A 53,485-nucleotide genomic window follows, 5' to 3' on the forward strand; every position below is an offset into this window, starting at 1 on the left:
CGCGGGCGCCAGCGAGCGCGGCACGAGCGCGGCATCCTCGTGACGCAGCGACATCGCGGACACGAACCCGACGCCCATTCCTGCGCGCACGGCCTCCTTCACCGCCTCGACCCCCGCGATCTCGAACGCGACGCGCATCGGCGCGCCGCCCTGCGCGAACGCGCGCTCGACGAGTTGCCGCACGGCGGAACCCGCCTCGCGCAGCACGAGCGGATGGGCGGCGAGCGCGTCGAGCGTCACGCCCGCGTCGTGGCCGGGCGCCGCGAGCGGATGGCCGGCCGGCACGATCGCGACGATCTCGTCCTCGTGCCACGCGTGCACGGCCGTGCCCGGCGGCAACGTCTCGCCGGGCGGCCCTTCGATCAGCGCGATGTCGAGCGACGGCAGCGCCGCGACCACGTCGGCCGTATTGCCGCTCATCGTCTGGATCGACACACGCGGCGCGCGCGGCTGGAACGCCGCGATCAGATACGGCAGCAGATAGCTCGCGGGCGTCGTGCTCGCGCCGATACGCAGCGTGCCGGCCTCCAGCCCGCGTATCGCGTCTCGAAACGCACGCGCCTGCGCGAACGTGTCGCGCTGCGCCCTCGCGTATTGCGCGAGTTGCTCGCCGACCGGCGTCAGGCGGATGCCGCGGCCGTCGCGCTGGTACAGCGGCTCGCCGAACTCGTCCTGCAGCAGCCGCAACTGGCCCGATACGGCCGGCTGCGACAGATGCAGCGCCACGGCGGCGCGGCTGATGTTCAGATGCTCGGCGACGGCGGCGAACGTTATCAGTTGATCCGGGGTCATGACGATGAATTATCGGCTTTCCGGATAGTTTACGTCACAAATCACAATTTTTCATATCGATATAACGAAACTAGGATTACACCATCGCCACACGCTCCATCACGGTGCCTCCATGCCCACTGCCCCGACTCCCCCTCTCAGCCATGCCGCGCCGTCGATGCGCGGCCAGTTGAACGGCGTGCTGTTCGTCGCGCTGTTCGCCGCCGCCGTCACGAGCCTCGCCGAGCTTCCCGCGATCGCGGGGCTCGGCCTGTCGCCGCTGATCGTCGGCATCGTCGCCGGGGCAGCGTACGGCAACGGCCTGCGCGACGGCATGCCGGCCAGCTGGGCGGCCGGTGTCGATTTCTCCGCACGCAAGCTGCTGCGCATCGCGGTCGCGTTCTTCGGGTTGCGCGTGAGCCTGCAGGAAATCGCGCAGGTCGGGCTGCCGGGCCTCGCGGTGTCGGTGCTGATCGTCGTCAGCACGCTCGCGATCGGCACCTGGGTCGGCATGAAGCTGATGAAGCTCGATCGCGACGCCGCGCTGCTGACCGCCGCCGGCAGCGCGATCTGCGGTGCGGCCGCCGTGCTCGCGTTCGAGTCGACGCTGCAGTCGAAGCCGCACCAGAGCGCGATGGCCGTGGGTAGCGTCGTGCTGTTCGGCACGCTGTCGATGTTCCTGTACCCGGTCGCCTATCACGCCGGGTGGCTGAACCTCGATCCGGCCGGCCTCGGCCTGTTCTTCGGCGGCACGATCCACGAAGTCGCGCAGGTGGTCGGCGCGGCGAGCGACATCAGCCCGCAGGTCGCGCACGTCGCGACGATCGTGAAGATGACGCGCGTGATGCTGCTGGTGCCGGTGCTGCTCGCGCTCGGCTGGTGGCTCGCCCGCTCGGCGCGCTCGGCTCGCGACACGGCCGGCGGCGCGCAAGGCAAGCGCAAGGTGGCGGTTCCCTGGTTCGCGCTCGGCTTCCTCGGCTTCGTGATCGTCAATTCGCTGAACGTGCTGCCTGCGGACGTCACGCATACGCTGAACGTGCTCGACACCTTCGCGCTGACGATGGCCATGACCGCACTCGGCATCGAGACGCGTGTCGCGCAGATCCGCGCAGCCGGCCCGCGTGCGCTGATGACCGGCCTGATCCTGTACGTGTGGCTGATCGCCGGCGGCTACGGGATCACCTGGGCCGTGCAGCACTGGCTTGGCTGAGCCGCACGTCCGTGACGGTTCGCGCGCCGCGCCCGACGGGAAGATCCCGCGGGCGCGGCGCAGTGCTATGCTTCGCGTCGTTTTCCATCGCCCCCTTTCAGCCGTGCTCTCGTTTCTGCTGAAGCTGCGCACTCGCGCCCAAACGCTGTTCCGCCTGTCGGACGCCCATACGATGCTGATCTGGTCGGCCATCGTCGGCGTCGGCGGCGCCTTTGCCACGATGGCGTTCCGCGAAGGCATCGACCTGATGCAGCACCTGATCTCGGGGCAGAGCGGCAGCTTCGTGCAGATGGCGAAGCGCCTGCCGTGGTACGTGCGGTTCTGGATGCCGGCCGCGGGCGGATTCCTCGCCGGCTGCGTGCTGCTGCTCGCGACGCGCGGCGACCGTCAGGCCGCCAACACCGACTACATGGAATCGGTCGCGCTCGGCAACGGCGTCGTACCGGTACGGCAGAGCCTGTGGCGCAGCGTGTCGTCGCTGCTGACGATCGGCAGCGGCGGCTCGATCGGCCGCGAAGGCCCGATGGTGCAGCTCGCGGCGCTCGCGGCGTCGCTCGTCGGCCGCTTCGCGCACTTCGACCCGCCGCGCCTGCGCCTGCTGGTCGCTTGCGGCGCGGCGGCCGGCATCACGTCCGCTTACAACGCGCCGATCGCCGGCGCCTTTTTCGTGTCGGAGATCGTGCTCGGCACGATCGCGATGGAGAGCTTCGGGCCGATGGTGGTCGCGTCGGTCGTCGCGAACATCGTGATGCGCGAATTCGCCGGCTACCGGCCGCCGTACGAGATGCCGGTGTTTCCGGCCGTGACCGGCCCCGAGGTGCTGCTGTTCGTCGTGCTCGGCACGCTGTGCGGCGTGCTGGCGCCGCAGTTCCTGCACCTGCTCGACGCGTCGAAGACGCAGTTCAAGCGGCTGCCCGTGCCGCTGCCCGTGCGGCTCGCGCTCGGCGGCCTCGTCGTCGGCCTGATCTCGGTGTGGATTCCGGACGTGTGGGGCAACGGCTACAGCGTCGTGAACCACATCCTCCATTCGCCATGGACCTGGCAGGCGCTCGTCGCGGTCCTCGTGTTCAAGGTCATCGCGACCGCCGCGACGGCCGGCTCGGGCGCGATCGGCGGCGTGTTCACGCCGACGCTGTTCGTCGGCGCCGTGTTCGGCTCGCTGTTCGGGCTCGCGATGGACGCGCTGTGGCCAGGCCATACGTCCGCGTATTTCGCGTACGCGATCGTCGGGATGGGCGCGTTCATGGCGGGCGCCACGCAAGCGCCGCTGATGGCGATCCTGATGATCTTCGAGATGACGCTGAGCTATCAGGTCGTGCTGCCGCTGCTGGTGTCGTGCGTGTTCGCGTATTTCGTCGCACGCGCGACGGGCACGACGTCGATGTACGAGATCACGCTGCACCACTACCAGGACGCGCAGGAGCGGCAGCGCCTGCGCACCACGCAGATGCGCGAGCTGATCCAGCCCGCGCAGACGGTCGTGCCGCTCACCGCGAGCGTCGCCGACATGACGCGCGTGTTTCTCGAATATCCGGTGAAGTATCTGTACGTGACCGACGACGCCGGGCGCTTTCGCGGCGCGGTCGCGCTGAAGGACATCACGTCGGACCTGCTCGACAAGCGCGACACGACCGACAAGACGGCCGCGCACTACGCGCATACGCCGTTTCCGCTGCTCACGCCCGACATGCCGCTCGCGACCGCGCTCGAGCGCTTCATGGCGTTCCAGGGCGAACGGCTGCCGGTGATCGAGAGCGAAGCCGAGCCGACGCTCGCGGGCGTCGTCTACAAGACGTCGCTGCTCGACGCGTACCGGCGGATGACCGGCGAGCGCTGACCGTCGGCCGCGCGTGCCGTACACCGCCGCGCGCTGACCGTCGGATGCCGCGCGTAGCGCTCCGGCAACGGACGTGCGGCCGTCAGTCCGGCGCGCGCCCCAGCACGACCCGCGCGAAGAACCCCGCGAGCACCGCTTCCGCCGCGTCGACCGACACGTGCTGCGGATCGGCCGTGTAGTACGACTGCACGCCGTCGCACAGGCACATCAGCCCGAACGCGAGCGTGTCGGCCGGCAGCAGCAGCGGCGTGCCCGACCGCTCGGCGAAGCGCTGGATGAATTCGGCCATCTGCACGCGCTTGCCGTGCAGGAACTGGTTGAAGCGCACGCGGAACTTCGCGTCGCGCGCGGCCTGCAGTTTCGCCTCGCCCCACAGCAGCGAGTATTCGTCGTCGCGAAACAGCGTACGGTAATACGCGAGCGCCATCGATTCCATCTGCTCGCGCGTGCCGCCCCCTTCGAAAATCGCCTCGAAGTCGGCGCGCACCTCGTCGTGATTACGCTCCAGCAATTCCAGCAACAGGTCGGACTTGCTGCGGAAATTCGAGTAGAACGCACCGCGCGTATAGCCGGCCGCCGCCGCGATGTCCTCGACGCTCGCGGCCACATAGCCTTTCTTCAGAAAAATTCGATGCGCGGCTTTCAGCAGACGTTCGCGCGTCTGGTCCCTGCTCTGCTCGCGAGTTAAGCGCTGTGGTTTCATGACGCGCAGTCTAGCATCCCCTCCCTTTCAGATTCATCTTTGCATTCAAATACAGGTGTGTATTAGAATTCGCCACAGTTTCCGAAGATGTCGTTCGTCTGTCCGCGTGCGCCGGTGCCGGCGCCGCTCGGGGCAAGCGCCCGCCGCGCTTGCCGGCTTCGTACCGCTCCACCTCACCTGGGGGTTTCGTGAATCGCTCCGGTTCCCGCGCCGCGCTGCTGATCGGCGCCGCGCTCGTCCTTGCCGCCTGTCATCCGAAAGAATCCGCACCGCCCGCCCCGCGCCCCGTCGTCGCGCTGCCCGCACGGGCCGACACCCTCGCGGCCGCGCGCACGCTGCCCGGCGACATCCAGCCGCGCTACGCCACCCCGCTGTCGTTCCGCATCGCCGGCAAGATCATCGAGCGCCGGGTGCGGCTCGGCGATACGGTGAAGGTCGGCCAGGTCGTTGCGCTGCTCGATCCGTCCGACGTCGAGAAGAACGCCGCAAGCGCGCAGGCGCAACTCGATGCCGCGACGCACACCCTCGCGTTCGCGAAGCAGCAGCTCGATCGCGATCGCGCGCAGGCCCGCGAAAACCTGATCGCGACCGCGCAGCTCGAACAGACCCAGAACAGCTACACGTCGGCGCTCGCGCAACGCGACCAGGCGCAGCAGCAGCTCGCGCTCGCGAAGAACCAGCTGCGCTACGCGACGCTCGTCGCCGATCATGCGGGCGCCATCACCGCCGAACAGGCCGATACCGGCCAGAACGTGTCGGCCGGCCAGCCGGTCTACCAGCTCGCGTGGTCGGGCGACGTCGACGTGGTCAGCGACGTGCCCGAGGCCGCGCTCGCGTCGCTCGCGCCCGGTCACGCGGCCACCGTCACGCTGCCGGCGCTGCCGGGTCGCCGGTTCGCCGCGAAAGTCCGCGAAATCGCGCCGGCCGCCGATCCGCAAAGCCGCACCTATCGCGTGAAACTCACGCTCGGCGCGCCCGATCCGGCGATCCGGCTCGGGATGACCGCGGACGTCGCGTTCGACGGCGCACCGGCCGCCGCCGATACGCAGCCGATCACGCTGCCTGCGACCGCGCTGTTCCACGACGGCGCGCACCCGGCCGTCTGGGTCGTGCGCGCGAAGGACGACACGCTCGAGTTGCGCCGCGTCGACGTCGCGCGCTTCAACGAGCGCACCGTCACCGTGTCGCACGGGCTGCAACCGGGCGAGCGCGTCGTGCTGCAGGGCGTGCATACGGTCAGCGCGGGCGAGAAGGTGCGCGCGATCGCGCCGCTGCATCCGGAGGACTTCGCATCGTGAGCGTCTCCCACGAAGAAGGCCGGTTCAACCTGTCCGCATGGGCGCTGCGCCACCAGGCGCTGGTCGTCTACCTGATCGCGCTCGCGACGCTCGCGGGCATCCTCGCGTACACGCGGCTCGCGCAATCCGAAGACCCGCCGTTCACGTTCCGCGTGATGGTGATCCGCACCTTCTGGCCTGGCGCGAGCGCGCGGCAGGTACAGGAACAGGTGACCGACCGGATCGGCCGCAAGCTGCAGGAAACGCCGGCCATCGACTTCCTGCGCAGCTATTCGCGCCCCGGCGAATCGCTGATCTTCTTCACGATGAAGGATTCGGCGCCGGTGAAGGACGTGCCCGAGACCTGGTACCAGATCCGCAAGAAAGTGGGCGACATCGGCTATACGCTGCCGCCCGGCGTGCAGGGCCCGTTCTTCAACGACGAATTCGGCGACGTCTACACCAACATCTGGACGCTCGAGGGCGACGGCTTCACGCCCGCGCAACTGCACGACTACGCGGACCAGTTGCGCACCGTGCTGCTGCGCGTGCCGGGCGTCGGCAAGGTCGACTATTTCGGCGACCCCGACCAGCGGATCTTCATCGAGGTGAACAACGCGCAGCTCACGCGGCTCGGCATCTCGCCGCAGCAGCTCGGGCAGGCGATCAACGCGCAGAACGACGTGTCGTCGGCCGGCGTGCTGACGACCGCCGACGATCGCGTGTTCGTGCGGCCGAGCGGCCAGTTCGACAACGTCGGCGCGATCGCCGATACGCTGATCCGCATCAACGGCCGCACGTTCCGGCTCGGCGATCTCGCCACGGTCCGGCGCGGCTACGACGATCCGACCGTCACGCAGATGCGCAGCAACGGCAAGGCCGTGCTCGGCATCGGCGTCACGATGCAGCCGGGCGGCGACGTGATCCGGCTCGGCAAGGCGCTCGACGCCGAATCGAAGGAGTTGCAGGCGCAACTGCCTGCGGGGCTGAAGCTCGTCGAGGTGTCGAGCATGCCGCACGCGGTCTCGCATTCGGTCGACGACTTCCTCGAAGCCGTCGCCGAAGCGGTCGCGATCGTGCTGGTCGTGAGCCTCGTGTCGCTCGGGCTGCGCACCGGGATGGTCGTCGTGATCTCGATCCCGGTCGTGCTCGCCGTCACCGCGCTGTTCATGTACCTGTTCGACATCGGGCTGCACAAGGTGTCGCTCGGCACGCTCGTGCTCGCGCTCGGGCTGCTCGTCGACGATGCGATCATCGCGGTCGAGATGATGGCCGTGAAGCTCGAACAGGGCTACAGCCGCGCCCGCGCCGCCGCGTTCGCGTACACCAGCACCGCCTTCCCGATGCTGACGGGCACGCTCGTCACGGTATCGGGCTTCCTGCCGATCGCGCTCGCGAAATCGAGCACCGGCGAATACACGCGCTCGATCTTCGAGGTGTCGGCGATCGCGCTGATCGCGTCGTGGTTCGCGGCCGTCGTGCTGATCCCGCTGCTGGGCTTCCACATGCTGCCTGAGCGCAAGCGGCACGCACACGAGGCGCACCTGCCCGACGATCACGAGCACGACATCTACGACACCCGCTTCTACCGGCGGCTGCGCGGCTGGATCGACTGGTGCATCGAGCGGCGCTTCGTCGTGCTGCTGATCACGGGCGCCCTCTTCGTCGTGGCGATGATGGGCTTCTCGCTGGTGCCGCAGCAGTTCTTCCCGAGCTCCGACCGGCCCGAGCTGCTGGTCGACCTGCGGCTGCCCGAAGGCGCGTCGTTCGCGGCGACGCTGCGCGAGACCGAGCGCCTCGAGAAAGTGCTCGACAAGCGCCCCGAGATCGATCATTCGGTGAACTTCGTCGGCAGCGGCGCGCCGCGCTTCTACCTGCCGCTCGACCAGCAACTGCAACTGCCGAACTTCGCGCAGTTCGTGATCACCGCGAAATCGGTCGAGGATCGCGAGAAGCTCGCGACCTGGCTCGAAACCACGCTGCGCGACCGCTTCCCGGCCGTGCGCTGGCGGCTGTCGCGGCTCGAGAACGGGCCGCCGGTCGGCTATCCGGTGCAGTTCCGCGTGAGCGGCGACAGCATCGCGACGGTCCGCTCGATCGCCGAGAAGGTCGCGGCGACGATGCGCGGCGATGCGCGCACGGTCAACGTGCAGTTCGACTGGGACGAGCCGGCCGAACGCTCGGTACGCTTCGAGCTCGACCAGAAGAAGGCGCGCGAGCTGAACGTCACGTCGCAGGACGTGTCGAGCTTCCTCGCGATGACGCTGTCCGGCACGACCGTCACGCAGTATCGCGAGCGCGACAAGCTGATCGCCGTCGACCTGCGCGCGCCGCAGGCCGATCGCGTCGATCCGGCAAAACTCGCGGGCCTCGCGCTGCCGACGCCGAACGGCCCCGTGCCGCTCGGCTCGCTCGGCCGCTTCACGCCGACGCTCGAATACGGCGTCGTGTGGGAGCGCGACCGCCAGCCGACCATCACCGTGCAGTCGGACGTGCGCGCCGGCGCACAGGGCATCGACGTCACGCACGCGGTCGACGCGAAGCTGAACGCGCTGCGCGCGCAGTTGCCGGTCGGCTATCGGGTCGACATCGGCGGTTCGGTCGAGGAAAGCGCGAAGGCGCAGACGTCGATCAACGCGCAGATGCCGCTGATGGCGATCGCCGTGTTCACGCTGCTGATGATCCAGCTGCAGAGCTTCTCGCGCGTGCTGATGGTCGTGCTGACCGCGCCGCTCGGGCTGATCGGCGTGGTCGCGACGCTGCTGCTGTTCGGCCAGCCGTTCGGCTTCGTCGCGATGCTCGGCGTGATCGCGATGTTCGGGATCATCATGCGCAACTCGGTGATCCTCGTCGATCAGATCGAGCAGGACATCGCGGTCGGTCACGGCCGCGTCGACGCGATCATCGGCGCGACCGTGCGGCGTTTCCGGCCGATCACGCTGACGGCCGCGGCCGCCGTGCTCGCGCTGATTCCGCTGTTGCGCTCGAACTTCTTCGGGCCGATGGCGACCGCGCTGATGGGCGGCATCACGAGCGCGACCGTGCTGACGCTGTTCTACCTGCCCGCGCTGTACGCGACGTGGTTCCGCGTGAAGCGCGACGAACGCGACCCGCACGACGGCCCGCCGCCAAGCGGCAGCACGCCGGCCGCGCCGTCGGGAGCCTGACCATGGATCGATCGATGACCCTGAAAACCAAAGCCGTGCGGGCGCTCGCGCTGGCGAGCGTCGCCGGCCCGCTCGCGGGCTGCGCGTGGTTCGCGCCGAGCGGCGAGCCGCCCGCGATGCCGTCGCCCGCGCACTACGGCGCGGCGCCGCAAGTCGAGCAGACCGTGTCCGCGCACGGTGTCGCGCAGCAGTTCGAGGTCGGCGCGCGGCCGGTGCCGGACTGGTGGAAGCAGTACCGTTCCGATGCGCTGAACGCGCTCGTCGACGAAGGGCTGCGCAACAACCCGACGCTGAGTGCGGCGTCGCATTCGCTGGATGCCGCGCGCGAACAGTTGCGCGGGCAGATCGGCAGTTCGATGCTGCCGTCGATCGACGCGGTCGGCCAGGCCGCGCGCCAGCGCGCGCTCGGCGTACCGATTCCCGCGCTCGGCGCGCCGACGCTGTTGTACGACACGTTCGTCGGGCAACTGCAGGCGAGCTATACGGTCGACCTGTTCGGCGTGTCGCGCTTCGCGAACCGCGCGCTCGCGAAACGCGTGGACGTCAGCGCGTTCCAGCTCGAATCCGCGCGGCGCGCGCTGGCCGCGAACATCGTGACCGCGTCGATCACCGTGGCGGTGCTCGATGCGCAGATCGAGACGACCGAACGGCTCGTCGCGCTCGCGAACGACCAGGCGCACGACGCCGAGCGCCGCCATGCGCTCGGTTCGGCATCGCGCAGCGACGCGCTGACGGCCCGGCAAAGCGCCGACACGTTCGCCGCGAGCCTGCCCGCGCTGCGCCAGCAGCGCGACTCGGCGCGCCATGCGCTCGCGGTGCTGGTCGGCCGCACGCCCGATCGGCCGCCGGCCGATCTCGCGCTCGCCGATCTGCACCTGCCCGAGCAAGTGCCCGTCGTCGTGCCGTCGGACCTGCTGCAAAGCCGCCCGGACATCCAGGCCGCGGACGCGGGACTGAAGGCCGCCGCCGCCGAAGTGGGCCTCGCGACCGCGCAGATGTTTCCGCAACTGTCGCTGTCGGCGGCGATGGGCAAAGGCGGTTTCAGCTGGCCGACGATGCTGTCGGGCGCCGGCGCGATCTGGAACGTCGGCGCGTCGCTGAGCCAGCCGATCTTCCACGGCGGCGCGCTGCTCGCGCAGCGTCGCGCGGCGAAGGCGACCTACGAGGCCGCGGTCGACCAGTACAAGCAGGCGGTGCTCGGCGCGTTCCAGAACGTCGCCGATTCGCTCGCGGCGGTCGAGCACGACGCGCAGGCGCTCGATGCGTCGTCGCGCGCCGCGCTGTCCGCGCGGGGCGCCTACGACGACGCGGCCGCCCGCGTGCGGCTCGGCGCGCTGCCGCCGTCGGCCGCGCGCGCGAGCGAGTTGCAGTACCGCAATGCGCGGCTCGACGAGATTCGCGCGACCGGCGCACGATTCGCGGATACCGCGCGGCTCTACCAGGCGATGGGCACGCCGCCGGCGGGCAACGGCGACGGGTCCGGTAAAACCGCCGGCGCAGCCGGCAACGACGCGCGCGCCGCCGCCACGCCCGACGGTGCATCCTCGACCCAGTAGCGCGTTCCTTCGATCGGACGGGCGTGCGACGCCCCGCCACGTCCGTCCGATCGCCAATCTTCCGCTTGACCCTCACGTAGCGTAACGTTCGAGACTCCAGTGTGCGCACCAACGGAGGAACGAATGCGGCTGAAAGTGGGAGAACTGGCGAAACGCACCGGGCTGACCGTCCGCACGCTTCATCACTATCACGCAATCGGTCTGCTGACGCCTTCGGCGCGCGCCGACAACGGCTACCGGCTGTACGACCGCGACGACATCGCCCGGCTCCACCAGATCCAGGCCCTGCGTCGCTTCGGACTGTCGCTCGCCGAAATCGGCGATTACCTGAACCGGCCAGGCACCCCGCTCGTCGATCTCGTCGCAAAACAGATCGCGTCGCTCGACCGCCAGCTCGCGCAAACCGCGCAGCTGCGCGAGCGGCTCGCGAGCCTGCATGCGCAGCTCGCGGCGGGCGCCGAGCCGGAACTGGCCGATTGGCTCACCACACTGGAGTTGATGACCGTGTACGACAAATATTTCTCCGAGGAAGAACTCGCTCGCCTGCCGATGTACCAGAAGAGCCAGGCCGGCGACGCCGAATGGATCGCGCTCGTTGCCGAAGTGCGAGCGCTGCACGATGCGGGCGTGCCCGCCGAGGACGAGCGCGTGCGCGCGCTCGCCGCGCGCTGGATGGCGCTGCTGGTACGCGACACGAACAACGATCCGCGCTTGCTCGCGAAGCTGAACCTGATGCACGAGCAGGAACCGTCGATGCAGTCGAAGATCGGCATTTCGACCGCATTGCGCGACTACGTGCTGCGTGCCTCGTCGGAAACGAAGATGCGGCTGTTCGAGAAGTACCTCGCGCCGGACGAGATCCGCTTCATGCGGGCGCACTATCGCGAACGCGCGACGGAATGGCCGCAACTGATGGCCGACGTGCGCGACGCGGTCGAATCGGGCGTGCCACCCGATTCGCCGCAAGGCCGTGCGCTCGCGCAGCGCTGGCTCGAGCTGTTCTGCAGCTACGCAGGCCACGATCCGGCCACGCACGCGAAATTCCGCGCGGCGCTGGCGAACGAGCCCGCGCTGACGAAGGATTCGTGGGCCGACGACACGCTGATCGGTTTCGTGCGCGAAGCGATGGCGCAGCTGGCGCCGGTGCGCTGATCGCATGATGCGCGGGCGGCAAGCGGGTTTCCTGCTCGTCGCCCGTTTCACCATCGGCAGCCGGCATCGCGTGCAGTGCGACGTACCCGGCGCATCCGGAGACGAACGCGCGATGATCGGCAAAGCCGCGTGCCGCCGCCGGCCGCGCGGCAGGCCCGTTCAGCGCTCGCGCGCGCCGAGGCCGAGCGCCTTCATCCGCCGGTACAGCGTCCGTTCGCTCAATCCGAGCTGCTCGGCGAGCGCCTTGCGCGTGCCGTCGAACGCGCAAGCGATACGGACCAGCTCCGCATCCGACACGCCGCGCGCATTCACCGCCTGCGCGTGCGGCGCCGCCGCTGCCGCGACGAGCTCGGCCGGCAGATGTTCGACGCGAATCGTCCCGTCGTCCGCGAACAGGCACGCGCGCTCGAGCACGTTGCGCAGCTCGCGGATGTTGCCGGGCCACGCATACGCGTCGAGGCACGCCCGCGCGCGCTCGGTCAGCACGAACGGTCGGGCCGTGAACGGTCGCGCATTCGTGTCGCTCGCATTGCCGCGCGCGTTCGCGATCCGCCGCAAGATCGATTCGGCCAGCAGCGCGATGTCGCCGCGCCGTTCGCGCAGCGCCGGCAGCGGAATCGGAAACGCGTTGATCCGGTAGTAGAGGTCCTGCCGGAACCGGCCGTCGTCGATCATCTCGCGCAGCGGCTTGTGCGTGGCCGCGACGAGCCGGAAATCGGCGCGCAGCGCCTCGACGCCGCCGACGCGCCGGAACGTGCCCGATTCGATCAGCCGCAGCAGCTTCACCTGCATCGGCAGCGGCACGTCGCCGATCTCGTCGAGAAACAGCGTGCCGCCCTGCGCGGTTTCGACGAGGCCCGGCTTGCGCTGGTTTGCGCCCGTGAACGCGCCCTTCTCGTAGCCGAACAGTTCGCTCTCGAACAGCGTCTCGGCGATCCCCGAGCAATCGACGACGACGAACGGCCCCATCGCGCGATCGCTCGCTTCGTGCAGCGCGCGGGCGAACAGCTCCTTGCCGGTACCCGATTCGCCGAGCAGCAGCACCGGCAGCGTCGACGGCGCGACGCGCTGCAGCGCGCCGAGCGCCGCATTGAACGCGTCGGCGCCGCCGACGAGCCCTTCCGCGCTCGGCTGCGCGGACGCGCTGCGCACCGTCGTCAGCCGCTCGACATACGCGATCACGTTGCCGTCCGCGTCGAAGATCGGCCGCAGCTCGACGTCGACATGCTCGGGGCCGCGCGGCGTGTGGTGGATGTGCAGCACGCGGTTCAGCCCGCGCGATTCGAGCGCCTGCTTCATCGGGCAATGCTCGCCGGCCTGGTCGCACGGCACGTCGTAGCGATGCGACACCTGGAAACAGTGCCGGCCCACATGCTCGACGCCGGCCACGCCGAACTGGCGCCGGTACGCATCGTTCGCCGCGAGGATGCGGTAGGCGGGATCGACCACGATCATCGGCTGCGGGTCCTGCTCGAGATACGCGACGAGCGCGCGGACATCCGGCATCGCGTCGCGGCGCGGGGCAGGAACGATCGGAATGGTGTCGTGCGGATTCATGCGCAGGCTCGCTTGGCGAAGAGGCGCCCGGACGGACTGCCAGGCTGACTGCCAATTCTGCCACGACACTGCCAGTTGTGGCGGTCCCTGTCAGCCATCGGCTGTCGTTGTCGCCCTCGCGGCGACGCCGGCGCACCGAAAACCCGAGCCGAATCAAGTCCCTGGCGCATCGGCCGGTGCCGCGCCGCCCGCTGGCACGCTTCTTGAAATGAAGATCGCGATTGCAGATGCAGAACCCGATCGAGGACACCCCGTGAGCAACGCCCCCGCCCTGTCGGTCGAAGGCTTTTTCGACCCGGCGACCCACACCGTCAGCTATCTGCTGCTCGATACCGCGAGCCGCGCGTGCGCGCTGATCGACAGCGTGCTCGACTACGACCCGAAATCCGGCCGCACCCGCACCGTCAGCGCCGACCGGCTGATCGCGCGTGTCGCCGAGCTCGGCGCGACCGTGCAGTGGCTGCTGGAGACGCACGTGCACGCCGACCACCTGTCGGCCGCGCCGTACCTGAAAACGCAGGTCGGCGGCCAGATCGCGATCGGCTCGCACGTGCGCCGCGTGCAGCACGTGTTCGGCACGCTGTTCAACGCGGGCCCCGGCTTCGCGGCGGACGGCCGTCAGTTCGATCGGCTCGTCGACGACGGCGACACGCTCGCGCTCGGCGCGTTGACGATCCGCGCGCTGCACACGCCGGGCCACACGCCCGCGTGCATGACCTACTGCGTGGCCGACGCGACGCAGCGCGCGGCGTTCGTCGGCGACACGCTGTTCATGCCCGACTACGGCACGGCCCGCTGCGACTTCCCGGGCGGCGACGCGCGCACGCTGTACCGCTCGATCGCGCGCGTACTCGCGCTGCCGCCCGACACGCGCCTGTACCTGTGCCACGACTACCAGCCGGGCGGCCGCGACGTGCAGTTCGTGACGACCGTCGCCGAGCAGCGCCGCACGAACGTGCACGTGAAGGACGGCGTGACCGAGGACGATTTCGTCGCGATGCGCACCGCGCGCGACGCGACGCTCGACATGCCCGTGCTGATGCTGCCGTCCGTGCAGGTCAACATGCGCGCCGGCCACCTGCCCGAGCCCGAAAACAACGGCGTGCGCTACCTGAAGATCCCGCTCGACGCGATCTGAGCCGCGCGCCCCGCCCCCTCCGGAGAACCCGACATGACCATTCGCAAGCTGACCGACGCGCAGTCGGTCCCGCCGCCGATCGCGGCGGCCGACCTGCCCGCGCTTCACGCGGCGGGCATCCGCCAGACGGCGCCGGCCGCGGACGCGCGGCACGACATCGTGATCGTCGGCGCCGGCGCGGCCGGCATCGCGGTCGCGTCGAGCCTGCGCGCGCGCGACGCGTCGCTCGACATCGCGGTAATCGATCCCGCCGACGTTCACTATTACCAGCCCGGCTGGACGATGGTCGGCGCGGGCGTGTTCCGGCCCGGCGCCACCGCGCGGCCGATGACCGACGTGCTGCCGCGCGGCGTGCAGCGGATCCGGGCCGCCGTCGCGGGCTTCGAGCCCGACGCGCACGCGGTCGTGCTCGACGGCGGCCGACGCATCGGTTATCGCAGGCTCGTCGTGTGCCCGGGGCTCAAGCTCGACTGGCACGCGATCGACGGCCTCGCCGACACGCTCGGCCGCAACGGCGTCACGTCGAACTACCGCTACGAACTCGCGCCGTACACGTGGGAGCTCGTGCGTGCGTTCCGCGGCGGCAATGCGCTCTTCACGCAACCGCCGATGCCGATCAAGTGTGCGGGCGCACCGCAAAAGGCGATGTACCTGTCGTGCGACCACTGGCGACGCACGGGGCGCCTCGACGCCGCGAACGTCGAATTCCTGAATGCGGGCGGCGCGCTGTTCGGCGTCGCCGATTACGTGCCCGCGCTGATGGAGTACGTGAAAAGCTACGACATCGCACTGTCGTTCGGCCATGACCTCGTCGCGATCGACGGGCCCGCGCGCCGTGCGACGTTCTCGCGCACGCTGCCGGACGGCGGCAAGGAAACGGTCGAGCGTTCGTTCGACATGATCCACGTCGTGCCGCCGCAGAAGGCGCCCGACTTCGTGCGCGCGAGCCCGCTCGCCGACGCGGCCGGCTGGATCGACATCGATCCGGCGACGCTGCGGCACACACGTTTTCCGGACATCTACGCCCTCGGCGACGTCACCAACACGCCCAACGCAAAAACGGCCGCGGCCGCCCGCAAGCAGGCGCCCGTCGTCGCGCACAACCTGCTCGCGTCGCTCGGCCTCGCATGGGGCGACGCCGCGTACGACGGCTACGGCTCGTGCCCGCTCACCGTCGAGCGCGGCAAGATCGTGCTCGCCGAATTCCTGTACGGCGGCAAGGTCGCCCCGACCTTTCCCGCATGGCTGATCGACGGCAAGCGGCCGTCGCGGCTCGCGTGGCTGCTCAAGGAGCGCGTGCTGCCGCCGCTCTACTGGAAGGCGATGCTCAAGGGCCGCGAATGGCTCGCGAAGCCCGCGATCGCACGTTGACCGGAGCGCGATGACGTCATGCTGATTTCCCTCGTACTGGGCGGCTTCGTCGGCGCCGTGCTCGGCCTGACCGGCGCCGGCGGCGGCATTCTCGCAGTGCCCGCGCTCGTCGTCGGGATGAGCTGGCCGATGCAGCAGGCCACCCCCGTCGCCCTCGTCGCGGTCGCGGGCAGTGCCGCGCTCGGCACGCTCGAAGGCTTCCGCCGCGGGCTCGTGCGCTATCGCGCGGCGCTGCTGATGGCCGTGGCCGGCGTGCCGCTGACCACGCTCGGCGTCCGGCTCGCGCACGTGCTGCCGCAGCGCCTGCTGCTCACGCTGTTCGCGCTGACGATGCTCATCGTCGCCGGCCGCCTGCTGCGACAGGCACTGCGACCGCAGCCGGCCGATGCCGACGCGTCGCCGCTGTGCGTCGGCCGCGTGAATCCCGATACGGGCCGGCTCGTGTGGTCGTGGCCCGTGGGCGTCGCGCTGGCGTCGACCGGCGCGGTCACGGGCTTGATGACGGGATTGCTCGGCGTCGGTGGCGGCTTCGTGATCGTGCCGATGCTGCGCAAGTTCACGAACGTGTCGATGCATGGGGTGGTCGCGACGTCGCTGATGGTGATCGCGCTGGTCGGCACCGGCGGCGTGCTCGCGACGCTTGCATCGGGCACGCGCGCGCCGCTCGACGTGACGCTGTGGTTTACCGTCGCGACCGCGCTCGGCATGGCCGCCGGCCGCGGCGCGTCGCGCCGCCTCGCCGCGCGGCACGTGCAGGCCGGCTTCGCGGCCGTGCTCGTCTGTGTCGCGCTGGGGTTGCTGGCGAAGGCGGCGTTCGGCGCGTGAACGCCGACGACGGGCCGGCGATCACGCGCCGCCAACGAAACGCCCGGCCCGACTCGTCGTCGGCACCGGGCGTTTTTCACGGCGGCAACCGCCGGCGCGTCAGGCCGCGAACCCCGCCATCCGCTTGCGTTCCTGACGCAGCATCACGAAGTTCGCGATCACGACGCCGGCCGTCACGGCGATGATGAACAGCGTCGCGAGCGCGTTCATCTCCGGGTTCAGGCCGAGGCGCACGCGCGAGAACACGACGAGCGGCAGCGTCGTCGAGCCGGGGCCCGACAGGAACGCCGACAGCACGAGGTCGTCGATCGACAGCGTGAACGACAGCAGCCAGCCCGCGATCAGCGCCTGCGAGATCAGCGGCAGCGTGATCGTGAAGAACACCTTCAGCGGCGTCGCGCCGAGATCGAGCGCGGCTTCTTCCAGAGACGGATTCAGCTCGCGCACGCGCGACTGCACGATGATCGCGACGTACGAGATGCACAGCATCACGTGGCCGAGCCAGATCGTGAACACGCCGCGCTCGGCCGGCCAGCCGATCCACTTCGCGAGCTCGATGAACAGCAGCAGCAGCGAGATCCCCTGGATCACCTCGGGAATCACGAGCGGCGCGTTGATCATCCCGCTGAACAGCGCGAAGCCGCGAAAACGTCCCATCCGCGCGAGCACGAAGCCGGCCCACGTGCCGATGAACACCGACGCGAACGCGGTCAGCACGCCGATCTTCAGCGACAGCCATGCGGCCGCCAGCAGCTCGTCGTCCTCGACGAGCGCCGCGTACCAGCGGAACGAGAAGCCCGACCACACGGTGACGAGCTTCGACTCGTTGAACGAATAGACGATCAGGCTGATGATCGGGATGTACAGGAACGCGAAACCGACGAACAGCGCCGTGAACTGCAGGTAACGATTCGGCTTCATCGACGGCCTCCCTGTTCCTTCGCCTGGAAGTGCTGGAACATCGCCATCGGCACGAGCAGCAGCAACACCATCGCGCAGGTCACGGCCGACGCCATCGGCCAGTCCGCGTTGTTGAAGAACTCGTTCCACATCACGCGGCCGATCATCAGCGTATTCGCGCCGCCGAGCAGCTCCGGAATCACGTACTCGCCGACCGCCGGAATGAACACCAGCAGGCAGCCCGCGACGATCCCGTTCTTCGACAGCGGCAGCGTGATCTGCACGAATGCCTTCCACGGCTTTGCGCCGAGGTCGTACGCGGCTTCGAGCAGGCGCAGGTCCATCTTCACGAGGTGCGCGTAGAGCGGCATCACGAGGAACGGCAAGTACGAATACACCATCCCGATGTACACCGCGTAGTTCGTGCGGTACAGCTCGATCGGCGTATGCGTGAGCCCGATCCACATCAGGAAGTTGTTCAAAAGCCCGTTGTTCTTCAGGATCCCGATCCATGCGTACACGCGGATCAGGAACGACGTCCAGAACGGCAGCATCACGCCCATCATCAGCAGGTTGCGGGTGGCCGGGTTCGACCGCGCGATGTAGTACGCCATCGGATAGCCGAGCAGCAGACACAGCAGCGTCGTGATCGCGGCGACCCACACCGAGTTCACGTAGGTCGCGAAATACAGGCTGTCCGTGAGCAGGAACGCGTAGTGCGACAGGTTCAGCGCGATGTGCACGACGCCGTCCGCGTACGACGCGAGCTCCGTATACGGCGGGATGCCGAGCTGCAGCTCCGCGAAGCTGATCTTCACGACCAGCACGAACGGCACGAGGAAGAACAGCACGAGCCACGTGAACGGCCCGGCGACGACCGCCGTGGCGCCCGTCAGGTTGAAGCGCCGCACCGGCCACGCGAGCAGGGACTTGAACGCGCTCATGACGTCAGCACCACGCCGGCGGTCGCGCTCCAGCGCACGTAGATCTCGTCGCCGAGCGCCGGCGTGTCGAGTTCGGAAATCGCGAGGCTCGACACGTTCGCGACCACCGTCTTGCCCGCGTCGAGCTTCACGTGATACAGCGAATAGCCGCCCATGTACGCGACGTTGCTGATCCGGCCGCGCGCCCAGTTGAACGCGCCTTCGGGCGGCTTGCGCGTGAGCGCGATCCGCTCGGGGCGCACCGACACCGTGACCGGCATGCCGAGCGGGCCCGAGATTCCGTGACTCACGTACAGCCGGCTCGGCAGCTCCGGCGATTCGATGTACACGTGATCGGGTTCGTCCTCGACCGTCACGCCGTCGAACAGGTTCGTCGAGCCGATGAATTCGGCCGAGAAGCGGCTGTTCGGGTATTCGTACACTTCGTTCGGCGAGCCGATCTGCACGATCTGGCCTTCGCTCATCACGGCGAGGCGGTTCGCCATCGTCATCGCCTCTTCCTGGTCGTGCGTGACCATGATGCAGGTGACGCCGACCTTGTTCAGGATGTTGACGAGCTCGATCTGCGTGCGCTGGCGGATCTGCTTGTCGAGCGCGGACATCGGCTCGTCGAGCAGCAGCAGTTTCGGACGCTTGACGAGCGAACGCGCGAGCGCGACGCGCTGCTGCTGGCCGCCCGACAGCTGGTGCGGCTTGCGCTTCGCGTACTTGCCCATCTGCACGAGTTCGAGCGCCGCGGCAACGCGCTCCTTGATCTCGGCCTTCGGCGTGCCTTCCTGCTTCAACCCGAACGCGACGTTCGACTCGACCGACATGTGCGGGAACAGCGCATATGACTGGAACATCATGTTCACGGGCCGCTTGTACGGCGGCATCTGCGCGAGGTCCTCGCCGTCGATCAGGATCTTGCCCGACGTGACCGTCTCGAGGCCCGCGAGCATCCGCAGCAACGTCGACTTGCCGCAGCCCGAGCTGCCGAGCAGCGCGAACAGCTCGCCCTGGCGCACGGTCAGGTTGACGCTGCGCACGGCTTCGGTGTCGCCGAATTTCTTGACGACGTCGACGATCTGGACAAAGTTCTCGGCGCGCGCATCGGCGCCGGAGGAAGGAACGGAGAACGGCGCGCCCGCGACCGGCGCGCCCGACTGGCTATTCATGATGTGCTGCTTCTCTCCTGCGTTAGACGAACAAAGCCCCCGGGGGCACCAGGGGCTTCATGACTGCGGGTTCACTTCGGCTCGCGTCAGCGGCCCGACTTCAGCTCGGTCCACAGACGCGTCTGCAGACGCTGGATTTCAGGCGGCAGCGGCTTGAGCAGGAACAGCGTCTTCACGACGTCGGCCGGCGGGTAGACCGCCGGATCGTTTGCGACGTCGGGGCGCACGTACTTGCGTGCCTCGGCGTTGGCGCTCGGGTAGTACACCGCGTTGGTGATCGCCGCGTGCACCTTCGGATCCTCGATGTAGTTGATCCACTGCAGCGCGGCTTCCTTGTTCTTCGCATCCTTCGGGATCGCCATCACGTCGAACCACACCGGCGCACCGCCCTTCGGAATGTAGTACTCGATTTTGTACGGCTTCTTCGCCTCGATCGCGCGATGCTTCGCGATCACGACGTCGCCCGACCAGCCGAACGCGAAGCAGATGTCGCCGCCGACCAGGTCGTTGATGTAACCCGACGAGTTGAATTGCGTGATGTACGGACGGATCTTCTTCAGCACGTCCATCGCGGCCTTGTAGTCGGCCGGGTTCGTGCTCATCGGATCCTTGCCGATGTAGTGCAGCGCCGCCGCGAACATCTGGTCGGGCGCGTCGAGCACCGACACGCCGCAGGTCTTCAGCTTCGACAGGTTTTCCGGCTTGAACAGGATGTCCCAGTTGTCGAGCGGCACCTTGCCGAGCGCCTGCTGCGCCTTCGTCAGGTTGTACGCGAGACCGGTCGTGCCGTATGCCCAGGGCACCGAGTACTTGTTGCCCGGGTCCGCGCCGGCGACGAGCGCCATCAGTTGCGGATCGAGGTACTTGAGGTTCGGCAGCTTCGACTTGTCGAGCGGCGCGAAGATGCCGGCGGCGATCTGCTTGCCCGCGTAGTTGCTGGTCGGCACGACGATGTCGTAGCCCGAGCTGCCCGTCAGCAGCTTCGCCTGCAGCGTGTCGTCGCTGTCGTAGTTGTCGTAGCGGACCTTGACGCCCGCCTGCTTCTCGAAGTTCGGGATCGTGTCCTTCGCAATGTAGTCCGACCAGTTATAGACATTGAGCTGCGTATCCTTCGCCGCTGCCGCCGATGCCCCCACGCACAGCGCGAGCGCCGCGAACCGGCCCACTACCTTTGCTTTCATCCCGTTCTCCCTCCGGCCGGACGCGTTGCCCGGCTGCCGTCTGCCTCGTCATGGCGGCGCATTCTGGCGCGCCGCCCCTCGAAAACCCCGAAAACTACCATCATTCGCGCCCCGTCACAAAAAAATCATGCCGGTGTCGCGCAAACGGAACAGATTCCCGCTGCTGGCCGTTCGGCCTGCCCGTGCGGCGGGGCGTTCCGGGGGAATTCTATCGGGTAATCGGCGGCTGTCCACCGGGAAAAGCGGACGGCGACGAACCTGCGCTCGCATGGCGGGTACGACCGCCCGGCGAACGCGGCCGACGCCCGGCCGGCCCGTCCCGTCGCCGCGCCGGGGCGACCCGCCGGCGTCGGCGGCCGGCCGGGCCGCCGCGATGCATTAAAATGGCGGCTGACGATTCAACGGCGCGAACCTCCCGATGGCATCCAATCTTCACGACCTCCCCGACAGCCCCTGCATCGGCGTGTGCTCGACGCTCTTCGACGAAGTCTGCAAGGGCTGCGGCCGCACGGCCGCCGAAGTCTCGAACTGGGTGTTCCTGAGCGACGACGAAAAGCGCGCGGTGTGGGAGCGTATCACGCGCGAAGGCACCGCGATGCGCTTCCAGTACGACAAGCTGTAAATCCGCCGCGCAAAAAAAGAGCGGCATGCCGACCGCCATGCCGCCAACCCCAACTCTGTTCTTGTTCCGTCGCGTCTAGAACTTCATCCCGACGCCCACGCCGACGATCAGCGGATCGATGTGCAGCGTGCCGATGCCCTTGTCGCCGAGCGTCGCATCGGTGCTCATCCAGATCTTCTTCACGTCGACGTTCATGAACACCTTCTTCGTCAGCTGCACGTCCACGCCGAACTGCAGCGCGGGGCCGAAGCTGCTCTTGTTGATCGACACGCCCTCTCCGCCGACGTTGAGCCCGTTGTTGTAGAAGTACGTGTAGTTCAACCCGGCTCCGACGTACGGCCGCACCTTGCCCGCATGGTTGAAGTGATACTGCAGCAGCAGCGTCGGCGGCAGCACGCCCACACCGCCGAGATTGCCGAGGCTCGACGTCAGTTGGTGCCGCGACGTGCCGAGGATCAGCTCGACGCCGAGGTAATCGCGGATCATGTACGTGAAGTCGAGCTCGGGCACGATCGCGTTGTTCACGCCCGTGTTGATCGCGCCGAGCGTATCGCTCGCGCGCTCGTTCGGCTGGATGCTGATCGCGCGCAGCCGGACCAGTACGTCGCCCTGGTTGATGCCGTCGCCCGGCGACGCCGCGTGCGACAGCGACGGCATCGCGACGACGCCGGCCGCGACGGCGGCTGCGGTGATACAAGTTCGAATCGTTTTATGCATGGTACGGACCCCCAAAGAATGGTTACCATTCTCCCTATAGGGTCTTTTCGCCATCTTGATATTGGTCAAGCCAGCGTAAACGTGGGACGGTTTGCCGCAGGCTCGGTCGCGCTGCCCGTCAGCAGCAGGTCGAGCAGATCGCGCACGCTGCGGATCGCGCGGCCGAACGGCAACGCTTCGCGGCCGCGGAAGAACAGCCCGTTCGCGACGTCGCCGCGCAGCGCGGCCGCGAGCCGCGTATCGATGCAGAAGTGGCCGAACTTCTCGATGCCGTCGCGCAGCCCGCATACGCTCAGGCATTCGAGCGCGGTCGGACAGCGCTGCTTCAACGCGCCGAGCTTGTCGCGAATGCGCGTCTCGTTGCGCAGGTAACGATCGAGCCACGGCGTCTTCACCGCGCGCGCCGGCAGCCCCGTCACGCTGACGAATTCGACGATGTCGTCGGGCGTCGCATCGGCGAGCACGCGCTTGAATTGCGGATGCGCGTCGCCTTCTTCCGTCACCGCGAACGGCGTCCCGACCTGCACGCCGTTCGCGCCGGCCGCGAACGCCGCGCGCACCGCGTCATGACCGTTGATCCCGCCGGCCACGATCAGCGGGATCGTGTCGCGGGCGAGACCGAGCGACGCCATCACCTGTGCGGTTTCGTCGAGCACGCGCGCGAAATCGAAGCGGCCGTCGTGCATGTCGTCGATCTGCGTGACGCCGAGGTGCCCGCCCGCGTGTGCCGGATGCTCGATCACGATCGCATCGGGCAGGCGCCCCTTCTTCATCCATTTCTTCAGCACCAGCGCGATCCCGCGGCTGTCCGACAGGATCGGAATCAGCGCGATGTCGCGCCCTTGCGTGAGGTCGGGCAGATCGAGCGGCAGGCCCGCGCCCATCACGATCGCGTCCGCGCCCTCGTCGCACGCGACCCGCACGTAGTCCGCATGCGCGCTCACCGCCTTCATCACGTTGACCGCGATCATCCCGCGCCCTTCGCCGTAGGTCTTCGCGAGACGAATCTCGCGCGCGAGCGCATCGAGGTTCGCCGCTTCGAGCGTCGCGCGATCGGGTTGCGCGCGGCAACGCGCGAGCAGATCCGCATGATGGTGCCGCAGGTCGATGCTCGCGATCGTGCCGACCGCGCCTTCGCGCGCGACGCTGCCCGCCAGCCGGTGCGCGGAGATGCCGACGCCCATGCCGCCCTGCACGACGGGCAGCAAGGTGCGGCCGCGAATCGTCAGCGGCGGAAAGGAAGTGCGTACGGTCATCTGAAACCTCGTCGGAACGTCGGAATCGCGATGATCGACGATCCGCCGCCGCGCACCTTGACGGCCGTCAATAAAAAAACGGCACGCGAACGTGCCGTTTCCGGTTCGGGCCGCGAGCGGCGTTCAGGCCGGCTTCGCCGGCTTCAACTGCATCGACTTGTATTCGAGATACTCTTCGAGCCCGTACACGCCGTTCTCGCGGCCGTGCCCCGACTGCTTGAAGCCGCCGAACGGCGCGGCGCCGTTCCACGTGCCGCCGTTGATGTCCACCTGCCCCGTGCGGATGCGGCGCGCGACGCGCATCGCGCGTTCGTCGCTGCCGGCCCACACCGCGCCGCCGAGCCCGTACGGCGAATCGTTCGCGATCCGCACGGCCTCGTCTTCATCGCGATACGTGATGATCGACAGCACCGGCCCGAAGATCTCTTCCTGCGCGATCGTCGATTTCGGATCGACGCGGCCGAACACGGTCGGCTTCACGAAGAAGCCCTTCGCGAGCCCTTCCGGTAAACCGGTGCCGCCCGTCACGAGTTCCGCGCCTTCGTCGATCCCGCGCTGGATGTACGCCTGCACGCGCTGCTGCTGCGCGGCCGACGCCAGCGCGCCGAGGCGCGTCGTCTCCTGCCGCGGGTCGCCCGCGACGTACGTTTCGGCCGCGGCCTTCGCGATCTCGCGCGCTTCGTCGTAGCGGGCTTCCGGCACCAGCATCCGCGTATGCGCGGAGCAGGTCTGGCCGGCGTTCAGGTAGCACGCGTTGACCGTGCCCTTCACCGCCGTCGCGAAATCGGCATCGTCGAGGATCACCGACGCCGACTTGCCGCCCAGCTCCAGCGCGACGCGCTTGACACCCGCGGCCGCCAGCTCGGCCACGCGCTTGCCCGCACGCGTCGAGCCGGTGAACGACACCATGTCGACGTCCGGATCGGTGGCCAGCACCTCGCCGACGACCGGGCCGTACCCGCACACGAGGTTGAACACGCCGGCCGGCAGCCCGGCCGCGTGGATCGCTTCGGCGAGCATGAACGCGTTGAGCGGCGCGACTTCGGATGGCTTCAGCACGACCGTGCAGCCGGCCGCGAGCGCCGGCGCGACCTTCAGCGTGATCTGGTTGAGCGGGTAGTTCCACGGCGTGATCGCCGCGACGACGCCGACCGGCTCGCGCACCACCAGCGAATTGCCGACCTGCGCCTCGAATTCGAACGATTCGGCGAGCTTCGCGTACGCCTTCCAGTTGTAGATCGGGCCGCCGACCTGGATCGCGCGCGACAGCTTGATCGGCATGCCGACTTCGCCGGTGATCGACTGCGCGAGTTCCTCGCTGCGCGCCTGCAGGTGCTCGACGATCTTGCGCAGATAACCCGCGCGCGTCGCGGCCGGCGTGGCCGCCCATGCGTCGAAGGCCGCGCGCGCCGCGCGGATCGCGTCCTGCGCGTCGGTCGCGACGCCCTCGGGAGTCCGGCCGATCACGGCTTCGGTGCCCGAATCGATCACGTCGATCGTGCCGGTGCCGGCCGGTTTGCGCCATGCGCCGTCGATGTAGAACTGGTCGTAGATTTTCATCGTGTTCCGCCTCCAGGGAAGCCGACATTCTAGCGAGCGTTCCGGTGGCTGGTGTGACGAATGACAGCCATTCGAAAGGACCGAGCGCCGTCGCGTCGGTACGCCGTCGCCCGCCGCGCGTGGCTGGCCACGCATTCGTCGGGCCGCCGCCACGCCGGCATCCGCCAGGATGCGCGGCCGGGCCCGCATCGTGCTATGTTTTTATTATCGGCACCGGCCCGTTGCGGCCGGCGCCGCCCGGAATCGACGCACTTCGTGAGCGCTGCCATGTCCGACGCATCCCATACCCTCGGCTCGCAAGACCGCCTGGAGCTGCTTTGCTGGCTCACCTGCGGCAACCTCGGCGCGTTTTACCTCAACGAATCATGGCCGGACGCCGCGTTCCAGGTCCAGGCCGCGCACCGTTGGCTCGACCGTCATCACCGCCAGGCCGACTGGCTCGCGGTCGCCCGGCTCGCAGCGCTCGCGCAGGACATCGCGAAGCGGCATGCGGGATTCGTCGACGCGTCGTGGGCGCGCGACGCGGTCGAGGAAATCGTCGATACCGACGATCTCGACTATCGGGCCAAACTCGTGCAATGGGTGTACGAAGACTGCTGCAAGGCGCTCGCGGACAAGCGGCTGGCCGATTGAGCCGCACGGTGGCCACCGTGCGACGGGGCGCGGCGTCGCCGCGCGCGACGCGCTTTTCGCCGCGACGAACGTAACGGCCGGGATGATCGCCGGGGCACGGTGCGCGCGCACCGCCCGTCCGGCGCCGGCACGCGCGATGCGTTCCGATGCGTTTACAGCAGCGACTTAGCCTGCGTCAGCACCTTGTCGCACACCTGCTTGGTCACCTGCTGCTTCAGGCCGCCGCCGCTCAGGTCGAGCTTGCTGCCGTTGCCTGCGTCGAGGATCCCGCTCGCGCCGCTCGTATAGCCGCTGTCGGACGACGCGTTGCCGCCGAGCTTGCCCATCAGCGCGTCCTTCACCGACGCCGCGCCGCCGCCGGTTGCGCCGCCGAGATAGTTGTTCTGGATGCAGAACTGCAGCAGGCCCGCGACGTTGCCGGTGCTGCCCGGCATCAGCGACGTACCGCCGCCGCCCGTCAGCGCGCCGCCGAGTCCGCCGAGGTTGCCCAGCGCCCCGCCCGCGCTGCCGCCCGAATCGCCGCCACCGCCGACCTGCTTCAGGACATCGCCCAGTTGCGCATGCGCGACCGAAAACGGCGCGAGCAATCCGATCAGCGCGCCGGCGACGGTCGCGCGGTAAAGACGTGCATTCATGTGAAGCCTCCCGGTTGTGACTGCGTGAGTACCGCGATTCGCATCCAAGGATACTCAATCGACCGCGGCATGACAGCCTCCGGCACCGCATGAAACGTCAGGCATCGTGATATCGCGGCGATTTGACAATGCTTGACGCGAAATCGCGCGCGGCCTCGCCGGCTCGACAGGCGGGCGACCGCCATTCCGTCTCGCCGGCCCGCGCGAAGCGTCATAAAATCGTCGTCGCCGGCCGTTCGGCCGTCGCGACCCGACATCGATCTCGGACAGGAAGGATCACTCGCGTGGCGCTTGCCCATCGACTTCTGCTGATCGCCGACGCATCGACCGCGCTGACGGCCGGCGCGCGTCCGGTCGGCACGTGCCCGCCGGCCATCGACCCGGTTCAGTGAGCGGCCCCGCCAACCCATGACCTCCATTCACCTCAGTTTCGACGACGGCCCCGGCCCCTCCACGCCCGCGCTGCTCGACGTGCTGCGCGACGCATCGTGCGCGGCGACCTTCTTCGTGCTCGGCAAACACCTGGCGGGCGCGCTCGACGTCGCGACGAGAATCGCGCGCGAAGGCCATCGGCTCGGCAATCACACCCATTCGCATGCGCGGCCGGGAGCGCTCGCGGACGCCGCACTGATCGACGAAATCCACACGACCGACATGCTGATTCGTGACGTCTACCGCCGCGCCGGCCTCGCCGCGCCGGACGCGATCCCGCTGCGCCTTCCGTACGGATTGCTGCCGCAGGACGATCGCGCCGCCGTGCTCGCGCGCCTGCAACGCGAACACACGGGCTGGACCGCGATACTGGACGACTGGCAGCGGCCGGCGCCATCGCCGCAGGCGCTGTTCGACGCGATGTGCGCGCACGTCGACGCCTGCGCAGCCCAGCATCGCGACGTACTGTTCTGCCTGCACGACGGATCGCGGCACGGCGACGCGCGACCCAACACGGTCGAAGCCGTACGGCTGTTCCTGAACCGGCAGCGCTGACGCGACGGCCGGCTAATCCGCGGGCCGCGCCCCGTCGAGCAACTGACGCCAGCCGCCGAGGAATCCGATGCCCGGCCCCGGCATCCACAGGCCGCGCTGCGCGGCTTCGAGATGGATCAGCGTCTGGTCCGCGCAGAACAGCGCCATCAACGGCTCGCGGTTGTCGCGCAGCCATTCGGGCGCCGCGTCGGCCCGCGTCGCCGCATAAACCTGCAGGCAGGCCGCCCAGCGCGCACGGTCGAACACGAAGCAGTCGTCGCGGTCCGCATCGCGCGACAGCGCGAACGACGCAAAGGCCGCCTCGAGCCATTGCGCCCCCTGCCCCACATCGTCGAAATCCAGCACGCCGTTCACCGCGTTGCCGACATACAGCAGGTTGCCTGCGTGATAGTCGCCGTGCAGCCAATGCACCTGCCCCGTGAGCCACGACGACGCTGCGTCGAGCTGCACGCCGATCCGCCGGATCACCGTGTCGTAAGCATCGCGCAGATCGCTCGGCAGCGACGGCATCGCGCGCGCCGCCACACGCGCATGACGTGCGCGCAACCACGCCAGCGGCGCCGCTTCGCTCGCGGGTATCGCGGCCAGTGCCGCATGCAGATGCGCGAGCGTGCGCATCGCATCGGTCGCCCCCGCGTGCGGGTCGTCCGGCAAGCCGGGACGGCCGTCGATATGCTCGAACAGATGCAGCCAGCTCCCGTCGGGCATCTGCACGCCGGTTCGCGCATCGACGGTCGGCCGTAGCCGAGGCAGCGCGGGCAGCTTCGACGCCATGCGCGCATCGCCGAGACGGCCGAGTATCGACGCCTCGCGCCGCAACTGCCCGACCGGCTTGCCGGCCCACGACACGCGCAGCACCGTGCGCCCCGCATCGCACTCGACGAGATACGTTTTGTTAGTATGGCCGGACGCCAGCGCCTGCAGGCGCGCCGGCCCGATGTTCCAGTACCGCTGTAGCCACGATTCCAGCGTTTTCACGTCACTCCCACTCGTTGCATCGACCATGTCAGAGCGTCCTTCGGCCCGCATGCGGGACATCAACGTCGAATGGCTGACGCGCGCCGCCGAATTCGGCCATCTGTTCCAGACCCGCTGGCTCGGCGAACGCTTCTTCCATCTGCCCGGCGACATGCTCGCGCTGCAGGAACTGATCTGGCGCGAGCGCCCCGACTGCATCGTCCAGACCGGCATCGCCGCGGGCGGCGGCGTGGTGTTCACCGCGTCGATGCTCGAACTGGCGGGCAACCCGGGCCGCGTCGTCGCGATCGAGCCGCGCCTGCGCGACGAGGTCAGGCAGCGCCTGCACGCGCACCGGCTCGCCCACCGCATGGTGCTGATCGAAGGCGAATCGTGCGCGGCCGACACGCTCGCCTCGGTGCGCGCGCAGATCGGCGACGGCGCGCGCGTGATGGCGATCCTCGATCTCACGCATACGCATGCGCACGTGCTGCGCGAACTCGAATGCTATGCGCCGTTCGTGACGCCCGGCAGCTACGCGATCGTGATGGACACCATCATGGAATACCTGCCCGAGTCGATGTTCGACGGCAAGCCGTACGGCCGAGGCAACAACCCGGCCACGGCCACACGCGAATTTCTGGCCCGCGACGACCGGTTCGACGTCGATCGCGACATCGAGGACCGCGTGCTCATGACGCTGTCGCCAGGCGGCTTCCTGAAGCGAGTGCGCTGATCAGGCGGGCGGCCTGCGCGGAGCCGTCGCGCGCGGCATAGCTGTCGCGGATCCGCGCCGCCTGCTCGCGCAACGATCCCGGGCGCAACAGGCGTTCGAGCGCGCCGGCGATTTCCGCGACGCCGGCCTGCTGCAGATCGAGCACGCAGCCCGCGCCGGCCCGCTCGACGAAGTGCGCCGAATGGAACTGGTCGTTGCAGAACGGCGACAGCAGCATCGGCACGCCGCACGCGAGCGACTCCATCACCGAATTCGCGCCGCCGTGGCTGACGAACGCGTGCGTGCGTCGCAGCAGCGCCAGTTGCGGCGCGTAACGTACCGCGATCACGCGTTCGTCGCCGGCCGGCAGCAGATCCGAATCGACCAGCTCGCCGACCGACAGCACCAGTTGCGCGGACGTCGCGCGCGTCGCCTCGATCACCTTCGCGAACAGTGCCGGATGGTAGTAAAGCTGGCTGCCGAGCGACATATAGACGAGCGGGCGATCCGCATCGACGCGTTCCCACGGGAACGCCGTCTCGTCGCCGCGCGGGCCCGACGGCATCGCGGGGCCGACCAGTTCGACGCCGGGCGGCGGCGCGCCGACCAGCGCGTCGGTCGTGAACGCGAGCGTCAGGTGCGGCGACAGCACGTCGCAACCGCGAAAGCGCGCGTCGAGGCCGTAGCGCGCGAACAGCCGCGTGCGTTCCGGTTCCAGCCATCGCACCGTGCGCAGCAGTTCCGAATCCAGATCGTCCGGCAGCACCGGATTCAGCGAATTGGACATCGAGACCCACGGCAGCCCTTCCAGTTCGGCGGCAATCGCCGCGGCATAGAGCAGCGGATCGATCACGACCACGTCGGGCTGCCATTCGCGCAGCACCGCGCGGATGCCGTCCACCTGCGCGGGCGCGAGGTCGATCAGCAGCGTGCGGATCCAGTGCCGCAGCCAGTCGGCGTCGCGAATGTTCGCGGCGAAGCTCGCGCCGCGCGACAGGTCGTGGCGCTCGGGCGTCTCGCGCGGCCCGACGAACGCGAAGTCGCCGGCGCCGTCGAGCTGTTCGCTGATGTCGGCCGGCGCATAGAACGCCACGTCGCAACCGGCGGCGCGCAGATGCTGGGCCGGGCCGATGCAGGGATTGACGTGGCCCTTCTCGGGCACGACGCAGAACAGGATGCGTTTCATGAGCGGCTCAGGTCGGGCGATGCGCGGCATCGGGATGAAGGCGATCGAGATGATCGAGAATCAGTGTCAGCGTGGTCCACAACACGCGCTCGGTATCCGTCTGCAAAGCGGGTGCGGCCAGGCCGAGCGTGTCGGCCAGCGCATGCGTGCGGCCGCGATCGAGCAGCGTCGCGAGATCCATCGCCGGCGCGAGCCGCCCGCGCTTGGGGCCGTGCACGAGACGGTCCGGCAGCTTCAGGCGCGCGCCGAGATCGCGCAGGCACTGCTTGTTCGGGTCGGGCGCGACGCTCGTCAGATGCGCGACGACGGCGGGGTCGACGAACGGCGGATGCAGGTCGACCGACGCGGCGTCGAACAACGCGTGGCACAGCGGCAGATAGTTGGCCGACCGGTCGCGGCGCAATACCTGATCCGCGCCGTCGCCGGTAATCGCCACCTCGACGCCGTCCGCCGCCATCGCATCGGCCAGCAGCAGCTTCGCGACCGGATGCAGGTTGAACATCGGCTCCTCGACCGCATGGGTCGTTCTCGGCAGCGCCGCGACGAAATCGGCCTCGTTCGCGCGCACGATCTTCACGTTCGCCTGCATCAGCGCGGCGAGTTCGAGCGCCGCATCGCGTTCGCAGTAATCGGGCATGCCGGTCGCGAGGATGTAGGCCGTCACATGCCCCAACGCGCCGAGCTCGCGCAGCAACGCGAGCAGCAGCGCCGAATCGAGCCCGCCGCTCAGCGCCAGTGCGACGCGCTTGCCGCTGTCGAGCGCGCGCTGCAGCGACGCGCGCAGCACGGTGTCGAGATCGGCATGCTGCGGCCGCTCGGGCGCCGGCTGCACCGTCAGCCCTTGCGGCGACCGGATCAGTGCATGGCCGGGCGGCACCGCGAGCACGTCGCGCAGCACGGTCCGGCCGACGAGACGCTCGCCGCTCAGGTAACCCGCGATGGCGGCCGCATCCGGCGCGCCGGCCGGTTGCCCCGACGCCCGCAATACGGCGCGGATGCCGGACGCCGACACGCCGCTGTGCGGATGGTAGTGCAGACGATCGAAACCGAACGGGTCGCGCGTGCCGACGATCATGGATAACGAGCCTTCAAGGTGTCCACTTCAATGCGTTTGAGGATGCGATGCGGCGCCACCGGCGCGCTGCCGCCCTGACAATGCAGGCACGCTTCGAGCGGCGTCTCGCGTTGCAGATAGGCCAGCATCGCGTCGAGCATGCCCGCATCGTCGCGCAACGGCAGGCCGTCGGCCTGGAAATCCTTCTCGCCCTTGTACAGCGTATGGAAATGCGCGGGACGCGTGCACGTGTAGAACATGCCGTCGCGAATCATATGGCAGCGCTCGCGGATCCAGCAATCGCGATAAAGACGCCGGGCTTCGTCGCGGTCCGTGCCGGGCTGGGCGCGGTTCATCGTCGTGAACACGTCCTGCACCTTCCAGTTCAGGCGCACGTCGAAGCGCGCGGCCTGGTGCTCGACGTGCGCGACCAGATCGGCGGAGAGCGCCGGCTTCGGATAGCGCGAGATCGTCAGCGCATCCACCGCTTGCCAGAATGCGTCGGGCATCTCGCCGAGCTTCAGGCCGTTCGTCGTGACCGAGATCACGGGCGCGATGCCGGTGCCGCGCACGCGTTCGACCAGTTCGACGAGCGCCGGATGCAGCAACGGTTCGCCGCCGACCAGCTTGAACATCCTCGGGCGCAGCACCTTCGCGGCCTTGCGCAGATCGGCTTCGATCGATTCGGGGCGTGCATACCATTCGGGCAAAAGCGGCGACAGCGAACAGCATTCCGCGCAGGTCAGGTTGCAGTGATCGACGATATGCGCTTCCAGCGAACGCGTCTGGACCCGCCCGTCCTCGACGCGGTAATCGCGATCCAGCGGCGGCGGAAACACGTGCTGGCGCTCGCCGGCTCGCGGCGGATTCGGGATCGTGTTCGGATTCGCACTCACATCAGCTTCCTGCTTCCACGCATCGGAAAAAGAAATCGACCAGATGGTCGCGCGCGTCCACCATCGCGGACGCCATCGTCACCCCGCCGTTCAGGTGCGACGCGAAGCGCGACGGATCGTCGAGCCAGCCTTGCACGATCCACAGCTTGAGCGCGTGCTGCAAGCATGCGGCATCGACCGCCCATCCGAGGTTGGCCGGGTTCACCGGCCGCACGCGCCGATAGGCACGCACGAACGCTGCCGCGAGGTGCGGCGCTTCCAGCGGCAAGTGATTCAGGCATCGCACCAGCTCGTATTCGCGAGGCGCGCCGATCGACGCCTCCCAGTCGAGGATCAGCGGCGGCAGCTTGCCCGTGAACAGATAGTTGAACTGGTTGTAGTCGTTGTGGATCGGGTGCTGCGGATCGTCGGCTGGAAACGCCTCGATGCTGCCCGGATAGTAGCGATCGAGCATGCGCAGCGCGAGATCGACATAGCGGCGCAGGTGCGCCGCGGAGTTGGCGTTCGCATCGGCTCGACCGAGCGCATCCAGCAGACTGCCGCGTACCGCGTCCGCGTCGATCGCGGTCAGCCGCGCACGGATCGTATCGCGCGACGGCAGATGCAGTGATTCGAGGCTCAGGTGCAACGCGGCCAGACTCGCGCCGAGCGCCTCCCATTCGGTTGGCGAGAACGTATCGTAGGTTTTGAATTGCCCGGCTTCCCAGCGCGTCAGCATCGCGTGCGAATGCTGCCCCGACCACAGCGACGCGCCGGACGTCGTACGCTCCAGCGTCTGCACATGGAAACGCGTATCGCCATGCGTTTCCAGATGCGCGAGGACGGCGGTTTCCTTGACGGCGCGTGCGTGGTGTTCGAGCGCATGGAGCTTGACTGCCACGCCTGCGCCGCCGTCGGTCGGCAGACGCCACACCCGCTCGCTGATCTGCGTCGGCGGGCCGCCGCGACCGAGCCCGTAGGTGTCGCGAATCTGGTCGAAGGTAGCGGCGAGCGAATCCATTCAGATGTGCTCGGCCGGCCCGTGCCGATACGGATGACCGGTCAGGAACGTGTTGTGTCCGACGTAGCGCAGCTTGTACATCGCCGGCCGGAACAACACCGACGGATCGTTGTTCGCGATGCCGAGCAGCGGGTACAGGTCATGCCGCACGAAGAACGCGTTGTTGCCCATGTCGTCGCAGCAGACGAGTTCATAGCCCTTCTGCCTGCCGAGACGAACGAGCGATTCGAGGCTCGCGCCGTAATAGGTCGAGCCGTCCCATTCGTGGTCGGGATTGAAGCACATGACCCAGCGCTCGGGCGGCGTGTAGTACGGGTTGTATTCGATCACGACGATGCGCGGCCGGAACGACTGCAGGCCGCGCCACACCCAGTAATCGTTGCCGTCGATATCGATCGACAGCAGGTCGAAGTCGGTCGGTACGTTCGCGTCGGCGAGCAGTCGGTCAACCGTGTCGGGCTGCACGCGATCGTGATGCAGGCGCACGCGCTCCACGCCCGCGTAGTGCGCGTCAAGCTTGCCGAATCGGTATGCGCTGCCTTCCACGAGTACGCCTGACCAATCCTGCTCGCGCAGCAGACGCGCGGTATTGCTGTTGCGCAGGCCGTCGCTCGCGCCGATATCGACACAGAAGCGGTTGGTCGGCGCGATCCGCTCCATCAGACGCGACAGGATGCCCTCCTCGGTGCCCTGCGCGTAGAGGCTGGGCTCAAGGCCGGACAGGTCGAGCGGGAGAGGATGGTCCTGCATCGAGAGCGGCTCCGGGGCGAAATGGGGAATGATGGGCGGTGTTGGGTGTTAATTTACCCGAAGTCTATTGAACAGAGGAAACTGGCATGCGCGGCGCGGCGGGTTTTGCCGCAGCGGATATGAAAAGCCCGCATCGACATTGCTGTCGATGCGGGCCTGTCGCGCTGCTGGCGGTTCGCCGGTGCGGTGATTCCTGACCTGGCCCCACGACCGGACGAAACCTCAGGACACTTACTCCTGCCCCTGGCTCGCCAGGAACTCCTCGTAATTCCCGCCGAAGTCGAACAGCGTGCCGTCCGTACGCACTTCGATGATCCGGTTCGCCAGCCCGCTCACGAATTCGCGGTCGTGCGACACGAAGATCAGCGTGCCTTCGAACTGCTCGAGCGCGATCTGCAGCGACTCGATCGATTCCATGTCCATGTGGTTGGTCGGCTCGTCCATCAACAGCACGTTGTGGCGGCCGAGCATCAGCTTGCCCCAGATCATGCGGCCCTTCTCGCCGCCCGACAGCACCTTCACCGACTTCTTGATGTCGTCCGACGAGAACAGCAGGCGGCCCAGCGTGCCGCGCACCATCGTTTCGTCGTCGCCGTCCTTGCGGTACTGGTCGATCCAGTCCATCAGCGTGATGTCGTCCGGGAATTCCTCGTACGTGTCCTGCGGCATGTAGCCGACGTTCGCGTTCTCGGCCCACTTCACCGTGCCGTGATCGAGCGGCAGGTTGCCGAGCAGCGCACGCAGCAGCGTCGTCTTGCCCGCGCCGTTCTCGCCGATGATCGCGATGCGCTCGCCCGGCTGCACCGACAGGTTGAAGTTCTGGAAGATCGTGCGCTCGTACTTCTTCGTGATCTCTTCGGCGACCACCGCGACGTTGTGCAGCTTCTTCTCGAACTCGAAGCGGATGAACGGGTTCTGCCGCGACGACGGCTTGAATTCCTCGATCTTGATCTTGTCGATCTGCTTCGCGCGGCTGGTGGCCTGGCGCGCCTTCGACTTGTTCGCCGAGAAGCGGCGCACGAAATCCTGCAGTTCGGCCACGCGCTCCTTCGCACGTGCGTTCGCCGCGGCCTGACGCTCGCGCGCCTGGGCCGATGCGAGCATGTAGTCGTCGTAGTTGCCCGGCCAGACCTTCAGCGTGCCGTAGTCCATGTCGGCCATGTGCGTGCACACCGAGTTCAGGAAGTGACGATCGTGCGAAATGATGATCATCGTCGAGTTGTACTCGTTGAGCGTGTGCTCGAGCCAACGGATCGAGTTGATGTCGAGGTTGTTGGTCGGTTCGTCGAGCAGCAGCACGTCCGGCTTCGAGAACAGCGCCTGCGCGAGCAGCACGCGCAGCTTCCAGCCCGGCGCGACGTCGGCCATCGTGCCGTTGTGGAACTTCTCCTCGATGCCGATGCCGAGCAGCAGCGCGCCCGCGCGCGCCTCGGCGTCGTAGCCGCCGTATTCGGCGAACTTGCCTTCGAGCTCGGCCGCGTGCATGTAGTCGTCGTCGGTGGCTTCCGGGTTCGCGTAGATCGCGTCGCGCTCGGTCATCGCGGCCCACATCTCGGTGTGGCCCATCATCACGACGTCGAGCACGCGCACGTCCTCGTACGCGAACTGGTCCTGGCGCAGCTTGCCCAGGCGGACGTTCGGCTCCAGCGCGACGTTGCCGGCGCTCGGCTCGAGGTCGCCGCCGAGAATCTTCATGAAGGTCGACTTGCCACAGCCGTTTGCGCCGATCAGACCGTAGCGGTTGCCCTCGCCGAATTTGACCGAGATATTCTCGAACAAGGGCTTCGGCCCGAATTGCATCGTGATGTTGGCAGTAGAAAGCACGGCAGGTCCCGTTAAGAGAGAAATCGACGGAAAACCGTGTATTTTAGCAGGTGTCGGCGAAACTGCCGACCGCACCGCCCAGCGGCCCATCAACACGACGGCACGCGCCCCACCGCCGTCTTGCCGGAATCCCGCATGCTCGCCAGCCAGCTTCGCGAACGTCTCGTAGGCGCATGGCGCCTCGTGTCCTACGAAATCCGCCCGTGCGACGGCAGCGCGGTCGCCTATCCGCTCGGCCGCGACGTACGCGGCTGGATCCTCTATACGCCGGACGGCTACATGTCGGCCCAGCTCATGGCCGCCGGCCGGCCGCGCTACGCCAACGGCGATCTTCAGGGCGGCACCGACGACGAATGCGCGGCCGCCGCGCGCGGCTATATCGCCTACTCCGGCCCCTTTCAGGTCGCCGACGACGGCACGCTGACCCACGCGATGGACGTCAGCCTGTTCCCGAACTGGATCGGCGACGTCCAGCAGCGGGCCGTCATGCTCGACGGCGATCGTCTGCAGCTCGGCACCGTCGCGCCGGTGCGGATCGACGGCCGCGAGGTCGACGCCGTGCTGCTGTGGGCGCGCGCGGGCCGCTGACGCGCATCACTTGCCGGCCTTGCCGGCCGCCTTCTGCGCCGCCTGCGCCTTCATCTGCCCGAACAGTTCCGAGCATGGCACGTCGCGGTTGTTGCTCGGCGCGATCAGCGGAATCAGCGCCGCGAACGGGTTGATCAGCCCGAGCCCGATCATCGCGCCGGCGCGCAGCGCGAGCGCGCCCGCATCGACGCCGACCTTCGGGTTCTTGAACGTGCCCTTCGCATACAACGGCGAGCGCAGCGAGAAGATCCGGAAGCCCTTCGTATGCGGATGGATCTTCAGGTCGAGCGATTCGTCGCGCAGGTTGATCGGGCCGTCGACGTTGATCAGCGCATCGTCGGTATCGAGCGCGAAGACCTTCGGGTCGAGCATGCCGTCGGTCGCCACGAAATCGATCGCCGCGCAATTGATGTTGACGTCGCGGTTGCCGAACAGCTTCTCGTAGACGACGTTCGCGACGTTCAACCCCGCCGCCTCCATCAGCAAGCGGCTGATGCGGCCGTTGGTGATCAGCGCCTTCACTTCGCCGGTCGACGTCGCCGCGAGTGCGGCCGGCGAATTGCCGGTTGCCGACAGCGACGCGTCGCCGTTGATTTCGCCGAGTGCCGTCTGCATGACCTTCTGCGTCGGGAACAGCTGCTTGAGCTTCAGATGCCGTGCGACCAGCTTGAAGCGGCCCTTGAGCGGCGTGCGACTGCCGTCGAGATGCGCGTTCGTCTCGAGTGTGCCGCCCGCGACGCCGAACTGCAGCGGCTCGAACGACAGCACGCCGTCCTGCATCAGAATGTGCGTGTACAGGTTGGTGATCGGCAACTGCGGGCTCTTGATCAGCTTGCGGCCGGTGAACTTCACGTCCGCGTCGATCGCGCTCCAGCGTTCGGTGCGGAACGTCTCCACCGGCAGCACGCGGTCGGGCGGCTGGCGCGTCGTGTCGCCGCGCTTGGCCTTGCTCGCGGCCGTATCCGCGCCGATCACCGGCGCGAGATCGGAGAACTGCAGCAGGTTCGACACGAGCTCGCCCGACAGCTTCGGCCGCGGCGCGCGCTGCGCCCAGACGAGCGTGCCGCCGAGGTCGCTGCCGCCGACGCGGCCATTGAAGTTCTCGTAGCGGAAGGTGCTCGCGTGCGGCTTGAAGTTGCCGATCAAGCGCCCTTCGGTCGCATAAGGCGGCGTATCGGGCAGCGTGATGCCGGTGAGCTGATAAAGGTGCGACATCGACGTGCCCTGCAGCCACAGCCGCAGGTCGAGCGCCGCGAGATGCATCGGGTCGGTCAGCGTGCCGACGATCGCGAGCCGCGTATCGCCGGCCTTCACGTCGGCCTGCAGCGGGAACGGCCGCGACGCATCCTGGATCGCGAGCACGCCGCCGACCTTGCCGGTGCCGCTGATCGGCACGTTCTTGTAACGGCCGTCGACCTTCAGCCCGAAGGCATAGGTCGGGCCGGACGGCTTCGCGGGCGCCGCCGCGCCGCTGGCGCCGGACGCGGCAGCGGCCGCCGACGCGGAAGGCGTGGCAGGCGCGGACGCAGCGGGCAACCCCGACGAACCGGAAGCGGCCGACGCAACGACACTCGCGGCCGACGCGCCCGAGGCCGCGGCCGCGCTCGCCCCCGACGCGGCTTGCGCATCGGCCCTCGCGCCCAGTTGCGCGGCGCCATGCTTGCCCACGCGCTGCGCCGACGCCGCACGCGACGTCTGCTCCTGTTCCTTCAGCACGTCGCCGAGGGGGATCGGCTGGCCGAGCGTATCGATCGCGACGGTCAGATCGGCCTTCGTGATCGCGTCGCGATACGTGACGGTGCCCTTCGCGAACCCGAAGCTGTCGAGCCGCACCTTCCACCGCGAAGGCTGCGACGATTGCTTGAACTGGAAGGTCCACGTATTGCTGCCGTCCGCGCGCCGCTCGAGATCGACGGCGGGATTCACGACGTCGATCGACGGGATGACGATTTCATGCGCAAGCAGCGGCAGGATCGCGAGATCGAAGTGCGCGGCATCGAGCGTAACGAACTTGGGCGCCTTCGCCCAGTCGGGATTGCCGATCTCGAGTTGCGTGGCGGAGAAGCTCGGCCAGGGCACCCATGCGCGCCAGCCGGTTTCGCCATCGGGGCGACGCCAGCCGACCTTGAGGTCGCCGTTGATCGCGAACGGGCGGCCGAGTGCGGCGCTCACCTGTTCGTTGACCCACGGTTTCGCGCGGTTCCAGTCGAACGTGAAAAGAAAGACGCCGGCCGCCGCGATGAGCACCGCGACGATGCCGACGACCCATGCAGCCGATTTGCCGATGGCTCGGGTTAGCGTCATGGCGGTTCCGTTGTTGTTCTGAAGTGTTGCCGCACCGTGCCGGGCCGCTTGCGTGGACGAACGGCGCACGACAACTGCGGCTTTTCGATCGGTATTATGACGCACGACATGACGGCCTTTCGGCGCCATTAACGCTTTTTTTCATTTGTGACATGACCTCCCCCACCGGCCTCATCGACGCGCAGCACATCACGCGGCGCGACGCCAGCAGCGGCAAGACGCTGCTGGCCCCGACCGATTTCAGCCTCGCCGCGGGCTCGCGAATCGCTGTCACCGGCCCCTCCGGGTCGGGCAAGAGCGTGCTGCTGCGCGCCCTCGCGCTACTCGATCCGCTCGACGGCGGCCGCCTCCTGTGGCGCGGCAGCCGGATCCGGCGCAGCGCGATTCCGCGCTACCGGCGCAGTGTCGCCTATGTCCGCCAGCGCCCCGCGCAAATGGACGGCACCGTCGAATCGCAGTTGCGCTATCCGTATTCGCTCGCGATCTATCGCGACGTCGCGTTCGATCGCGCACGCGCCGAAACGCTCGCCGCACAGGCCGGCCGCGGCGCCGACTTTCTCGACAAGCGCGCGAGCGACCTGTCCGGCGGCGAGGCGCAGATCGCCGCGCTGCTGCGCGTGCTGCAGCTCGATCCCGACGTGCTGCTGCTCGACGAGCCGACCTCCGCGCTCGATCCCGAATCGGCACGCGCGATCGAAGCGCTCGTCGGCGCGTGGTTCGACGCCGCGCCCGACGCACGCGCCTACATGTGGATCTCGCACGATCCGGCCCAGGCCGCGCGGATCGGCACGACACGGCTCGTGATGCAGGCCGGCGTATTGCACGCGGCCGACCCGACGGAGGTTGCGCGATGAGCCCGGCACTGCAGGACCTGAGTCTGGTCGACGTCGGCATCGCCGCCGCGCTCGTCGCCGTCAACGGCGCGATCTCGGCGGCGCTGTCGCTCGGCCTCGGCCGCAAGCTCGCGCTCGCGGCGATGCGCACCGTCGTGCAGTTGCTCGCGATCGGCTACGTGCTCGGCTGGGTGTTCGGCCATCCGCACTGGTACGTCGTGCTGCCGCTCACCGCGTTGATGACGCTGATCGCCGGTTTCGCCGGCGCGGGGCGCGGCAAGCGCACGTACCGCGGCCAACGCATCGACAGCATCGCGTCGATCTGGTTCAGCAGCTGGTTCGTCGCGGCGGTCGGCCTGTTCGTCGTGATCCGCATCCATCCGTGGTTCGCGCCGCAATACGCGATCCCGATCCTCGGGATGATTCTCGGCAATACGCTGACGGGCGTCTCGCTCGGCGTCGAGCGGATGATGGAGGAACTCACCGCGCGCCGCGATCGCGTCGAAACCGCGCTCGCGCTGGGTGCGACGCGCTGGGAAGCCGCGCAGGACGCCGCGCGCCAGGCCGTGCGCGCGGGCATGCTGCCGACGCTGAACCAGATGGCGGTGGTCGGCGTCGTGAGCCTGCCGGGGATGATGACGGGCCAGGTGCTGGCCGGCCAGTCGCCGCTGCAGGCCGTGCGCTACCAGATCGTGATCATGTTCCTGATCGCCGCCGCGTCCGCGCTCGGCACCGTCGGCGCGGTGCTGATGACCTATCGCCGGCTGTTCTCCGCCGATCACCGCTTTCTCGCGTCCCGGCTCGAAGAGCGCACGCACTGACGCGCGGCGGCAGCCTGCGCATGCGAAGTTTCACCGAAATGTCATGACCGGACGGACAGGATGCGCGCGAGCATGACGTGACATCCGCATCACGTCACACGTCGCCGTTGCACGGTCGCGGCGCCGCGCCGCGAAGCCGGCAACGGATGCATCGCGACGGCGGCACGGCAGACCTGCTCGCGTGCTGGCCTGCTCGTTCCGCCCCCCGTCGAACCGGTTGCGCGCGCACCGGACCGGACGAAACGCCGGCCCGCGCGCGCCGCTCAACGCTTGATCGACACCGTCACCTTGGTGCCGTCGCTCATCGTCACGGACTTCGACCCGCCGTTGGTCGGAATCGACACCCACTTCACCTGGCTCACCGACGCGACGTCCGGACACTGCAGCGACTTGCCGCCGGCCGTCACGCTGCGCGTGCCCTTCGGTGCGGCCGCCTGGAAGCTCAACTGCACGTTGGCGACGCCCTTTGCGTCGACCGACGGCGCGAGCCGCACCTGGGTCTGCCGCACCATCGCGCCGTTCGCGTCGCGCGGCAGGTTGTCGGCGTTCGGGCAGCCGTCCGGCATCGCCACGGCACCGCTCGGCGGCACCGACTTCCAGTTGAAATCGTCCGTCTCGCCCGAGCGGATCTTGCGGGTCTCCTGCGTATTGCCGAAGGTCTTCGAGTCGACCTTGACGGTGTATTCGAGCTGTCCCGTACCGCCGCCCTTCAGGCTGCCCTTGACCGGCGGCGCCGCGAATACGCTCGCGCTGACGCACGCCGCCGCGAACACGACCGACCACGATGCGGCGACCGACAAGCTGCGTTGGCTCATGCTGACCTCCTTGTAATGCGGCGGCACGCGCGTGCCGCGCGGTTTTCGATGCATGATGCGCTGCCAGTCTACCGCCAAGCGGGATGCAATGCGCCGCAAACGCATCGGGTGTTACCCCGCTTGCGTTCGCGGCGCCGCAACCTTACGCGTACCGCCGGCTCAGAACCCGCTCAACACGAGCTTGCCGATCGCGCGCCCGCCCTCGAGCATCCGGTGCGCGCGCCGCACGTTCTCGGCATTGATCGTGCCGAGCTGTTCGCCGAGCGTCGTGCGCAGCGTGCCGCCGTCGACGAGCCGCGCCACCTCGCTCAGGATCTTGTGCTGCTCGATCATGTCCGGCGTCTCGAACATCGCACGCGTGAACATGAATTCCCAGTGAAACGCGGCGCTCTTCGCCTTCAGCAATTCGACCGGCACCGGCTTCGCGTTCTCGACGATCGTGCAAATACCGCCCTGCGGCCGGATGACTTCCGCAGCGGCCGGGAAATGATGGTCGGTATCGTTGAAGATCAGCACGTAGTCGACGCTCGGATGGCCGATCTCGCGCAATTGCGCCGGCAGATCGCCGAAATGGTCAACCACCGCATCCGCGCCCAGCGCGCGCACCCAGTCGGCCGACGCCGGCCGCGACGCGGTCGCGATCACGTGCAGCTTGCCGAGCGTCTTCGCGAGCTGGATTGCAATCGAGCCCACGCCGCCCGCGCCGCCGATGATCAGCACCGACTTGCCCGCGTCCGCGCCCTGCGGCGACACGCGCAACCGGTCGAACAGCGCTTCCCATGCGGTCAGCGCGGTGAGCGGCAGCGCGGCCGCCGCCGCGAAGTCGAGCGTGCGTGGCTTCAGCGCGGCGATCCGCTCGTCGACCGCGTGGAATTCGCTGTTCGCGCCGGGCCGCGTGATGCTGCCCGCGTAGAACACTTCGTCGCCGGGCCGGAACAGCGTGACGTCGGCGCCGACCGCGACGACCGTGCCGGCCGCATCCCAGCCGAGCACGCGCGGCGTCTCCTCGATCTGCGGCTTCGGCGCACGCACCTTGGTGTCGACCGGGTTCACGGAAATCGCCTCGACCTTCACGAGCACATCCCGCGGGCCCGGCACGGGCTGCGGCAGTTCGACGTCGAGCAACGCTTGCGGGTCGTCGATCGGCAGATAACGGGTCAATCCAACGGCTTTCATCTCGATACTCCTTTCAGGAAATCCGGCAGGCTGCGGCGCAACCTCCATGCGTGCCATCGTAGGCAACCCGATAATTCGAGAAAACCGCTATATTTCCTGAAACATTTTCAGGAATTTCAGAATAATGACGTCCGCTCCCGTTTCGGCGCCCGACAAGCCGCTCGACCTGCTCGACGTCGCGCTGTTCGTGCGCGCGGCACTGCTCGCGAACGTCAGCGCGGCCGGGCGCGAATTCGGCGTGTCGGCAGCGGTCGCGAGCGCACGCATCGCGCAGCTCGAACGCCAGCTCGGCGCGCGGTTGCTGCATCGCACCACGCGCCGCATCAGCCTCACGCAGGACGGCGAAATCTTCATGGCGCGCGCCGACGCGCTGCTCGCGGCCGCCGACGCCGCCCGCGCGTCGGTCGGCCGCGGTCGCAGCGAGCCGTACGGGCGGCTGAAGGTGTCGATGTCGTCGTCGTTCGGCCGCCAGCACGTCGCGCCGGTGATTCCGGCGTTCCTGCGCCGCTATCCGTCCGTGTCGCTCGATCTGCGGCTGTCCGACGAGATCGTCGATCTGGTCGACGACGGCTACGACGTCGCGATCCGCCTCGGTGCGCTGAAGGATTCGACGCTCGTCGCCCGCAAGCTCGCCGTCAACCGCCGCGTGCTGTGCTGCTCGCCCGCCTATCTCGCCGAACACGGCACGCCGCGCCATCCGGCCGACCTGACGCAGCACGAATGCGTGATCCTCGGCGACCAGCGCGACTGGTCGTTCGCGACGCCGCAAGGCCCGCTCACGGTGCGGGTCGGCGGCCGGCTCGTCGCGAGCAACGGCGAGGCGATCCGCGAAGCGCTCGTCGACGGCTTCGGCATCGCGATCAAGTCGACCTGGGACGTCGGCCCGCTGCTCGCAAGCGGCACGCTCGTCACCGTGCTCGACGACTACCCGTTCGCGGAGGACGTCGCGATCTGGGCCGTCTATCCGAGCCGCGCGCACGTGCCGCTGAAAACCCTCGCGTTCATCGCGTTCCTGGCCGAGCATTTCGGCGATCCGCCGTACTGGGATCGCGCAAACGGATGACCGCCACCGCACCGCGCGCGGTTTCGCTCCGGCGCCGGCCGCCATGCACGGCCAACCGGCTACAATGGCGCGTTCGCGACGCAACGGCCCGCAGCCGCACGAGGCCCGCGTCCGCAGGCGGCCGTCCGTGGGCCGCGCACGTCATTCATTCGTCTTCCAACCACTCGTCATGACCCACAATCTCGTCATCCAGAGCCTTGCGCCGCTGTCGGACGCCCATCACAAACCGCTGCTCGCGCTCTCGCGCGGCACCCGCATCGTGCAGACCGACGATCACGCGCTGCGCGTCGAAAACGCGAGCCCGGCGCAGCGCCTCGACATCGACGCGTACTGCGGCACGCACGCGCTCGACTTCGGGTTCGTCGAGGCCGGCCTCACGCTCGGCGATTTCGGGCTCGCGGTGATGGACATGGATTCGACGCTGATCACGATCGAATGCATCGACGAGATCGCCGATTTCTGCGGACTGAAGACGCAGGTCGCGGAGATCACCGAAGCGTCGATGCGCGGCGAGATCCGCGATTTCAACGAAAGCCTCACGCGCCGCGTCGCGCTGCTGGCCGGGCTCGACGCGCACGCACTCGAGCGCGTGTACGAAGAACGGCTGCAACTGTCGCCGGGCGCCGAGACGATGCTGGCCGGCGTGAAGGCCGCCGGCATGAAGACGCTGCTCGTGTCGGGCGGCTTCACGTTCTTCACCGAGCGGCTGAAGGCGCGCCTCGGCATCGACTACGCGCATGCGAACACGCTCGAGATCGTCGACGGCAAGCTCACCGGCAAGGTGCTCGGCGAGATCGTCAACGCCGACGTGAAGGCGCGCCTGCTGCGCGAGACGTGCGCGTCGCTCGGCCTCGAGCCGCGCCGCGCGATCGCGATGGGCGACGGCTCGAACGATCTGAAGATGATGGCCGAAGCCGGGCTGTCGGTCGCGTTCCACGCGAAGCCCGTCGTGCGCGACGCGGCGACGGTCGCGTTCGACCATGTCGGCCTCGACGGGCTGCTGCGACTGTTCTGATCCAGCCGCACCGTCAATGAAAAACGCCGGCGCGACAGGGTATCGCGCCGGCGTTTCGTTTGTGTGCCGGACGTTGCCGGCCGGCGATCAGCCGAGCGCGGCCTGCATCGCGCGCTCGATGTCCGCGCGCAAATCGGCTTCGTCTTCCAGACCGACGTAGAAACGCACCAGCGTGCCGCGATGCGGCCAGTCCGGACGCATCGACGCGACGTCGTAAGGCATCGCGAGGCTGCACGCGCCGCCCCAGCTCCAGCCGATCGCGAACAGCTCGAGCGACTCGACGAAACGGTCGACCTGCTCCGCACTGTAGCGTGCGTCGAACACCACCGAGAACAGCCCGCCCGCGCCGGTGAAATCGCGCATGAACGACGCGTGCCCCGGGCAGTCGGCGATCTGCGGATGCAGCACCGCCGCAATCTCCGGCCGCGCCTTCAGCCATTGCGCGAGCGCGAGCGCGCTCTTGCCGTGCGCGTCGAAGCGCAGCTGCATGCTCGGCAGGCTGCGCAGCACGAGCGAGCAATCGTCGACCGACACGCCGATCCCGCAGCGCATCCGCGCGAGCTTCAGCTTCGCATGCAGTTCCGCGTTCGCGGTGATCGTCGCGCCCATCAGCACGTCGCTGCCGCCCGACTGGTACTTGGTCAGCGCCTGCACCGAGATGTCGACGCCGTGCGCGAACGGCTTGAACGCGAGGCCCGCGGAAAAGGTGTTGTCGATCGCGGTGACGATGCCGCGCGCCTTCGCGGCCGCCGTGATCGCCTGCACGTCGGGCACTTCCATCGTCACCGAGCCGGGCGCCTCGATCCAGATCAGCCGCGTGTTCGGCTGGATCAGCGCCGCGATGCCGGCGCCGATCAACGGATCGTAAAAACGCGCGGTGATGCCGAAATCGTTCGCCAGCCACTTGCCGAAATCGGCGTTCGGGCCGTACACGTTGTGCGGAATCAGCACGTCGTCGCCCGCTTTCACGATCCCGAAGTAGACGTTCATGATCGCCGCGAGACCCGACGGCTGCAGCAGCGCGTGCGTGCCGCCCTCGATCTCGGCGAGCCGCTGCGCGAGCGCGAGCGACGTCGGCGTCGCGTGGAGCCCGTAGCGCCACTGGTTGTCGTCGTGCCAGACCAGCGCGCGCATCGTCGCGAGATCGGGGAACACGACCGTCGACGCGCGCGCGACCGGCGGCACGAACGAACGGAAGCCTTCCGGAATGGCGTCGTCGGGTTGAACGATGCGGGTTTGCAGCGCGCGCTTGGGAGTGGATGCGGTCATGACTGGAGGCCGGGCACGAGGCCGTTCGGTTGCGGAATATGTCGCTAGAGTAGCCAAAATCGGCGCACTTGGCCCGGTACAGTGCGCGCCGCGCACGCCGAGCCAGCGCCCGTTCAGTCGTCGGTTCGCAGGTTGACGACGCCGCCCACCGTCTCGATTTCGCGCACGCGGCCGTCGCGCACCTGCAGCGCCGCGCGCTTGCCCGGCGCCAAACGCAGCACGACCGGCTGCGGATCCGATTCGTCCGAATTCATCCGGTCCGCCTTCAGGTCGCCCGCCGCGTCGAAACGGCCGATCCACACGCCGGTGATGTTCGTGCCGTCGTTCGACTCCTCGATCTCGAGCGTATCGCCGTCGCGGTCGCCCGCGAGCAGCACGACCTCGCCCGTGTCGGCGAACTGGTATTCGCCGTGCACGCCTTCCTCGTCCGTCTTGGGGCCGAGATGCACGACGATCGGCCGGTCGCCGAGCGTGCCTTCGTAGCGCGGCAGGCGGGCGAACTCGGGATTCGGCTTCAGCGGCCGCGCCGGCGCCGGTTCATCCTGCTGCACGCCGGGTGCAACCGCCTGCGCTTCGATCGCCGCCGGCATCGCGATGCCCGCTGCCAGCGCACCCGCGACGACGAGCGCCCGTTGCCATTCCGAATATCGACCCACCTCGTGTTGCTCCTTGCTTCAGATTCGCCCGTCGATCGCGGGACCGTGCCGGGTCGAAACCCGGCTCTTGCGTCGCCGCGCCAGCCTGCGCTGCGACTGCGTCGGCGTGCGCGTTTCGCGTCAGCCCTGCATCAGGCTTTCCACCGCAGCGCGGTGCGGAATCGGCGCGACCGCGCCGTAACCGGTCGTCGACAGCGCCGCCGCCGCGTTCGCATAACGCGCGGCCGCGAACGGATCGTCGCCCGCGACGATCCGCGCGACGAACGCGCCGCCGAAGCAGTCGCCCGCGCCGGTCGCGTCGACGGCCTCGACCGCGAAGCCCGGCACGACGCGCCGCTCATGCGGCGTCGCGACATACGCGCCTTCCTTGCCGAGCTTCAGCGCGACGACCTGCGGCCCGTGCTCGAGCATCGCGTCGACGATCGCGTCGCGATCGTTCGCGCCCGTGAGCGCCGTCACGTCGTCCCAGCTCGGCAGACAGATGTCCGTCTGGCGCAGCGCCTCGCGCATCACCGCACGGGCACGCGGCAGCGGCCACAGCTTCAGGCGCAGGTTCGTGTCGAAGCTGACCTTCGCGCCGTGGCGACGCGCATGGTCGATCGCCGCGAATGCCGCATCGCACGGGGCCGTGCCAATTGCAAGACTGATGCCCGACAAGTGCACGGCCTTCGCGGCCGCGAGCGCGTCGAGCGGCAGGTCGCCCGTCGCATAGCGGCTCGCAGCCGACCCCGCGCGCAGATAGTCGAACTGATGGCCGTCGATGCCGTGCGTGACGAAATACACGCCGGTCGGCGCCGTGCGGTCGATGCGCACGTACGTCGTGTCGACCTGCTCCGCCGCCCACATGTCGGCCAGCAGCCGGCCGAACGGATCGTCGCCGATCGCCGACACGAAGCCCGTCGACGCGCCCTGGCGCGCCGCCGCGATGCAGAAGTTCGACGTGTCGCCGCCGAAGCCCTGCAGGAATTCGGGACGCCCCGGCTGCGACTGGTTGAATTCGATCATCGCCTCGCCGAGCGCGAGGATCTCCGGAAACGCAGCGGCCATCGCTTACACCTCGCCCCACAGATCGTGACCGTCGGCGCCCGTGATCTTCACGGACACGAAATCGCCGACCTTGTAGCGCTTCGATGCCTTCGCCGCCGGCTCGACATAGACGACGCCGTCGATTTCCGGCGCATCCGCTGCCGTTCGGCCGATGCCGCCTTCCTCGCCGACTTCGTCGATCAGCACCTTGAGCGTCTTGCCGACCTTGCGCTGCATGCGGTTCGCCGATACTTCCTCGGCCACTTCCATGAAGCGCGCACGACGCTCCTCCCGGACCTCGTCCGGCAACGCGCCGTCCAGGTCGTTCGCGGTCGCGCCTTCGACCGGCGAATACGCGAAACAGCCGACGCGATCGAGTTCCGCTTCGCGCACGAAGTCGAGCAGCGTTTCGAACTGTTCTTCCGTCTCGCCGGGGAAGCCCGCGATGAACGTGCTGCGGATCGTCAGGTCCGGGCAGATCTCGCGCCACTTCTGCACGCGCTCGAGCACCTTCTCGGCGTTCGCCGGACGCTTCATGCGCTTCAGCACTTCCGGGTGCGCGTGCTGGAACGGCACGTCGAGATACGGCAGCACGTGGCCCTTGAATGGACCTTCGGCCATCAGCGGAATCACTTCGTCGACGCTCGGATACGGATACACGTAGTGCAGGCGCACCCACGCGCCGTACTGCGCGGCGAGTTCGCCGAGCGCGGCGACCAGGTCGGTCATGCGCGTCTTGATCGGCTTGCCGTTCCAGAAGCCCGTGCGGTACTTCACGTCGACGCCGTAAGCGCTCGTGTCCTGCGAGATCACGAGCAGTTCCTTCACGCCCGACTTGAACAGGTTCTCGGCTTCCAGCATCACTTCGGCGACCGGGCGCGACACGAGGTCGCCGCGCATCGACGGGATGATGCAGAACGTGCAACGGTGGTTGCAGCCTTCGGAGATCTTCAGGTATGCATAGTGACGCGGCGTGAGCTTGATGCCGGCCGCGGGTACGAGATCGACGAACGGGTCGTGCGGCTTCGGCAGGTGCGAATGCACGGCCTGCATCACTTCGCCCACCGCGTGCGGGCCGGTGACGGCGAGCACCTTCGGGTGGACTTCCTCGATCAGGTTCGAGCCGCTGGCGCTCGACTTCGCGCCGAGGCAGCCGGTGACGATCACCTTGCCGTTCTCGGTCAGCGCTTCGCCGATCGCGTCGAGGCTTTCCTGTACGGCTTCGTCGATGAAGCCGCAGGTGTTCACGACGACGAGGTCGGCGCCGTCGTAGGTGCCGGAGATTTCATAACCTTCGGCGCGCAGTTGCGTGATGATTTGTTCGGAATCGACGAGCGCTTTCGGGCACCCGAGGGATACGAACCCTACTTTGGGGGATTGGGACATCTGGAATGTGGGGGCGTGGCGGCAAAAGTGTGAGTTTACAGCGATTTAGGGGCGGCGAGCCAAAATGAGCGACCGGCGGTATCGTCGATCGGCAGTTCGAGCACGCCGCCCGGTGGGCGGCCGACAACCAGATGGGGCTTGATGTGTCCCTATCACACGATCTCTGGAACGGCCTCAACGCCGCGCATGGCTATGACTGGGACACGAACCCGTGGGTATGGGTCGTCGAATTTAAACGAGTGGGAGGGACGTCGGAATGACGAAGAAACAATCGAAACAAGAAAGCCCGACGGCCGACACGCAGATTGCAGCAGCGATCGCGAGCACGATCAGCGCCGTCAGCTCTCAAGGGCTCAGCATCGTGACGCCGGACGGAAATCCCGCAACCCTCGCCGTCATCGATCAGAATGGCAAGATCATCGGGGCCTGCCCGAGCGTGATGCGCGCGGTACGGGACGTCGCAACCCGTTCGTCTCGCAATTTCCTGATCGGCGACGGTCACCTTCGCGTCCTGACGCAGCCGCCCAGCACGAGGGGCAAATAAAAACGGCGCCTCGTGGCGCCGTTGTAGTGCTACAGGTCGAGAAACGTTCGAACCGCGTATCTGATCGCTTCCATTTCTTCGTCAGTTGCTCGCTCGCCCTTGAACTGAAACTCGCGTGCTTTGAACGACAGATTCACGATCTGATCGACGAGCGCAACGCCAGGCCGTGCGAGACTCGAAATCGGAATCTCCGATTCCCATCCCCGTACAGTCGATGTGATCGGCAAGCCGACAAACCTCCCCGTCAACTCATTGATATCGACCGGCGTGATGACGACCACGGCACGATACCCGTCCTGCTCGTTGCCCTTGCTCGGCCCGATATACAGCCGAACGACATCCCCTGCTTCCGGAACTCCGTTGTGCATCTTGTTCCCGTCCTTCTGGTTCCGCGTCAGGCCTGCTCGTCCGGTCCCCCGAACTCACTGCCCTGCGGTTCGCCGAAGTCGATGATCGGATGCGGCTCGAGCTTCGCCTCGCGAAGCTGCTGCAAATAGCGTTCGCGAGAAAAGCGCTTGATTGCACTGTGGGGACGAATCTCCACCTTGCCATCGACCACATGAATATCCACTTCTTGCCCCTCGGCGAACGCCACCTCTTGCGCGACGTTTGCCGGGATACGCACCGCAAGGCTATTCCCCCAACGCTTGAGCGTTTGAATAGCCATCATCCATCCCCTCAAAGGGTCAGAGGCGGAGAAGGTTTTCGTGCCACTCTTGCGGCATCCGAACTGCTTTCCGCCCCTTCGCGTGCAATACCATCAGTGTTATGTATCAACAATGTCGATACGCACTCAGAATAGTCGTTCCCTGCGCACGTGTCAACATTGTTGATACATCAAGAACGCTATAGATTCACCATCCTTTGGGCACTCAAGGGATACGAACCTATTACGTCGGACTGGGAGCGCGTAACGTGTTCCCGCGTGCTCCTGCGCGCGACCGGGTCAGTCGGCGTCAACCGACTCCGCGCGGGTTGCCGAAGGGCTCGACGGATCGAGCCGAGTCGAGCCACTGCGGGCTCAAGCGCGACTCGCTCGGATCCCGAACACCCGATCGCGCTGCCGGGAAAGAAACGCCCGCGCACCCGAGAACCGACGCCACTGCCCCGCCCCTTCGAGCAAGAATCGCCCCGAATTAGAGCAGCCGCTATGCGAAAATGCGGCATCCGCTCTCTCCAATCGACCCAACGGGGCCCGCATGACCACCCACATCACGATCGAATTCACCGAGCACGCCGCAGAAACCATCGGCGAGCAGACCAGCACCAGCTTTTCCTACGATCAAGGCGCGCACGTGCCGCAACCGGGCGATTTCGTCGAACTCGATAACTCGCGCCAGACGTTTCTCGTGATCGGTCGCGTGTTTTCGCTCAAAGCGAACTACAGTGCCGTCAAGCTCGTGCTCGACCTTCCTCCGTCGGACGACGATCAGGATTTCGGTTCGGCACACTGAGCAACGACGGAACGCGCCGCGGTCATCCGTACCGATGACCCTGCGCGCCGGTCCACGGCGCCGCAGCACCCAGCCCGTCGATTCGCTTGGCGGGCCGTGCTCGAACTCGGAACGCCGCGCGTCAGTGCGCATCCGGAAACACCGGCGCCTTCAGACACCGATCGAACCACGCGGCATCGCCGCCCTCCCCGAGCGGCCACAATTCGGCGTCGAGCTGCGGCAGGCCGGCCACCGGCGCCGGCGTACGGTTCTCGCCACCGGACGCCGCGGCCCGCACCCACCCCGCCTGCGCGCTGCCGCTGTCGCATGCATGCGTGCCCTGCGCTTCGCAGAACGCCACCGGATGCACCTTCCCGCCGTCGGCCGCGCTCACCAGGCGGTACTGATAGACCGCACCGGTCGCCCAGTCCTCGCTCTGACTGCACACCCGCGCATGATGTTGCACATGAATCGCGCCGAAACACGCATAGGAAACATGCGCGCCGCTCGCATCGTCGGGGATGAAATCGCAATTGGCATCGAAGCCGGCCAGCGGGCCGCCGCTGTATTTCGCGAGCCACTGCCGCTCGGCCAGTGCGCGCGCGATCAGCCCTTCACCCGACCGGTCGGCCAGCACGGCGGTGCGCCGATCGAAGGCCTTGCGCACTTCGTCGGCTGCCAGTCGATGGCCGTCGTAATCGGTATCGAGTCGTTTGTTGCGCGCGTCGAGCCAGCGGCGCTGGCTGCGCACCAGCATGTCGCGGACGGCGGTGTCCGGCGCGGCCTGTAGCGCGCCCGCATAGGCCGCATTCATCCGCGCATCGGCCGCGCGCAACGCGGGGCTCGCGCAAATGCGCTTCTCGATCGGCTGGACGGCTTTCGCACAATCCATCGCAAAGCCCGGCACGGCCAGGCCGACACCCATCATGAACATCGCAGCAAGACCGGCCAGCCTGCCGGTCGATGCCGTTCGAATCCCTCGCATGCTCTCTCTCAGTCGGTTTGTTTTTCTCGGCCGCCCGCATGATGCGGCATCGGGCCTCTCGCCATGCGCGGGAACCGCTAGCGCATTTCGCGCATCGCCGTGCAGCGGCCGCTTATGGTACGCCAGGCAAGCGTTCGCGCGGGCACGGTGCGACCCGGCTTTCGTTCGTATGGACGGGATCTCGATCGACTGGACGACGACGATGTCCGCGCCTGCCGGGCACGGGCATTCGGTGCCGACGATCCTGGACGACCGTCGGCGCTCTCTTCCGGCAAGCGGCAACCGCGCATCGCCGTACCCGAATGCACGACAGCGACCGGCCGCCCCGCTTCGCGGCGCCGACGCCCGACGGCTCGCGCCGCCCCGGGCCGGTTTGCCGCGATGCCGTTACTTCTTTTCGGGCTCCGATGCGCCGGGCTGCTTGAACGGAAACGTGCTGAACATCGACTTCGCCTGGTTCTGCATCTGCTCCTGCATCTGCACGAACATGTTCTTCGACTGCTCGATGTAGCTCGTCATCATCCCTTGCATCATCGGCGCCTGCATGTTCATGAACTGCGACCAGACTTCCGGATTCATCGCGTTACCTTCGTAGAGGTTCTTCGATTGATCCGCGAGCTTGTTCTGGATGTCGATGAATGCCTGGATGTTCTTTTCCAGGTACGTGCCCATCATGCCCTGCATCGCATGACCGTAGAAACGGATGATCTGCGACAGCATCGACGACGAGAACATCGGTACGCCACCGCTCTCCTCCTCGAGGATGATCTGCAGGAGGATGCTGCGCGTCAGGTCTTCGTTGGATTTCGCGTCGACGACCTTGAAATCCTCCTGCTCGAGCACGAGCTGCTTCACGTCCGTGAGCGTAATGTACGTGCTTGTCTCGGTATCGTAGAGCCGGCGGTTCGGGTACTTCTTGATGAGCCGTTCGGCCGTCTTCTTTGTAGTAGTCATGTAACGCCTTTGAGTGCAGCGTAGCGCAAGTGACGAATCCCCGCCGCCCGAATCCGGGAGGCGGGGGCCTTCGGAAAACGCCCGGCTGCGCAGCCATCCTGCCCGCGCAGCCCGGACGCTCAGCCCATGTGCAGGCCGCCGTTCAGCGAGAAGTCGGCGCCCGTCGCGAAGCCCGAATCGTTCGATGCGAGCCACGCGACGATCGAGCCGATTTCCTCCGGCGCGCCGAGACGCCGCACCGGAATCGTCGCGACGATCTTCTCGAGCACGTCCGGACGGATCGCCTTCACCATGTCCGTGCCGATGTAGCCGGGCGACACGGTATTGACCGTCACGCCCTTCGTCGCGACTTCCTGTGCGAGCGCCATCGTGAAGCCGTGAATGCCGGCCTTCGCGGTCGAGTAGTTGGTCTGGCCGAATTGCCCTTTCTGGCCGTTCACCGACGAAATGTTGATGATACGGCCCCAGCCACGTTCGACCATCCCGTCGATCACCTGCTTCGTCACGTTGAACAGGCTCGTCAGGTTGGTGTCGATCACGGCGGTCCAGTCTTCATGCGTCATCTTGCGAAACACGACGTCGCGTGTGATGCCCGCGTTGTTGACCAGCACGTCGATCTCGCCGACTTCCGCCTTGACCTTGTCGAACGCTTCCTTGGTCGAGTCCCAGTCGCCGACGTTGCCTTCCGACGCGATGAAGTCGTACCCGAGCGCCTTCTGGTCCTCGAGCCATTTCACCCGGCGCGGCGAGTTCGGGCCACACCCTGCGACCACCTTGAAGCCGTCTTTCGACAGGCGCTGGCAGATGCTGGTGCCGATGCCGCCCATCCCGCCCGTTACGTACGCAATTCGCTGAGACATAAATCTCACTCCATTTTTTGGTTTCGAGAGCTGCCGGAGGCCCCCTCTGACTTCACGTGACGCCGGCCGAAGCTGCAATCGGCCGGCGCACGGATCCGGTTCGCCGATGGCGAACGGCCGGTTACGAACGGCCGATCACGGACGCTCGACCGCGAGCGCGACGCCCATCCCGCCGCCGATGCACAGCGACGCCAGCCCGCGCTTCGCATCGCGCTTGAC

At 67.8% G+C, this 53,485-nt stretch carries 50 protein-coding genes (1 of these 50 running past the window's edge); 20 read left to right on the forward strand and 30 right to left on the reverse strand.

The window, feature by feature from the left end; genetic code table 11:
- Positions 1-792, reverse strand: the 5' portion of a protein-coding gene (locus WT53_RS16520; protein WP_034207381.1) for a LysR family transcriptional regulator. 102 nt of this gene lie to the left of the window's left edge; 792 of the gene's 894 nt are visible here — the first part of the coding sequence; it begins with the start codon at positions 790-792; its stop codon lies beyond the left edge, outside the window.
- Between the two features lie 112 nt (positions 793-904).
- On the opposite strand from WT53_RS16520, the gene WT53_RS16525 reads away from it, so the two are divergent.
- Positions 905-1,981, forward strand: coding sequence for a YeiH family protein (locus WT53_RS16525; protein ID WP_060260690.1), 1,077 nt, complete (start codon positions 905-907; stop codon positions 1,979-1,981).
- A 103-nt stretch (positions 1,982-2,084) separates the two neighbouring features.
- Positions 2,085-3,818: a ClcB-like voltage-gated chloride channel protein gene (locus WT53_RS16530; protein WP_218921412.1), complete on the forward strand. Its 1,734-nt coding sequence runs from the start codon at positions 2,085-2,087 to the stop codon at positions 3,816-3,818.
- Between the two features lie 82 nt (positions 3,819-3,900).
- Here WT53_RS16530 and WT53_RS16535 read toward each other — a convergent pair whose 3' ends face one another.
- Complete coding sequence (locus WT53_RS16535) at positions 3,901-4,521, reverse strand: TetR/AcrR family transcriptional regulator (RefSeq protein ID WP_034207384.1); 621 nt, start codon at positions 4,519-4,521, stop codon at positions 3,901-3,903.
- A gap of 188 nt (positions 4,522-4,709) precedes the next feature.
- Between WT53_RS16535 and WT53_RS16540 the strand changes: the two genes are divergently transcribed.
- The 4 genes from WT53_RS16540 (at position 4,710) to WT53_RS16555 (ending at position 11,673) form a co-directional block, all read left to right on the forward strand.
- The gene (locus WT53_RS16540) at positions 4,710-5,819 is read left to right on the forward strand and encodes an efflux RND transporter periplasmic adaptor subunit (protein ID WP_059785883.1); all 1,110 of its coding nucleotides are present in this window, start codon (positions 4,710-4,712) and stop codon (positions 5,817-5,819) included.
- Entirely contained in the window at positions 5,816-8,965 is a 3,150-nt protein-coding gene (locus WT53_RS16545) for an efflux RND transporter permease subunit (RefSeq protein WP_060260693.1), read from the forward strand. Before WT53_RS16540 ends, WT53_RS16545 begins: the two co-directional genes overlap by 4 nt.
- A 2-nt stretch (positions 8,966-8,967) precedes the next feature.
- Complete coding sequence (locus WT53_RS16550) at positions 8,968-10,521, forward strand: efflux transporter outer membrane subunit (RefSeq protein ID WP_060260697.1); 1,554 nt, start codon at positions 8,968-8,970, stop codon at positions 10,519-10,521.
- Positions 10,522-10,644: 123 nt separating this feature from the next.
- A complete protein-coding gene (locus tag WT53_RS16555; RefSeq protein ID WP_034207388.1) occupies positions 10,645-11,673 on the forward strand; it encodes a MerR family transcriptional regulator in 1,029 nt (342 codons plus the stop codon).
- A gap of 159 nt (positions 11,674-11,832) precedes the next feature.
- Here WT53_RS16555 and WT53_RS16560 read toward each other — a convergent pair whose 3' ends face one another.
- Positions 11,833-13,230, reverse strand: a complete 1,398-nt coding sequence (locus tag WT53_RS16560) for a sigma-54-dependent Fis family transcriptional regulator (protein WP_060260701.1) — start codon at positions 13,228-13,230, stop codon at positions 11,833-11,835.
- Between the two features lie 253 nt (positions 13,231-13,483).
- Between WT53_RS16560 and WT53_RS16565 the strand changes: the two genes are divergently transcribed.
- From WT53_RS16565 to WT53_RS16575, 3 genes are read left to right on the forward strand one after another with little or no spacing between them, the layout of a single operon-like run.
- Positions 13,484-14,368 carry an MBL fold metallo-hydrolase gene (locus tag WT53_RS16565; RefSeq protein WP_060260704.1) on the forward strand — a complete coding sequence of 295 codons (885 nt, stop codon included), beginning with the start codon at positions 13,484-13,486 and terminating at the stop codon, positions 14,366-14,368.
- Positions 14,369-14,401: 33 nt separating this feature from the next.
- The gene (locus tag WT53_RS16570; protein ID WP_060260705.1) at positions 14,402-15,739 is read left to right on the forward strand and encodes an FAD/NAD(P)-binding oxidoreductase; all 1,338 of its coding nucleotides are present in this window, start codon (positions 14,402-14,404) and stop codon (positions 15,737-15,739) included.
- Between the two features lie 18 nt (positions 15,740-15,757).
- Positions 15,758-16,564 carry a sulfite exporter TauE/SafE family protein gene (locus WT53_RS16575; RefSeq protein WP_060260707.1) on the forward strand — a complete coding sequence of 269 codons (807 nt, stop codon included), beginning with the start codon at positions 15,758-15,760 and terminating at the stop codon, positions 16,562-16,564.
- 99 nt (positions 16,565-16,663) lie between these two features.
- Here WT53_RS16575 and WT53_RS16580 read toward each other — a convergent pair whose 3' ends face one another.
- From WT53_RS16580 to WT53_RS16595, 4 genes are all read right to left on the reverse strand, one after another.
- A complete protein-coding gene (locus WT53_RS16580) occupies positions 16,664-17,485 on the reverse strand; it encodes an ABC transporter permease subunit (protein WP_034207392.1) in 822 nt (273 codons plus the stop codon).
- Positions 17,482-18,408 (reverse strand): ABC transporter permease subunit, encoded by a 927-nt coding sequence (locus WT53_RS16585; protein ID WP_060260710.1) that lies wholly within the window; start codon positions 18,406-18,408, stop codon positions 17,482-17,484. The genes WT53_RS16580 and WT53_RS16585 overlap by 4 nt, the downstream gene beginning before the upstream one ends.
- Entirely contained in the window at positions 18,405-19,565 is a 1,161-nt protein-coding gene (locus WT53_RS16590; protein WP_059785905.1) for an ABC transporter ATP-binding protein, read from the reverse strand. Before WT53_RS16590 ends, WT53_RS16585 begins: the two co-directional genes overlap by 4 nt.
- 86 nt (positions 19,566-19,651) lie before the next feature.
- Positions 19,652-20,746 (reverse strand): polyamine ABC transporter substrate-binding protein, encoded by a 1,095-nt coding sequence (locus tag WT53_RS16595; protein ID WP_034207395.1) that lies wholly within the window; start codon positions 20,744-20,746, stop codon positions 19,652-19,654.
- A 418-nt stretch (positions 20,747-21,164) separates the two neighbouring features.
- Between WT53_RS16595 and WT53_RS16600 the strand changes: the two genes are divergently transcribed.
- Positions 21,165-21,368: a DUF1289 domain-containing protein gene (locus WT53_RS16600; RefSeq protein ID WP_006493160.1), complete on the forward strand. Its 204-nt coding sequence runs from the start codon at positions 21,165-21,167 to the stop codon at positions 21,366-21,368.
- 75 nt (positions 21,369-21,443) lie between these two features.
- Here WT53_RS16600 and WT53_RS16605 read toward each other — a convergent pair whose 3' ends face one another.
- From WT53_RS16605 to WT53_RS16615, 3 genes are all read right to left on the reverse strand, one after another.
- Entirely contained in the window at positions 21,444-22,085 is a 642-nt protein-coding gene (locus WT53_RS16605) for an OmpW family protein (RefSeq protein ID WP_034207396.1), read from the reverse strand.
- Between the two features lie 65 nt (positions 22,086-22,150).
- Positions 22,151-23,341, reverse strand: a complete 1,191-nt coding sequence (locus WT53_RS16610) for a nitronate monooxygenase family protein (RefSeq protein ID WP_059826745.1) — start codon at positions 23,339-23,341, stop codon at positions 22,151-22,153.
- Between the two features lie 123 nt (positions 23,342-23,464).
- A complete protein-coding gene (locus tag WT53_RS16615) occupies positions 23,465-24,901 on the reverse strand; it encodes an aldehyde dehydrogenase family protein (protein ID WP_060260714.1) in 1,437 nt (478 codons plus the stop codon).
- Between the two features lie 267 nt (positions 24,902-25,168).
- Here WT53_RS16615 and WT53_RS16620 point away from each other — a divergent pair, with 267 nt between their 5' ends.
- Positions 25,169-25,534, forward strand: a complete 366-nt coding sequence (locus WT53_RS16620; protein WP_027784520.1) for a hypothetical protein — start codon at positions 25,169-25,171, stop codon at positions 25,532-25,534.
- 152 nt (positions 25,535-25,686) lie between these two features.
- Here WT53_RS16620 and WT53_RS16625 read toward each other — a convergent pair whose 3' ends face one another.
- A complete protein-coding gene (locus WT53_RS16625; protein ID WP_034207399.1) occupies positions 25,687-26,169 on the reverse strand; it encodes a DUF2501 domain-containing protein in 483 nt (160 codons plus the stop codon).
- Positions 26,170-26,577: 408 nt separating this feature from the next.
- Between WT53_RS16625 and WT53_RS16630 the strand changes: the two genes are divergently transcribed.
- The gene (locus WT53_RS16630; RefSeq protein ID WP_059826746.1) at positions 26,578-27,156 is read left to right on the forward strand and encodes a polysaccharide deacetylase family protein; all 579 of its coding nucleotides are present in this window, start codon (positions 26,578-26,580) and stop codon (positions 27,154-27,156) included.
- A 12-nt stretch (positions 27,157-27,168) separates the two neighbouring features.
- On the opposite strand, the gene WT53_RS16635 is transcribed toward WT53_RS16630, so the two are convergent.
- Positions 27,169-28,134: a phosphotransferase gene (locus WT53_RS16635; RefSeq protein WP_060260717.1), complete on the reverse strand. Its 966-nt coding sequence runs from the start codon at positions 28,132-28,134 to the stop codon at positions 27,169-27,171.
- 25 nt (positions 28,135-28,159) lie between these two features.
- Here WT53_RS16635 and WT53_RS16640 point away from each other — a divergent pair, with 25 nt between their 5' ends.
- Positions 28,160-28,849 carry a cephalosporin hydroxylase family protein gene (locus tag WT53_RS16640; RefSeq protein ID WP_034207402.1) on the forward strand — a complete coding sequence of 230 codons (690 nt, stop codon included), beginning with the start codon at positions 28,160-28,162 and terminating at the stop codon, positions 28,847-28,849.
- Here WT53_RS16640 and WT53_RS16645 read toward each other — a convergent pair.
- The 6 genes from WT53_RS16645 to WT53_RS16670 form a co-directional block, all read right to left on the reverse strand.
- A complete protein-coding gene (locus WT53_RS16645; RefSeq protein ID WP_059785922.1) occupies positions 28,806-30,014 on the reverse strand; it encodes a glycosyltransferase in 1,209 nt (402 codons plus the stop codon). The two genes, WT53_RS16640 and WT53_RS16645, sit on opposite strands and share 44 nt — an antisense overlap.
- A 7-nt stretch (positions 30,015-30,021) precedes the next feature.
- On the reverse strand, positions 30,022-31,089 hold the full coding sequence (locus WT53_RS16650; RefSeq protein WP_060260721.1) for an asparagine synthase-related protein: 1,068 nt from the start codon (positions 31,087-31,089) through the stop codon (positions 30,022-30,024).
- Positions 31,086-31,964, reverse strand: coding sequence for a 4Fe-4S cluster-binding domain-containing protein (locus WT53_RS16655; RefSeq protein WP_034207405.1), 879 nt, complete (start codon positions 31,962-31,964; stop codon positions 31,086-31,088). Before WT53_RS16655 ends, WT53_RS16650 begins: the two co-directional genes overlap by 4 nt.
- A 1-nt stretch (position 31,965) precedes the next feature.
- The gene (locus tag WT53_RS16660) at positions 31,966-32,964 is read right to left on the reverse strand and encodes a phosphotransferase enzyme family protein (protein WP_060260724.1); all 999 of its coding nucleotides are present in this window, start codon (positions 32,962-32,964) and stop codon (positions 31,966-31,968) included.
- Positions 32,965-33,714: an FkbM family methyltransferase gene (locus WT53_RS16665; protein WP_060260728.1), complete on the reverse strand. Its 750-nt coding sequence runs from the start codon at positions 33,712-33,714 to the stop codon at positions 32,965-32,967.
- A gap of 231 nt (positions 33,715-33,945) precedes the next feature.
- Positions 33,946-35,538 (reverse strand): ABC-F family ATPase, encoded by a 1,593-nt coding sequence (locus tag WT53_RS16670; protein ID WP_059826756.1) that lies wholly within the window; start codon positions 35,536-35,538, stop codon positions 33,946-33,948.
- A gap of 135 nt (positions 35,539-35,673) precedes the next feature.
- Here WT53_RS16670 and WT53_RS16675 point away from each other — a divergent pair, with 135 nt between their 5' ends.
- A complete protein-coding gene (locus tag WT53_RS16675) occupies positions 35,674-36,126 on the forward strand; it encodes a lipocalin-like domain-containing protein (protein ID WP_034207409.1) in 453 nt (150 codons plus the stop codon).
- Positions 36,127-36,132: 6 nt separating this feature from the next.
- Here the strand turns inward: WT53_RS16675 and WT53_RS16680 are convergent, their stop codons facing one another.
- The gene (locus WT53_RS16680) at positions 36,133-38,430 is read right to left on the reverse strand and encodes an AsmA family protein (RefSeq protein ID WP_060260731.1); all 2,298 of its coding nucleotides are present in this window, start codon (positions 38,428-38,430) and stop codon (positions 36,133-36,135) included.
- Between the two features lie 152 nt (positions 38,431-38,582).
- On the opposite strand from WT53_RS16680, the gene WT53_RS16685 reads away from it, so the two are divergent.
- Entirely contained in the window at positions 38,583-39,284 is a 702-nt protein-coding gene (locus tag WT53_RS16685; RefSeq protein ID WP_060260734.1) for an ATP-binding cassette domain-containing protein, read from the forward strand.
- Positions 39,281-40,084: an iron export ABC transporter permease subunit FetB gene (gene fetB / locus WT53_RS16690; protein ID WP_059785938.1), complete on the forward strand. Its 804-nt coding sequence runs from the start codon at positions 39,281-39,283 to the stop codon at positions 40,082-40,084. Before WT53_RS16685 ends, fetB begins: the two co-directional genes overlap by 4 nt.
- Before the next feature lie 263 nt (positions 40,085-40,347).
- Here fetB and WT53_RS16695 read toward each other — a convergent pair whose 3' ends face one another.
- Positions 40,348-40,899: a DUF6013 family protein gene (locus WT53_RS16695; protein ID WP_034207915.1), complete on the reverse strand. Its 552-nt coding sequence runs from the start codon at positions 40,897-40,899 to the stop codon at positions 40,348-40,350.
- Positions 40,900-41,058: 159 nt separating this feature from the next.
- Positions 41,059-42,075, reverse strand: coding sequence for a zinc-binding alcohol dehydrogenase family protein (locus WT53_RS16700; RefSeq protein WP_034207412.1), 1,017 nt, complete (start codon positions 42,073-42,075; stop codon positions 41,059-41,061).
- Positions 42,076-42,199: 124 nt separating this feature from the next.
- Between WT53_RS16700 and WT53_RS16705 the strand changes: the two genes are divergently transcribed.
- Positions 42,200-43,138: a LysR family transcriptional regulator gene (locus WT53_RS16705; protein ID WP_060260738.1), complete on the forward strand. Its 939-nt coding sequence runs from the start codon at positions 42,200-42,202 to the stop codon at positions 43,136-43,138.
- A gap of 169 nt (positions 43,139-43,307) precedes the next feature.
- Positions 43,308-44,153, forward strand: coding sequence for a phosphoserine phosphatase SerB (gene serB / locus WT53_RS16710; RefSeq protein ID WP_059498826.1), 846 nt, complete (start codon positions 43,308-43,310; stop codon positions 44,151-44,153).
- A gap of 87 nt (positions 44,154-44,240) precedes the next feature.
- Here serB and WT53_RS16715 read toward each other — a convergent pair whose 3' ends face one another.
- The 4 genes from WT53_RS16715 to rimO form a co-directional block, all read right to left on the reverse strand.
- Positions 44,241-45,422: a cystathionine beta-lyase gene (locus WT53_RS16715; protein ID WP_059785947.1), complete on the reverse strand. Its 1,182-nt coding sequence runs from the start codon at positions 45,420-45,422 to the stop codon at positions 44,241-44,243.
- 113 nt (positions 45,423-45,535) lie between these two features.
- Positions 45,536-46,078, reverse strand: coding sequence for a hypothetical protein (locus WT53_RS16720; protein ID WP_060260742.1), 543 nt, complete (start codon positions 46,076-46,078; stop codon positions 45,536-45,538).
- A gap of 120 nt (positions 46,079-46,198) precedes the next feature.
- The gene (locus WT53_RS16725; RefSeq protein ID WP_034207417.1) at positions 46,199-47,125 is read right to left on the reverse strand and encodes a sugar kinase; all 927 of its coding nucleotides are present in this window, start codon (positions 47,123-47,125) and stop codon (positions 46,199-46,201) included.
- A 3-nt stretch (positions 47,126-47,128) separates the two neighbouring features.
- Positions 47,129-48,490 carry a 30S ribosomal protein S12 methylthiotransferase RimO gene (gene rimO / locus WT53_RS16730; protein WP_006497181.1) on the reverse strand — a complete coding sequence of 454 codons (1,362 nt, stop codon included), beginning with the start codon at positions 48,488-48,490 and terminating at the stop codon, positions 47,129-47,131.
- A 256-nt stretch (positions 48,491-48,746) separates the two neighbouring features.
- Between rimO and WT53_RS16735 the strand changes: the two genes are divergently transcribed.
- Positions 48,747-49,034, forward strand: a complete 288-nt coding sequence (locus tag WT53_RS16735; RefSeq protein WP_034207418.1) for a hypothetical protein — start codon at positions 48,747-48,749, stop codon at positions 49,032-49,034.
- Between the two features lie 29 nt (positions 49,035-49,063).
- Here WT53_RS16735 and WT53_RS16740 read toward each other — a convergent pair whose 3' ends face one another.
- Both WT53_RS16740 and WT53_RS16745 read right to left on the reverse strand, forming a co-directional pair.
- A complete protein-coding gene (locus WT53_RS16740) occupies positions 49,064-49,402 on the reverse strand; it encodes a type II toxin-antitoxin system PemK/MazF family toxin (protein WP_034207419.1) in 339 nt (112 codons plus the stop codon).
- A gap of 26 nt (positions 49,403-49,428) precedes the next feature.
- Positions 49,429-49,701, reverse strand: coding sequence for an AbrB/MazE/SpoVT family DNA-binding domain-containing protein (locus WT53_RS16745; protein WP_034207916.1), 273 nt, complete (start codon positions 49,699-49,701; stop codon positions 49,429-49,431).
- Between the two features lie 532 nt (positions 49,702-50,233).
- On the opposite strand from WT53_RS16745, the gene WT53_RS16750 reads away from it, so the two are divergent.
- Positions 50,234-50,488 (forward strand): hypothetical protein, encoded by a 255-nt coding sequence (locus tag WT53_RS16750; RefSeq protein ID WP_034207420.1) that lies wholly within the window; start codon positions 50,234-50,236, stop codon positions 50,486-50,488.
- Positions 50,489-50,609: 121 nt separating this feature from the next.
- Here the strand turns inward: WT53_RS16750 and WT53_RS16755 are convergent, their stop codons facing one another.
- The 3 genes from WT53_RS16755 to WT53_RS16765 all read right to left on the reverse strand — a co-directional run bounded on the left by WT53_RS16755 (position 50,610) and on the right by WT53_RS16765 (position 53,266).
- Complete coding sequence (locus tag WT53_RS16755) at positions 50,610-51,734, reverse strand: lysozyme inhibitor LprI family protein (RefSeq protein WP_230624924.1); 1,125 nt, start codon at positions 51,732-51,734, stop codon at positions 50,610-50,612.
- A 105-nt stretch (positions 51,735-51,839) separates the two neighbouring features.
- On the reverse strand, positions 51,840-52,406 hold the full coding sequence (phaR, locus tag WT53_RS16760; RefSeq protein WP_006485265.1) for a polyhydroxyalkanoate synthesis repressor PhaR: 567 nt from the start codon (positions 52,404-52,406) through the stop codon (positions 51,840-51,842).
- Between the two features lie 119 nt (positions 52,407-52,525).
- A complete protein-coding gene (locus WT53_RS16765) occupies positions 52,526-53,266 on the reverse strand; it encodes a 3-ketoacyl-ACP reductase (RefSeq protein WP_034207422.1) in 741 nt (246 codons plus the stop codon).
- Positions 53,267-53,485: the final 219 nt, after the last annotated feature.

The organism is Burkholderia sp. MSMB2157WGS (genome assembly GCF_001532755.1).
Lineage (GTDB): Bacteria > Pseudomonadota > Gammaproteobacteria > Burkholderiales > Burkholderiaceae > Burkholderia.

Excerpts from the sequence above, each read along its gene's own strand:
- WT53_RS16525 (WP_060260690.1), top strand. The coding sequence starts at position 905 with ATGCCCACTGCCCCGACTCCCCCTCTCAGCCATGCCGCGCCGTCGATG.
- WT53_RS16535 (WP_034207384.1), bottom strand. The coding sequence starts at position 4,521 with ATGAAACCACAGCGCTTAACTCGCGAGCAGAGCAGGGACCAGACGCGC.
- WT53_RS16550 (WP_060260697.1), top strand. The coding sequence starts at position 8,968 with ATGGATCGATCGATGACCCTGAAAACCAAAGCCGTGCGGGCGCTCGCG.
- WT53_RS16555 (WP_034207388.1), top strand. The coding sequence starts at position 10,645 with ATGCGGCTGAAAGTGGGAGAACTGGCGAAACGCACCGGGCTGACCGTC.
- WT53_RS16560 (WP_060260701.1), bottom strand. The coding sequence starts at position 13,230 with ATGAATCCGCACGACACCATTCCGATCGTTCCTGCCCCGCGCCGCGAC.
- WT53_RS16570 (WP_060260705.1), top strand. The coding sequence starts at position 14,402 with ATGACCATTCGCAAGCTGACCGACGCGCAGTCGGTCCCGCCGCCGATC.
- WT53_RS16575 (WP_060260707.1), top strand. The coding sequence starts at position 15,758 with ATGCTGATTTCCCTCGTACTGGGCGGCTTCGTCGGCGCCGTGCTCGGC.
- WT53_RS16580 (WP_034207392.1), bottom strand. The coding sequence starts at position 17,485 with ATGAAGCCGAATCGTTACCTGCAGTTCACGGCGCTGTTCGTCGGTTTC.
- WT53_RS16585 (WP_060260710.1), bottom strand. The coding sequence starts at position 18,408 with ATGAGCGCGTTCAAGTCCCTGCTCGCGTGGCCGGTGCGGCGCTTCAAC.
- WT53_RS16590 (WP_059785905.1), bottom strand. The coding sequence starts at position 19,565 with ATGAATAGCCAGTCGGGCGCGCCGGTCGCGGGCGCGCCGTTCTCCGTT.
- WT53_RS16595 (WP_034207395.1), bottom strand. The coding sequence starts at position 20,746 with ATGAAAGCAAAGGTAGTGGGCCGGTTCGCGGCGCTCGCGCTGTGCGTG.
- WT53_RS16600 (WP_006493160.1), top strand. The coding sequence starts at position 21,165 with ATGGCATCCAATCTTCACGACCTCCCCGACAGCCCCTGCATCGGCGTG.
- WT53_RS16605 (WP_034207396.1), bottom strand. The coding sequence starts at position 22,085 with ATGCATAAAACGATTCGAACTTGTATCACCGCAGCCGCCGTCGCGGCC.
- WT53_RS16610 (WP_059826745.1), bottom strand. The coding sequence starts at position 23,341 with ATGACCGTACGCACTTCCTTTCCGCCGCTGACGATTCGCGGCCGCACC.
- WT53_RS16615 (WP_060260714.1), bottom strand. The coding sequence starts at position 24,901 with ATGAAAATCTACGACCAGTTCTACATCGACGGCGCATGGCGCAAACCG.
- WT53_RS16620 (WP_027784520.1), top strand. The coding sequence starts at position 25,169 with ATGTCCGACGCATCCCATACCCTCGGCTCGCAAGACCGCCTGGAGCTG.
- WT53_RS16625 (WP_034207399.1), bottom strand. The coding sequence starts at position 26,169 with ATGAATGCACGTCTTTACCGCGCGACCGTCGCCGGCGCGCTGATCGGA.
- WT53_RS16630 (WP_059826746.1), top strand. The coding sequence starts at position 26,578 with ATGACCTCCATTCACCTCAGTTTCGACGACGGCCCCGGCCCCTCCACG.
- WT53_RS16640 (WP_034207402.1), top strand. The coding sequence starts at position 28,160 with ATGTCAGAGCGTCCTTCGGCCCGCATGCGGGACATCAACGTCGAATGG.
- WT53_RS16645 (WP_059785922.1), bottom strand. The coding sequence starts at position 30,014 with ATGAAACGCATCCTGTTCTGCGTCGTGCCCGAGAAGGGCCACGTCAAT.
- WT53_RS16650 (WP_060260721.1), bottom strand. The coding sequence starts at position 31,089 with ATGATCGTCGGCACGCGCGACCCGTTCGGTTTCGATCGTCTGCACTAC.
- WT53_RS16660 (WP_060260724.1), bottom strand. The coding sequence starts at position 32,964 with ATGGATTCGCTCGCCGCTACCTTCGACCAGATTCGCGACACCTACGGG.
- WT53_RS16665 (WP_060260728.1), bottom strand. The coding sequence starts at position 33,714 with ATGCAGGACCATCCTCTCCCGCTCGACCTGTCCGGCCTTGAGCCCAGC.
- WT53_RS16675 (WP_034207409.1), top strand. The coding sequence starts at position 35,674 with ATGCTCGCCAGCCAGCTTCGCGAACGTCTCGTAGGCGCATGGCGCCTC.
- WT53_RS16680 (WP_060260731.1), bottom strand. The coding sequence starts at position 38,430 with ATGACGCTAACCCGAGCCATCGGCAAATCGGCTGCATGGGTCGTCGGC.
- WT53_RS16685 (WP_060260734.1), top strand. The coding sequence starts at position 38,583 with ATGACCTCCCCCACCGGCCTCATCGACGCGCAGCACATCACGCGGCGC.
- fetB (WP_059785938.1), top strand. The coding sequence starts at position 39,281 with ATGAGCCCGGCACTGCAGGACCTGAGTCTGGTCGACGTCGGCATCGCC.
- WT53_RS16695 (WP_034207915.1), bottom strand. The coding sequence starts at position 40,899 with ATGAGCCAACGCAGCTTGTCGGTCGCCGCATCGTGGTCGGTCGTGTTC.
- WT53_RS16700 (WP_034207412.1), bottom strand. The coding sequence starts at position 42,075 with ATGAAAGCCGTTGGATTGACCCGTTATCTGCCGATCGACGACCCGCAA.
- WT53_RS16705 (WP_060260738.1), top strand. The coding sequence starts at position 42,200 with ATGACGTCCGCTCCCGTTTCGGCGCCCGACAAGCCGCTCGACCTGCTC.
- serB (WP_059498826.1), top strand. The coding sequence starts at position 43,308 with ATGACCCACAATCTCGTCATCCAGAGCCTTGCGCCGCTGTCGGACGCC.
- WT53_RS16715 (WP_059785947.1), bottom strand. The coding sequence starts at position 45,422 with ATGACCGCATCCACTCCCAAGCGCGCGCTGCAAACCCGCATCGTTCAA.
- WT53_RS16725 (WP_034207417.1), bottom strand. The coding sequence starts at position 47,125 with ATGGCCGCTGCGTTTCCGGAGATCCTCGCGCTCGGCGAGGCGATGATC.
- rimO (WP_006497181.1), bottom strand. The coding sequence starts at position 48,490 with ATGTCCCAATCCCCCAAAGTAGGGTTCGTATCCCTCGGGTGCCCGAAA.
- WT53_RS16735 (WP_034207418.1), top strand. The coding sequence starts at position 48,747 with ATGACGAAGAAACAATCGAAACAAGAAAGCCCGACGGCCGACACGCAG.
- WT53_RS16740 (WP_034207419.1), bottom strand. The coding sequence starts at position 49,402 with ATGCACAACGGAGTTCCGGAAGCAGGGGATGTCGTTCGGCTGTATATC.
- WT53_RS16745 (WP_034207916.1), bottom strand. The coding sequence starts at position 49,701 with ATGGCTATTCAAACGCTCAAGCGTTGGGGGAATAGCCTTGCGGTGCGT.
- WT53_RS16750 (WP_034207420.1), top strand. The coding sequence starts at position 50,234 with ATGACCACCCACATCACGATCGAATTCACCGAGCACGCCGCAGAAACC.
- phaR (WP_006485265.1), bottom strand. The coding sequence starts at position 52,406 with ATGACTACTACAAAGAAGACGGCCGAACGGCTCATCAAGAAGTACCCG.
- WT53_RS16765 (WP_034207422.1), bottom strand. The coding sequence starts at position 53,266 with ATGTCTCAGCGAATTGCGTACGTAACGGGCGGGATGGGCGGCATCGGC.